The following is a 57192-nucleotide window of genomic DNA, read 5'->3' on the forward strand; positions in this document are numbered from 1 at the left end:
TTAGAACGCAAAAACAACTGCTTCAAAAAGCAGTTGTTTCTTGATTATTATTCTTCGTCTTCAACATCCTGATCATCGTCAGAATATTCATCGTCTTCTTCATTTAACTCAACTTCTTCGCCGAGATCATCTGGAGCTATTTCATTGATTTCAGCATCGTAGGCTTCAACCTCACTCTTTTCATCATCTGGATTGTCTTCATCGTATGAAAGAGCTGGATCCTCTTCATATGAGTCCTCATCTTCAGGATCATCATCGCTGTAATCAATTGCATCTTCGTCGCCGTCCATAAAGGCATTAACGCGTTTTTTCTTGCGTTTCTTAGGTTCGTCTTCCTCGTCCGTTTCTTCCAAAGCGATGATTTCTTCATCGACTTCGTCAATCGCATACCAAGAACGAAGACCCCATTTATTGTCACCAAGTGGAATGAAACTGCCATCTACATTCAGTTCTGTATAAAATAGAGGCAGCGCTTCTCGGATCTCGCTATTTGATTTTTCCAGATAATTTTGAATTTCATTGACAAGCTCATCGAAATACATTTCATGGTCACGCCCGCGCAATTCTAAGATGGCACGTGCTACCTCAATCATCGAAAGCTCACTTTTTTCTTGTCCTGCAAATACTTCTAATTCCAAAGTTATTCTCCTTAAGATTACACAGGCATTTAGCCAGGCATTTTTTCGCTACTTTCTATTGTACGATAAATTTGCCGTCTAGTCAAAAAAATTTCACCTAGACTATCCGACTTTTCAACTCCAGTCATTCTACCATAATCGTAACATCTATGGAGCAGCACCTTTCTGCAATTTTTAAACATTGACATATTATGCTCACATGTCTACGGCTAATCATGTGATATAATAGATAAAACTTTATGAAATAGAAAGAAGCTTATGCCTCTCCTCCAACGTACCATCAAACTAGCTCTTGCAACATGTCTTGCCGCGGCTCTAGCTGCTTTTTTAGGCCTAAGCAATGCTATATCAGCCGGTATCATTGCCATCCTCAGCGTTTCCGACACCCGCAGAAGCACTATCAAACTAGCCCGCAACCGCCTCTTGTCTACTATTTTAGCACTAGCCATCGGGAGCTTATCTTTCATCCTTCTAGGATTTAACCTTTGGAGCTTAGGGATTTATATCCTGCTCTACGTTCCCTTCGCTTATCTCTTTGGCTGGGAAATAGGCATCACCCCCAGCACAGTTTTAGTCACTCATCTGCTGCTGGCCCATTCTGTTTCTTGGTCTCTTTTGGCTAACGAAATGGCTGTCTTCCTCATCGGAACGGGATTCGCTCTCCTAGCTAATTTATATATGGCTTCAAACCAGCAAGATATTGATAACTATCATATTCAAGTTGAAGAGCAACTGAAGAAAATTCTACTGCGTTTTGAATATTTCTTAAAAGCTGGAGACGGTCGAAACGATGCAACTCTAATCAAGGAACTAGATACTATCCTTCAAGAAGCCTTACAACTGGTCTATCTGGACCACTCCAACCACCTCTTTCATCAAACCAACTACCATATTCATTATTTTGAAATGCGGCAGGCGCAAAATCGCATTCTAAAAGACATGGCAGGAAATATCAACAACTGTCAATTGGCAGCCAGTGAGAGCTTGATTTTAGCACGTCTTTTCTCCAAGACAGCCCAACAGCTCAGTCAAGAAAATCCTGCTCACGAACTAGTTGAAGAAATCGAAACCTTCTTGGCTGTCTTTCGTGAACGCCCACTTCCTAAGACTCGGCAAGAATTTGAAACCCGCGCTACACTTCTGCAACTTTTACGAGACTTGGAAACTTTTATTAAGATTAAAGTAGAATTTTATCAAAATTACCAAAAAGTACAGACAAATTAACTTTATGCTATGTCCGATAAATAATAAAAGGAGTTGAAAAATCTTCAACTCCTTTTTCTCATTCAGTAAAGGCATTAGCTCATTCTTTTAAGTGATAAGAATAACTTGCAACCACGACATCCTCATACCATTTCAAATAGTATTTTAATTTTAAACTCATCTGGTTATGCAAGACATTTTGCCATCTCTTTTTAGGTATGAACTGAGGTACTAGGACTGTCACTGTTCTTCCTTCTTTTTTGGCTCGCTTGGCTACCTTAATCACATACTGAACTGTCGGACTGATGATATTGCGATAGCTAGTCGTAACTGTCTCAAAACGAATATCAGGGAAGTAGTCAGCAAATTCCTCGGCGACTTCAGCATCTTTTTCAGCTGTCTCTGCTGTAGAAACATGCATTGCTACGACTTCATCTCCGATACTGCGCGCATAGCTCATCGCACCAACACTGACTCGGGTAACATTCCCGACCAGGACAATTACTGTATTACCAGTGTAGTTCTGGCGCTCAATGTGGTCATGCAATCTCAACTGTTTAGCGACTCTATTATAATGCTGCTTGATAGACAAAAACAGCCAAGTCAAGACGATGATAATAGGGAAGAAAGGCCAAATATCTTGGAGACGGAACAAGAGTAAGATAAGGACAATCCCGTAACAAATGATCGCACCAAGGATATTCGCAATCGAATGCTTCAAGAAAGTATTTCCATATTTTTTCTTCCAATGGACAACCATGCCGGTTTGGGAGAGAGCAAAGGGTACGAATACACCAATCGTGTACAGGGGAATCAAGCGTTCTGTATTTCCCTTAAAGATAAACAAAAGTGCAATAGCTCCAAAAGCCAGGGTGAAAATGCCATTAGAATAGCTCAGACGATCTCCTTTTTCCATGTACATATGTGGCATGTATTTATTCTTAGCCATATTGTAGGAAAGCATCGGAAAGGCTGAAAAGCCTGTATTGGCTGCCACTGCTAAGATTAAAGCAGTCGACAATTGGAAAACATAAAACAAGATACGACCAAAAGCAGAAGTTCCCAAAATCGCTTGCGCCATTTGAGCCAGAGTCGTTACACCTTTGACAGGCACGATGCCAATCCAATAATTCAAGAAGGTAATACCAGCAAACATGATTCCTAGGATTAAGGCCATAATCGATAGGGTGGCTGCGGCATTATGGGCTTTAGGCTTCTTGAAAAAGGGAACTGAATTGGAAATAGCTTCCACTCCTGTCAAGGAAGCAGAGCCGCTGGTGAAGGCACGAAGCAGCAAGATCAAACTGACTCCAGCAATCGGACTACCAATCCGCGCAGTTGCGTGATAGTCTAAATTTCCTGTCAGGATTTGCACAAAACCAAAACCAATCAACAATAAGGTGCTGACAATAAAAAGATAGACAGGAATCATCAAGGAAGTGGCCGATTCTTTTAATCCTCGGAGATTCATTAGCATCAACAAGAGAACTAAGAAAATGGAAATATGTAAATTGTAAGGGTGTAAGACGGGAATCGCAGAGGTAATTGCGTCCGCTCCAGAAGCGACCGAAACGGCTACTGTCAGCATGTAATCTACCAGTAAGCTTCCACCCGCAATCAAACCTGCCGTTGGAGATAGATTTTCTGTCGTCACCATATAAGCTCCTCCTCCTTGAGGATAAGCATGAATGACCTGACGATAGGAAATCGTTAAACTCGCTAATAGAATCAATACGACAATTCCTATGGGAAGCGACCACCAAATGGCACCAACAGAAACAGAAGTCAAGACTAAAACAACCTGCTCTGGTCCATAAGCAATCGAAGATAAAGCGTCACTGGAGAGCATGGCTAAAGCTTGCATCTTAGTCAATAAATGGCCATCTTCGCCCTCTTTTCCAGATTTTAATGGGCGTCCAATAAAAAAGCCTTTTAGCTTGGAAAACATAAGTTCCTCCTTTAAAAACATGAGCCATTCTACTCCTTTTCAGAAAACATGTCAATACTTTTCTGAAAATAAATTTCAATCTCCTACTTTTCATCCAATTATATATTTAAAGTTTTAAACTCAATCTTCTATAAAATTTTCCAGTTTTTCTGTAGACAACATGCTTGTTTATATAGGAGCATCAAAAAACGAGCTTTATGTAAAACTCGTCTTTGATATATAAATCTCTTAAATCCTAGTGATTGTTAGTAAAAGAGTTCAATCTCAGAATAAGTAAGATAGCAGTGCATCAGAACGAAGCCTCTATCTTCCGAATACACCAGTCAATCAGCTCTTCCAGTCGCTCAATTGCTTCGGTCATATGCAGGTAGCCCATGACTGCCTCAAAGCCGGTAGACATACGGTAGGTGACGATGTCCGTATTCTTAGCCTTGGTGTGGCTGTTGGCATTGCGGCCACGCTTGTAGATATCCTCTTCCTTCTCCGTCAGAATCCCTTCTTCCAGCATAAGAGAGATGAGATTGGCCTGAGCCTTGGCAGAGACGTACTTGGTCGCTTCCCTATGCAGCTGATTGGGCTTAGTCAGTCCTTGAAAAATCAGATGCCTCCGGATATACATGGAGTAGACAGCATCACCCTCAAAAGCGAGGGCAATGCCGTTAATCAGGTTGACATCAGTCACGTGTCCACCTCACTCCGTCCTTAGTATCCAAAAGCTTGATGCCCTGAGCGGCCAATTCATCCCGAATACGATCCGCAGTCGCAAAATCCCGATTAGCCCGCGCTGCTTGGCGTTCCTCAATCAAGCGCTCAATGTCCGCATCCAGGACTTCTTCTACAAAAACGATACCAAAAACTTCTAAGAGCTTGGCAAAGGCTGCCTTAACTTCATCGGTGTAATTACCAGAGTTGATCCACTTGGCTAGCTCGAAGACAACTGTGATACCGTTGGCCGCATTGAAATCTTCGTCCATAGCAGCGGTGAACTTGTCTAGAAAGGCTTGAAGCTGAGCAGAGTCAGCCTGACCAGTGAAAGGTTGCTCATAGGTATGTTTCAAATACTTGAGATTGGTCGCTGCATCGCGGACAGCTTTTTCCGTGAAATTAATCGGCTTACGATAATGCTGGGTAGCAAAGAAGAAACGCAGCACCTGACCATCAATGGTCTTGAGGGCATCATGAACGGTGATGAAATTGCCTAGAGACTTGGACATCTTAACATCGTCAATGTTGACAAAGCCATTATGCATCCAGTAGTTGGCAAAAGTCTGACCAGTCTTGGCCTCTGACTGGGCGATTTCATTGGTATGGTGAGGAAATTCTAAGTCTGCCCCGCCCCCGTGGATATCAATAATATCACCCAAAATCTCCGTTGACATGACCGAGCACTCGATGTGCCAGCCCGGACGACCTGCTCCCCAAGGACTGTCCCAGGAAATCTCACCCGGCTTAGCCGCCTTCCAGAGAGCAAAGTCTACTGGATTTTCCTTGCGGGCGGTCTCCTCATCTGTCCGACCAGAAGCACCCAACTCCAAGTCTGTCAAGGTTTTGTTGGCTAGTTTGGCATAATTGTGAGACTTTTCGACGCGGAAATAGACGTCCCCCTCTGACTCATAAGCGTAGCCCTTGTCAATCAAATCCTCCACAAAGCGGATGATGTCAGCCATAAACTCCACCACCCGCGGATGGCGGGTCGCAGGCTTGACACCCAAAGCCGTCACATCCTCACGAAAGGCAGCGATATACTTGTCAGCCACCTCTTGAGGCGTAATGCCTTCTTCCTTGGCCCGATTGATAATCTTATCATCTACATCTGTAAAATTGGAAATATAATTGACCTCAAATCCCCGATACTCAAAATAGCGACGAACTGTGTCAAAAGCTACTGTTGAGCGGGCATTGCCGACATGGATATAGTTATAAACCGTCGGACCGCAGACATACATGCGAACCTTGCCCTCTTCAATGGGCACAAATTCACGTAGGCTGCGGGTCATGGTGTCGTAAATTTTAATCATGCGGTCCACTCCCTTCTCTATTTCTGACTTTTTCGGCTGAAAACCAGCTCTGCAAAAGGGCCAAATTGTCTGAGGCTATCCAGTTGGTAAAAGCGCTGCCCTTCCTCTTGGGTAAAGAGGGGTACCCCCTTTCCTAGGATAAGGGGCGCTATCTGAATAATGAGGTGGTCGAAAAGATCCGCATCCAAGAGCGGTCCTACCAAGGAATTACCACCAATCACAAAGACATTTTTGCCTTTGTCAATCTGGTGAACAAAGTCCACCACATCCCCAGCTACTAGCTGGTAATTGCTGACAGGCAGGTGCCTATCATGCGTAAAGACATAATTTTCCGTAGCTTGATAAAAACTTTCTACATCTTGCAAATCTTGGATTTCCTCAAAGGTCCGCTTGCCCATGATGGTGATATCCATTTGCCTGTAAAAGTCATCATAGCCTGTATCCTCTACAGAACCAAGCTGATGCAGCCAGTCTATCCTATGCTGGCTGTCTGCCAAGTAGCCATCCATGGTGATACAGCCGTAAAAATATACTGCCATTCTTGTAGTTACCTTTCTAGTTCCTTTGCTATTGTCAAAGCGATAGTGAAAAAAGTCATGGCATCAGCTGTCCGCTCTTCATGGCGGGCATCCCAGGTTCGGTTATGATGATCCACATAGTCAGCTGTGTAGAAGAACTGATAGACCTTGGTCTTGCGAAATTGACTCCAAGCCATGATAGCTGAAGCTTCCATGTCCACCACTTGAGCTCCAGCGGCCAAGCGACGCTTGACCTTATCAGGTGTTTCTCGATAAAAGGCATCAGTCGTCCAAGACTTGGTGCGGATATGCTCAATATTGTGCTTGTCAAAGATGGCTTCTAGCTTAACTAATAGAGACTCGTCATAGGCAACTTCGTCACCCGGTGGGGCATAGTGATAGCTAGTTCCTTCATCTCGCAAAGCCTCAGCCGGCAAGATAATCTTATCCGCATCAATTGAGAGATCCAAAACGCCACAGGAACCTAGAATGATGAAATTCTTGAAGCCTCTGGCCGCCAACTCCTCCAGTTGGCCAATCACTGATGGAGCTCCAATAAGCGCAGTCATGACCGCAACTTGATTTCCATCATAATTATATACATACCAAGGGAATTGTCCGTTAAGATTTTTTAAATAGCCTCCTTGATAGACTTTTTCTGACTCAATCAAACGTTTCAGAATTTCCCCGTTAAAGGAAAGGATGATGGTTTCGCACACCTCACCCTTGTCATGGACTGGCTTTTCAGTTGGCTCAATGACTGCTGCTACATTTTCAAATTCCTCTAATAACATAGCTTCTCTTCCTTTAGGACTTCAGCAAAGCCATCCTCGTCTTTTTCTTTGACAGCAAAGTTTGGTCACATCTTTTCGGCTTCACTTATAGTGAGCCCATTGAGTTACAGTTTGCCAAATTACTCCTTGACAAGACCTCCTAAGATGTCTTGTTACTGTTCAAAATAAGTCTTTCTTAGAGCTCCGACGAATGGTGGCTGGCTTCGCGGGCATGCTCCAGCTTGTCCAGATAATATTCTCGCTGTTCTTCCACCTCGTGGATGGTTGGCTCATCTTTCTGACCATGAACACGCACAATCTTGGCAGGGATTCCAACTACGGTCACATCACTAGGTACATCGGCCACAACAACTGCTCCAGCTCCAACTTTGGCATTTTCACCAATTTCAACTGGGCCAATGACTTGAGCATGAGCAGAGACCAAGGCGCCCCGACGCACAGTCGGATGCCGTTTCCCTGTATCCTTACCAGTTCCGCCTAAGGTCACGCCATGATACAGAAGCGCACCCTTTTCCACGATGGCCGTTTCGCCGATAACCAATCCACCACCATGGTCAATGAAAACACCTGACTCAATCTGAGCACCTGGATGAATCTCAATCTGAGTCCAAAAGCGCCAAAATTGGCTGTGCATGCGTGCCAGTAGCTTAAAGCCTCTCTTCCAGAGGAAATGAGAAAGACGGTGGGCTGCCAAGGCCTTGACACCTGGATAAGTCAGAATGACCTCCAGCGAAGTACGAGCAGCTGGATCATTTTCTTTTACAATCTCAATGGCTTCTTTCCACCAGCCCATCTTCTTCTCCTTTCATTAGGTAAAATAAGGGAGCAGGCCCTACACAAAGAAATTTGTAAGGTAATCGAGCCTGATCACTCCCTTTTCATTATTCTTCCGATTTAGTTTTAGGGGCGTCTTCATGTTTCTTATGAAAATGCCCTTTTTCCTGATGTTTATCGTGGTCTCTCTTTGGCTTGTCAGGCTTAGGCGGACGTGGCAAGAGAGCTTTCATAGACGCATCTACGCGGCCTTTTTCGTCAATCTTAATGACCTTAACATCGACAAAATCACCAATTTGTACCAAGTCTTCGACATTGTTGGTTCGAGTCCAAGCCATTTCAGAGATGTGAACGAGGGCATCGGTCTTGTCAAAGAGGTTGACAAAGGCACCGAATTTCTCAATCCGAACAACCTTGGCATGGTAAACTTCGTCCACTTTTGCTTCACGGACCAAGCCAGCAATGATTTCCTTAGCACGATTAATCGCATCTTGGTCGCTAGAGTAGATGGATACATTTCCTTCTTCGTCAATGTCAATCTTAACACCAGTCTCAGCGATAATCTTGTCGATGGTTTCGCCACCTTTACCGATGACAATCTTGATTTTGTCCACATCGATCTTGATGGTATCGATTTTCGGAGCAGTTGGAGCTAATTCTGGACGTGGAGCCGGAATGGTCGCTTCAATCAAGTTCAGAATTTCAAAGCGGGCTTTCTTAGCCTGAGCCAGAGCTTCTGTCAGGATTTCTGCTGTAATTCCTTCAATCTTGATATCCATCTGCAGGGCTGTAATCCCTTCACGAGTACCAGCTACCTTAAAGTCCATATCACCAAAATGGTCTTCCAAACCTTGAATATCCGTCAGAACCGTGTAGTTGCTGCCATCTGAAATCAAGCCCATGGCAATTCCGGCAACTGGCGCCTTAATCGGCACACCACCAGCCATCAGAGCTAGAGTTCCCGCACAGATAGAAGCTTGTGAAGAAGAACCATTTGATTCCAAGACTTCTGCTACCAGACGGATAGCGTATGGGAATTCTTCTAAGCTAGGCAAAACTTGCTCCAAGGCACGCTCCCCAAGAGCACCGTGTCCGATTTCACGACGGCCAGGAGCCCCATAACGGCCTGTCTCACCGACAGAATATTGCGGGAAATTATAGTGGTGCATGAAGCGTTTCTTGTATTCCGGATCCAAGCCGTCCACAATCTGCGTTTCGCCCATTGGTGCCAAGGTCAGAACAGACAAGGCTTGGGTTTGCCCACGAGTAAAGAGACCAGAACCATGCACGCGCGGCAGGTAATCCACTTCCGCATCCAGCGGACGGATTTCATCAACCTTACGACCGTCAGGACGGACCTTATCTTCTGTAATCAAACGACGCACTTCTGCATGCTCCATTTGCTCCAAGATTTCGGCCACATCACGCATGATACGGTCGAATTCTTCGTGGTCTGCATATTTTTCTTCATAGACTGCTGTGACTTGGTCTTTGACAGCCTGAGTTGCTGCTTCACGCGCCAGCTTTTCTTCTACCTGAACAGCCTTTTGCAAGTCACTGTTGTAGGCCGCGACAATCTCTGCCTGCAGCACTTCATCAACATGCAGCAATTCTACTTCAGCCTTTTCCTTGCCGACCGCTGCGACAATTTCTTCTTGGAAGGCAATCAATTCCTTGACCGCTTCGTGCCCTTTGAGAAGAGCTTCCAGCATGATATCTTCAGACAGCTCCTTAGCTCCAGATTCTACCATGTTGATGGCATCTTTGGTGCCAGCCACTGTCAATTCCAAAAGCGAAACCTCTTTTTGTTCCTTGCTAGGGTTGATGATAAATTCACCATCCACATAGCCGACCTGAACTCCTGCGATCGGGCCATTAAAAGGAATTTCTGAGATAGAAAGAGCCAGAGAGCTACCGAACATCGCAGCCATTTGAGGCGAAGCATCTTCGTCATAAGAAAGAACGGTATTGATAACCTGAACTTCATTGCGGAAGCCTTCCGCAAACATAGGACGAATCGGACGGTCAATCAAGCGGGCAGTCAAAGTCGCATCTGTTGACGGACGGCCTTCGCGCTTGTTAAAGCCACCAGGATATTTCCCAGCCGCATACATTTTTTCCTCATAGTTGACCTGCAATGGGAAAAAGTCACCAGTAGCCATCTTTTTGGACATGGTTGCCGCAGTTAGAACGGTACTTTCTCCATATCGAACAACGGCGCTGCCATTTGCCTGCTTTGCAACCTGACCGGTTTCAACTACCAGCTCACGACCTGCAAAAACGGTTTTAAAAACTTGTTTTGTCATAAAGACTCCTTGCCGAGCACATGCTCAAATTTTTTCATACGCCTTGGCTACAAAGATCAAGATATGAAACCCTTAAGCAACTCATCGGACGTGTTCAGTTAGCACTTTCGCTTTAATATCATAGTCTTAGTAGCTTATTATATCCTCATCTTTGTATCAAGCACGTATAGACCCTATTTTACCACAATTTCAGCCAAAAGAAAAAGACTGGAAATGGCTTTTTTCTATAAAAGTAATAAAAATCTATTTTTCCTTTTTATAAGCAGACAGCTGAAATCATATTTCCCTAATTTTTTCCTATAATCACGGCATTCTAAAGGATTTTTTGCTATACTGAATATAGTTATTTAATCAAAAGGAGTAAACTATGGAACAAAAACATCGTTCTGAATTTCCAGAAAATGAGCTCTGGGATCTAACGGCCCTTTACCAAGACCAAGAGGACTTCCTGCGGGCCATCGAAAAGGCCAGAGAGGACATCCAGAAATTCGTCCGTGATTACCAAGGCAAGCTTAGCACTTTCGAAGATTTTGAGCGGGCATTTGCTGAGTTAGAGCAGATTTATATCCAAATCAGCCACATCGGTAACTACGGTTTTATGCCACAGACCACTGACTTTGGTAACGAGAGCTTTGCGCAGATTGCCCAAGCAGCCATGGAGTTTGAGACCGAGGCCAATGTCGCACTCAGCTTCTTTGACGACGCCCTAATCAGTGCAGATGAAGCTGTCTTAGAGAAACTAGGTAAAGAGCCCCATCTGACCTCAGCCATCCGCCAAGCTAAAATCAAAAAAGCCCACTATCTGGGAGCAGACGTCGAAAAAGCCTTGACCAATCTGGGCGAAGTCTTTTACAGTCCACAGGATATTTACACCAAGATGCGGGCTGGCGACTTTACCATGGCTGACTTTGAAGTAGACGGCAAAGTTTACAAAAATAGCTTTGTCACCTATGAGAATTTTTACCAAAACCATGAAAATGCAGAAATCCGCGAAAAAGCTTTCCGCTCTTTCTCTGAAGGTCTTCGTCAGCACCAAAACACTGCTGCAGCTGCCTATCTGGCTCAGGTCAAGTCTGAAAAATTACTAGCTGACATGAAGGGCTATGACTCTGTCTTTGACTACTTACTGGCTGAGCAAGAAGTTGATCGCTCTATGTTTGACCGGCAGATCGACTTGATTATGAGCGAATTTGCTCCAGTAGCTCAGAAATACCTCAAGCATGTAGCTAAGGTCAACGGACTTGAAAAAATAACCTTTGCCGACTGGAAGCTGGACTTGGACAGCGAGCTCAATCCCGAAGTCAGCATTGACGATGCCTACGACCTCGTCATGAAATCAGTCGAGCCTCTAGGACAAGAATATTGCCAAGAAATCGCCCGCTATAAAGAAGAACGCTGGGTCGACTTTGCGGCCAATGCTGGAAAGGATTCTGGAGGCTATGCTGCTGATCCTTATCGGGTTCACCCTTATGTCCTCATGAGCTGGACTGGTCGCATGAGCGATGTCTATACTCTAATTCACGAGATCGGTCACTCTGGTCAGTTCATCTTCTCCGACAATCACCAAAGCTATTTCAACGCCCACATGTCCACCTACTATGTGGAAGCACCGTCTACCTTTAATGAGCTCCTGCTCAGTGATTATCTGGAGCGCCAGTTTGATAACCCACGCCAGAAACGCTTTGCCCTGGCTCACCGTCTGACGGATACTTACTTCCACAACTTCATTACCCACTTGCTGGAAGCTGCCTTCCAACGCAAGGTCTATACTTTGATCGAAGAAGGCGGAACCTTCGGTGCAAGCAAACTCAACGCTATCATGAAAGAAGTCTTGAAAGAATTCTGGGGCGATGCCGTTGAGATTGATGACGATGCTGCCCTGACTTGGATGCGTCAAGCCCACTACTACATGGGGCTGTACAGCTACACTTACTCCGCAGGCTTGGTCATTTCTACCGCCGGCTACCTACACCTAAAAAATGATGAGAATGGTGCCCGTGACTGGCTTGAACTGCTCAAGTCTGGCGGCAGCAAGACTCCGCTTGAGTCAGCTATGATTATTGGAGCAGATATTTCGACAGACAAACCCCTTCGTGACACGATTCAGTTCTTGTCCGACACAGTTGATCAGATTATTGCTTACAGTGAGGAGTTGGGGGAGTAAACTTTGTAGTTATTCTAATAGCAACAATATTCAATTCATCATTCCCATTTTCAAATTTAGTCCTTATCTTTCGTTCCATACAAACGGAACCTGGGATACCTGTCACTACACAGCTTTTACCTTTGGCTACGATATTTTTATTAGTAGCATGTTAGTACCGATATAGCACATTACCTGCTAGTGTTACATCAGTCTACTGACCTCTGAATACTCTGGATCAAATGTCCGAGTCTAGACCTCTAAGGAGACTTTATCATGAAAAAAATCTTTCGTTTGCTCACCCTTACCTTTGTTCTGCTCCTTGTAGGTTGTAGCAGCAATCACGCGGAAACAGATAATAGCTCTAGTTATTCCTCATCCTCTTCTAAAATAAGTAGTTCCTCAACATCCAAGGAAAAAGAAAAGAAAGAGAAGGAACGCAAAGAAAAAGAGTTACAAGAAGCACAGAAACAAAAGCAGGAGGAGGAGAAAAAAGCACGCGAGGAACAAGCGCGTAAGGAAGCCGAAGCTAAGCAAATTGCTGAAGCTGCTGATCAAGCTGTCCAACAACTCGAAAACAATCCAGTTCAAGAAAATATTTCTTCAGCACAAGCTGCTGTCGAACGCGTTGCAGATCCAAATACAAAATCTAGCTTGACTGATCGCATTGGCCAAGTCCAAAACGCAATTAACCAACGGGCTGAAGAAGCACGCCTTGCAGAGGAAGCACGTCAAGAAGCCGAGAGACAAGCAGCAGAACAGCAACAAACAAGAACCGTTTATGTCGCTCGATACGGAAAAGCAGATGTCTATTGGTATAGCATGGAGAATATGCCATCCAATACACGTTTTGATCGAGTCGTAGCCATGACTGAGGCAGATGCTATTGCTTCAGGAAAACGGCATACAAGCAAGGAATAAAAAACAGACTGAGACAAAAATGTCTCAGTCTGTTTTTACATAATTCAATAAATCTGTCCCTAAAATGACATTTGAAGCTAAATTTTTAAAAAAGTTTAAAGAAATATAGATAAACCAAAATATAGATTGTAAAACAGACGCTAAATATAAGCCACCTTATCCAGAACTGTGACTTGCTATAATATTTAGCACGTAGGAGGCCAATAAAGAACCAGATAAGCCCCCAAAAAAACATTCCCAACAGTTGAGGAGCATAATATGAAATCAAAACCAAGCAAAAAAGGACAAAGCTTAATACAGCCATGATGCTTTTTTCCGTTATTTGCGACCTAGGAATCATCCAGCCCACAAAGAAACAGAAAATCGGCACCGCAATAAACGGAGTAAAAACCATCAAAATAAAGCCGAACTGCGATAATGACTCAAGCATAAACAGCGCCCTTTCTATACCTTGTAGAATATCGTTAATTTACCTTCTTCCTATTATAACCTAAAAACTATATTTTCCAACAAAAAAACTGAAAGATAGACCATTTACTCTATTTTTCCTGTAATAAACAAAGGATATTCCAGCCAAAATATATGTTCAGAGCACTTTTCTTGAATCCACCTGTTTGTTTTGATAGACTAATACATAGATTTTTTAAAAAGGAGATAGAAAATGAAAAAATTTGTCGCTGAATTAATCGGTACTTTCATGCTTGTGTTCATCGGAACAGGAGCTGTTGTTTTTGGAAATGGTGTTAAAGGTCTTGGACACCTTGGAATTGCTTTGGCATTTGGTTTGGCAATCGTGGTAGCAGCTTTCTCAATCGGAACTGTTTCAGGTGCTCACTTGAACCCAGCTGTTTCAATCGCTATGTTTGTAAACAAACGCTTGTCATCGAAAGACCTTGTCAACTACATCCTTGGACAAGTGGTTGGAGCTTTCCTTGCATCAGGTGCAGTCTTCTTCCTCTTGGCAAACTCAGGCATGTCAACTGCTAGTCTTGGTGAAAATGCCTTGGCAAGTGGTGTAACTGTCTTTGGTGGTTTCCTGTTTGAAGTCATCGCAACTTTCTTGTTTGTTTTGGTGATCATGACCGTGACTTCAGAAAGCAAGGGAAATGGTGCGATTGCTGGTTTGGTGATTGGTTTGTCCTTGACAGCTATGATCCTTGTGGGATTGAACATCACTGGACTTTCAGTGAATCCAGCTCGTAGCTTAGCGCCTGCTGTATTGGTAGGTGGCGCGGCCCTTCAACAAGTTTGGATTTTCATCCTTGCTCCAATCGTTGGTGGTGTTCTTGCAGCTCTTGTTGCTAAAAACTGCCTTGGCACAGAAGAATAAGAAACGAAAAAGAGTCCTGTCCTCAATTTGAGGAACAGGGCTTTTTCTATGCAAAAACACTCCCCGTTTCGAATGGGAGTGCTTTACTTTTAGCTCAATTCAGCAACGATGGCCTTGATTTGTTCTGCTGTGTGAACACCAGCGACTTGCTTGACCACTTGACCGTCTTTTTTGAAGAGAAGGGTTGGGATAGACATGATTCCAAAGGCACGAGCTGTGTTTGGATTTTCATCAACATCCATTTTGACGATTTTCAAGACATCTTCTGAAAGCTCTTCAGACAATTTATCCAAGATTGGACCTTGCATACGACATGGGCCACACCAAGTTGCCCAGAAATCTACCAAGACCAAACCGTCTTTTGTTTCCTGTTCAAATGTTGCATCTGTAATTGCTTTTGCCATTGTAGTTCTCCTTTTTACTTATATTGGCTCAAATCCTGTTTCATCAGGAAAAAGTAAACATCTCCATAAGTCCCATGGTAGTCCAAATCATGACCATTATAAACTAACTTTTTAACTGGATGATAATCCGCCACCCCGATCAGGCAGGCTTGCTGTGATAGTTCAAACTCCTCATAAGACTCGAAAGTTATCTTCCGTTCTGACTTAGCTGCATCTAGATAGGTAATTTCAATCATATGCTCTCCTTTTTGATTCCATTCGTAATTTATGATTCAATTGTAACCAAATTTGTTACATTTGTCAAATCAAACGCATCCGCTACTGCTAGATCGTAAAAGGATGCCTTTGAATCCTGATTGATCAATCTTCTCCTTTTGTTTAACTTGATTCTAGAACAATGTAAAGAAGAAATCTTTGACAAAACAAGCACAAAGGCTACGTTTGTTTTTATTTTTATGTTAAAATAAAAGGTATGGACAAAATTATTAAAACTATCTCAGAAAATGGTTCTTTCCGTGCTTATGTGCTGGATAGCACAGAGACGGTTCGGACCGCTCAAGAAAAACATCAAACTCAAGCAAGCTCTACCGTTGCACTTGGTCGCACACTGATTGCCAGCCAGATTTTGGCGGCTAATGAAAAGGGCCAGACCAAGATCACCGTCAAGGTTCTCGGGACCAGCTCGCTAGGCGCCATCATCACCGTGGCAGATACCGAGGGCAATGTCAAGGGCTATGTGCAAAATCCCGGTGTCGATATTAAAAAGACAGCTACTGGCGAAGTTCTGGTTGGTCCCTTTGTCGGCTCTGGTCAATTTTTGGTTATCACGGACTACGGTACTGGCAATCCCTACAATTCTATGACACCACTCATTTCTGGTGAAATCGGCGAAGACCTGGCCTTCTATCTGACTGAAAGCCAGCAGACTCCTTCTGCCGTTGGCCTCAATGTTCTCTTGGATGAGCATGATAAAGTTAAGGTTGCTGGTGGTTTCTTGGTACAAGTTCTGCCTGGTGCCAAAGAAGCTGATATTACTCGCTTCGAGAAGCGGATCCAAGAAATGCCTGCTATCTCTAAGCTGTTAGAATCCGATGATCACATTGAAGCTCTGCTGGCTGCCATCTATGGAGATGAGCCCTACAAACGCCTGTCTGAAGAAGAAATTCGCTTCCAGTGCGACTGCAGCAAAGAGCGCTTCATGAATGCCTTGGCTACCCTGCCAAAGGCTGACTTAGAAGAGATGCGTGACCAAGACCACGGGGCTGAAATCATCTGTCAATTCTGCCAGACAGCCTACCACTTTGACCAAAATGACTTGGAGGAACTGATTCGTGACAAATCTTAATACCCCTTTTATGATTGGAAATGTCGAAATTCCCAACCGTACGGTTCTGGCGCCTATGGCTGGCGTAACCAACTCTGCTTTCCGAACCATTGCCAAAGAGCTAGGAGCAGGCCTGGTCGTGATGGAAATGGTCTCTGACAAGGGCATCCAGTACAACAACGAAAAAACCCTTCACATGCTTCACATCGATGAAGGCGAAAATCCCGTTTCTATCCAGCTTTTCGGTAGTGACGAGGACAGTTTGGCGCGCGCAGCAGAATTTATCCAAGAAAATACCAAGACGGATATCGTCGATATCAACATGGGCTGCCCTGTTAACAAAATCGTCAAAAACGAAGCTGGCGCTATGTGGCTCAAGGATCCTGAGAAAATCTATAAAATTATCAACAAGGTTCAGTCCGTTTTGGATATCCCTCTGACAGTCAAGATGCGGACAGGTTGGTCTGATCCATCCTTAGCCGTGGAGAATGCCTTAGCTGCTGAGGCTGCAGGAGTCTCTGCCCTTGCCATGCATGGCCGTACCCGTGAACAAATGTACACAGGTCACGCAGACCTTGAGACCTTGCACGACGTAGCCCAAGCCTTGACCAAGATTCCTTTCATCGCCAACGGTGATATCCGCAGCGTGCAAGAAGCCAAACAACGTATCGAAGAAGTCGGTGCTGATGCTGTCATGATTGGCCGTGCAGCTATGGGAAATCCCTACCTCTTCAATCAAATCAACCACTACTTTGAAACAGGAGAAATCCTCCCTGATTTGACTTTTGAGGACAAGATGAAAATCGCCTACGAACATTTGAAACGCTTGATTAACCTCAAAGGAGAAAACGTAGCCGTTCGTGAATTCCGCGGACTCGCTCCTCACTACCTTCGTGGGACATCTGGTGCAGCTAAACTTCGCGGTGCCATTTCACAGGCCAGCACATTGGCAGAGATCGAGGAACTCTTGCAACTCCAACATTAAAGAAATAAGAAAGGAAGCATCTACAAAGGTGCCTCCTTTTTTTGCAAATTTCTTTTTTCTTATTTGATCAATTGAACACTAGCTACTTTACCGTCAGCGCCAGTGGTGATTTGGATGCCCAATTTAGGAGCAGACGGTTCAGCAGAACCCAGCTGAGCTGTATAGCGACCATCATCCAAAGTATAAGCATATGAAGCAACATGGTAAGTATTGACAGTTCCATTCGCTGACTTGACACTAAACTGTCCGCCTGCTGAAACAGTCACTGTACTACCTCCTGCATCTGTCCAACTGCCAGCAGCTGCAGAGAAATCTCCATCGACCATATTCAAAACGCCTTTATAACGAGCATTTGTTTCTGCCTGCTTGTTTTGAAGCTGACGATCAGTAGCTGGATTTTGAGCTGGTTGACTCGGTTGGGCTGGCTGAGTTGCTTGATTTGGTTTAGTTGGTTGAGTCGGCGTATTTTGTTGACTAGGAGCTTGTTGAGATTGGCTTGGTTGAGCCTGTGTATTTTGTTGACTTTGAACTTGCTGATCCACTCCTTGTTGTGTTTGGTTTTGTGAAGGTTGAACGGATTCCACAGCTTTCTGTACTTGTTCTGCTTGCCCTACTGTTTTATTTGAAGAAGCATTGCTGCTGGCTTTTGGAGCGCTGCTAGCTTTGCTAGATGAAGTAACTTTAGAGCTGGAAGAAGTTTGTACTGTCTTATTAGCACTTGTGCTAGTCTTGGTTTCTTCTTTGTGACCACAAGCCCCTAAAAGTAAGCTAGAAGCTAGAACAGTAGCAGCCATCAATTTTGTATAAGTCTTAGTTTTCATTTTTTCTTCTCCTTTGTAATATTCAGAAATCTTTTTGTAATATTATTGTAACACTTGCAATAAAACATGTCAACTAGATAAATGGAATTTTTCAAAAAATTTTGAAGCAAATAGCATCTAGAACTTAGGTCTCCTCTCTTCCTCAGCAGATATGTCGCTACTTTTATATTCGTAATAAAAATAAAAAAAGCAGAACATTTTTGTCCTGCAAGTAAACTATATCATCAATTTCCTTTTAATCCGATTTTTCTGTCTTCAGTTTATAAACTTTTCTTGGTTTCTTCTTAGGCACGCGCTTAACGCCAGCCTCCTCCAAGTATTCTCCAAATTTAACTAGAAAATTATTGCTGACGATGGGGCGTCTAGGCGTGATGAGATTGACCAACTCGGTTCCTTCATAGACGGTAAAGGGCGATTCCAGCAAATGGAGAAAAGTTGGATTCCAGTCCAGTCGCCCCTGAATGCGCTTGATAGACTCCAGCAGGATTTGGTAGTGGTCAAAGGCAAAGTCCTCTGCTGTCAGGACCCGCTCACCGTCTCTAAAACTCCTTGTCTTAAAGTCTACATCAAGAAAGGTGACTTCCTTGGCATCATCTCCAGCTTGTACTTGATCTACTGCTATGGCCGGCAGATAGACCAGATGGGCAATAGTGATGACCCAACCTCGCGGATCACGCCCAGGAGTAGATACCGTCATCAGCTGCTCCACCTTTTCCAGCGGTATCTCCAGCCCCACCTCTTCCTTGACTTCCCGAATGCAGGCCTGATAGGCATCCTCATGCTTGTCTACAAAACCTCCTACCAAAGCATATTTATTTTGATAAGGGTGAGCCTTACGCTTGATGACCAAGAGTTTTATCTGACCTTCTACGAAGCAGTAGGCCACCATATCTGCTGTTACGCTGGGCGTCTCGTACTTTGGCAAATCCTGTGTCTTGTACCATGCCAAAAAGGCGGACTCATCCGCCATGGTTTCGTAGTACTCTTTTTCCGACATTCCCGCTGGGATATCCTGTTTGGTCATGAGTTTCTTCCTTTCCTAAGCTATTTTTTCTATCAAAAAATCTCAAATCTTAGTCTAAGCTTTCTTCACCGCCTTGGTCCACTGATACCATCCGACGATACTATTGAGAGTATAGACCCAGTACATAGCCTGTATGTGAAGGTTGCTACCCCACCAGAGATAGATACTGAAGAGATTGGTCGCAATCCAGAAGATCCACTGCTCGCGGTAGAGACCAGTCATGAGAAGCTGACCGATACCATTGGTCGCATCTGTCACGCTATCACGGAAAGGCCGGTGACTGTGAATACTCTTATAGGCAAAGCCCATACCAATCCAAATCAGAGCAGTCAAGGCCAAATATTTAAGCCAACCACGCCAGTCTAACTTCTTAGCTTCAAAATGAGAGGGTTCTTCCTTATCTTGTTCATTGACTCGGTTGGACAACCAAGTGTAAAGACCGATCGGCTGCATAATAAAGAAGTAAACCGTAGTCAGCACTTCTCCATAAAAGCTAGCCTGAAAGGACAAGATGAGGTAAATCGCCGAATTAACAGCTCCAAAGAGGTAATTGCTAGCCCGCCCCTCAGCTACTAAGATGACGCAGACGATGCCCGTCCAAGAAGCAAAGAGTCCCAACCAATCATGTTGCTTCTGCCCACTGGTAAACTCCAGAATGAAGGGCAGACTGGAAAGAGCAATTAAGTAGAGCCATTGAGACAAGCTACGCCCGCCAAATAAATCCTGCCAGAGCAATTTGGCAATACCGCTAAAGCCCTGTTCTTTTGCTGCTGCACAGACATTCTGGAAATTCCGAGCAAAGGTTTGGGATTTTTGTTTTAGTCCTGCGGAGAGAGCTGCAGGAGAGAGTTTTTGATTTTTTACTACCATTCTATTTTACCACTTTCTTTTTTAATCTGCTTGATAAATCTTGTTAATCGCTTCTTTGGCCGCCTGATAATTGTCCAAATAACTGCCAGCCAGATAGACCGTCGGAATATGAGCCAAAGACTGCTCTCTCAGCTTTTTCAGATAGCTTGAAAAATCACTGCGGATAGCCTCGTCTGCCATACTCATATCGCGAAAGCCATCGTTGACATAGGCTCCGATCGGCTCAGCAAAGAGAATCAAATCCCATTTTTCCTTAGACAAAATGCTAGCAAAGAGATTGTCAAAGGTCTCTGTCTCCTCGTTTCGAACGGGACTTTCTTTCAGATAATAATCATAGTAAGCCTTGGTTACCAACGAATTTGTATCAGCCACGACCAGACCACGGTTGGCGCTGCTGTCAATTAAGCGGGAAGTCTGAGCATATTGTCCCAGGAGCAAATAATAGTAGTCCTTAGGTGTCAGCTCATCGTCTCGCACGTTATTTTGAATCTGGTATTCTCGAGCATATTCCAGACTAACCGGAGCATCATAAAAGCGAGCCAAATCCTTGGCCAAGGTTGTTTTACCATTGCTGGCGCTACCCATAATCAGCACTTTCTTGGTAAAGTGACGGCGGAAAGGTTGGGCGATATATTTCCAATAAAGGCTAGGATTTTCCCGAATCATCGTAGCTGAAATCCCAAACTGCCGCTCCTCAAAAGAAGTTTTGAAGCCACGCTTTTCTAACTCTTCTTGATAGTCTGCCTCACCAACAAAGAAAATCAGTTCCTCGCCTTCTGCATCATAGTCCACCAAGTCCAATAAAGCGGGCAACCACTGATCCCAACCCAGAGGATAGCGAGGGAAAGAAGTTTCGTCTAGTTTATAAACCTGAGTCAGTTCATCATCTGCGAAAGTCTCCCGCGTATAGCGGAAGCGCTTCTGCAGAGACAGACCTACTTCCTCTCCACGGTCTCCCTGATAACCAGAAACCACCACGCGCACCTTGTCGTAAGAACGCTTCGCCTTCTGAATCAAATCGATATGCCCCTGATGCAAGGGAGCAAAGGTTCCAAAGACGATTGCAATTTGTTTTTTCATAATTTCACCTTTTTATTGTTTTTTATAATTTATTCTTTCTATGATTTTATTATAAACTATATTTTTCTTTTGTCAATAGTTTTTTATAAAAATTTATAAAAATATTTTTCAGACACTTTAAAACTGCATTAAGCGCAAAAAAAGAACCTAATGTCTTAAGCATCAGATTCTTTTTCTACAAGATTTATTGCTGATAGACTTCTTGGTAGAATTCTAGCTTGTCACCATCCTTGACAGTGATTTGATTGGCTGCCTTAGGAGCCATTTCTCCGTTGACCTTGAACATCCAGTAGAGACCTTTCGCTTCATCCTGAGCATGACCGTCAATTGAAGTGATAAAACCATCTTTTTCTTCGACCTTATAGGCCTTCTTCAATGCGTCCATAGCTGTTTTTCCTTCTGCAACAGCCACAGTTTTCTCGCTCTTCTCCTGACCTTCTGGTGCAATACTGATACTGATTTCCAGTTCCTTTTTGACGGAAGAAGCAGCCGAACTAGAGCTGGTATCGTTTTTTGTTTGATTATTGCTACAGCCCACTAAAAAGAGAGCAAAGGTAAGCGTAAATAAACTAAAGATTTTTTTCATGATAAAGTCTCCTTAAAATAAAATACAAAATAGGATAGAAGAGCATCGTGGACCAGGCGTGGGCTAGATTGAAGCCTGCTCCCGCTGCCACATAAGTCCACCAAGGCATTTGATAAAGCAAGGCTGTGATACCATCAATCACAAGACCATAGCTAAAGGCTAAAAGCAAGGCCAACATACTCTGGCCAATCAAGCCTAGTCGCCGATACAGCAGATACCATAGACAAATGACCACCGCAAAGGATAAGATCTGGAAAAGAACCCATGGTCCCATTCCAAAGAGAAATGAAGATACAAAGATACTGATAGACATGACTAGAAGAGAGCCCTTCAAGTCCTCAAAATCCACCAAGAGAAAATACAGCGCTGTAATCGGCTTGATATTGGGCAGACCAGCAAAAGCATAGCGAAGCACGACGCAGACAGCCGCCAGAAGAGCTATTCGAGCAAGATAACGAAGAGACACAGTTTCTGCCTTTCTAAACGATATTCTTCAGTAGGATAACACGGTTCTGATTAGCCTAGCAAGAATGCTAAGTAAATCAGCTTTTTATGTATCCTGTCGAATCATCTCCGTTAGTCCTTGATCTCGGTAAAGCAGATCATTTCTAACTGAAAATCCCAGCTCCTGCCAAAAATGGTTGCCCAGTTCATTTCTTTCAAAAACGACCAGCGATACTTTATGGATACCAAGTCTTTTCACTGCTGACAAGGCCTGTTCGACCAGAGCTCTGCCTACTCCTTTTCTACGAAAATATGGATGGACAGCTGTATGATAAATGTACGCTCTACGTCCATCTGTGCCAACTAGAATAGCACCTATAAAGCTCTCCCCTTCCAAGGCAACCAGACAGGTCTCAGGATTGCGCTTCAAAAAACGGGCAATCCCTTCTTCAGAGTCATCTAAGTTATTGAGCCCCATACCAGCGCAAGAGAGCCACAGCTGGTAAACAGAGGCATAATCCTTTTCTGTCATCACACGAATTTCCATTGCACACATCCTCCCTAAGTCATTTCAAATTTGAGTTGACCGTTTTTGACGCCAACTTTAAGCGTTTGACCAGCTGCTAAATCTCCCGTCAGGAGCAACTCAGACAGCTTGTCCTCCACCTGCGTCTGCAGGGTACGGCGCAGCGGCCGCGCTCCCATTTCTGGATCGTAACCTTCCTGAGCCAGCAATTTCAGGGCACTAGCTTGGAATTTAAGCACGATGCCTTGCTCTGCCAGACTCTTAATCAACGGTTGCACCATAATCTTGACCACTTCCTGCATATCCTCAGCAGACAGACTGTGGAAGACCACCTTTTCGTCAATCCGGTTGATAAATTCAGGCCTGTAGGTCTTTTTCAACTCTTCCAGAATGCGTTTTTCCATATTGGTCTGATCAAAGCGGATATCACGCGCCCCAAAACCAACCGTCTTATCATCCCGCAGGGCTGTTGCCCCCAGATTGCTGGTCATGATAATGATGGTATTGGAGAAGTCCACCTTGCGGCCCTTGCTATCGGTCAACTGGCCGTCATCCAAGACCTGCAAGAGGACATTGAAAATATCTGGATGAGCCTTTTCTACCTCGTCAAAGAGAAGAACTGAATATGGACGGTTGCGAACCTTTTCCGTCAATTCGCCGCCTTCCTCGTAGCCTACATAGCCCGGAGGCGCCCCGTTGAGACGACTCGCTGCGAATTTCTCCATATATTCACTCATGTCGAAGCGAATCAGGGCTGATTCATCATCAAAGAGAACTTCTGCCAAGGTCTTAGCCAACTCTGTCTTCCCGACACCCGTTGGCCCTAGGAACATAAAGGAACCAATTGGGCGTTTACCAGTGCGAATGCCCGATTGATTGCGACGAATAGCTCGGCTGACAGCCGAAACTGCTGCATCCTGTCCGATAACCCGCTTGTGTAGTTCTTTTTCCAAGTTGAGATATTTTTTGGCATCTGTCTGAGTTAATTTCTGCACAGGAATACCTGACAAGCGACTGAGAGTCTCTAAGATATCCCCTGCTTCCACCTTCAGCTTGTAAACAGTTGACTCCTGCTCTTTTGCCAGTAGCTGGCCGACTTTTTTAAATTTTCCAGCCATCAAAGCCTGATCCACAGGCGTCAAATCCGACTGTTTATAATTCTGCGGTCCTTTATTCTGCACAGTTGCACTGGCTTCATCCAAAAGGTCAATGGCAGAGTCTGGCAAATGCTTGCTGGTCAGGTAGCGATGAGCATACTTGACCGCTGTTTCAATGGCCTGATCACTAATCTGCACCTTGTGGTGATCCTCATAGCTCTTTCTCAAACCCTGCAAAATAGCAATGCTATCGGCCACAGTAGGCTCTTCAATAGTGACCTTGGCAAAACGCCGAGACAGAGCAGCATCTTTTTCGATATGTTTCTGATACTCTTCCTGCGTCGTAGCACCAACTGTTCGCAAGGTTCCCCGAGCCAGAGCCGGTTTCAGGATATTGGCCGCATCCAAGGTCGAATCAATCCCGCTGCCAGAGCCCATGATGGTATGCAGCTCATCGATAAAGAGGATGACATGGCCGTCTTCTTCGATATCATTGATGATATTGTTCATCCGCTCTTCAAAGTCTCCGCGGAAACGAGTCCCAGCGACAACATTCATCAAATCTAATTCCAAGACGCGCATCTTGGCAAGTTCTGCTGGAACCTGACCAGCTGCCACGCGTTGAGCCAAGCCCAGTGCCAAAGCAGTTTTACCAACCCCCGCATCACCAACTAGTACTGGATTATTCTTTGTCTTGCGGCTGAGGATCTGAATCATCCGAGAAATTTCCTCATCCCGCCCGATAACTGGTTCCAGACGACCAGTCCGAGCCAGTTCTGTCAAATCCCAAGTATAGTCTTCCAGGCCACCGCTAGTTGAAGGAGGCATGCCCATCATATTCGCCATGGTTTGTTTAGCAGAGGCCGTATTTTTATTTAGCGAGCGAATCGATTTGATTTCCTCTCTGCCCCAGCCAGCACGCTGCTCTAAAACCTTTCGCAAATCACTGAATCGAGGGGCTGAACTCTTATCATCATAGCCGAAACCTGCAGCTTCTAACACACGAGCTGCCAAGGTCCCACGGTCAAATAGCATGGCTAGGAGCAGGTGCTCTGTTCCTAGGCTTTTAGCGTGGACGGCTTCCGCAATCTGCCCTGCTTGAGTAAAGAGCTCCTCCAAACGGTGAGAGAAAGGCAATAAGTCAAAACCGCCCTTTTTTTGGTACTCTTTTCCAGTAATGTCAAAGGCCGCTTCTTCCAGTTTATCCACTTCAATAGGGAATTCATTTAGAGCCGATCCTGCCACGCTGTAGGGATTATTAGCCAGAGCCATCAGCACCTGCCACGATTCTAAATAATCGGTAGCAAAATGACCGGCTAAAAGTTGAGCCGCTTCCAAGCTTTCTACTAAAGCTTTTGAATAATTCATATTCTTAATTTCCTTTTCTATCTAGTTGCTGCAAAATTTTCCGTAACATTCTGGCTCGAATCCTCGGAGCCTCTGTCCCTAAGACAGCATCGCTGGCACTCGCTAGGAGGAGTTTCCCCTCACGCTGGCTGATAATTTTTTCATCAAAGAGCAGCTGCAAGATATCTGAAAAAACTGGCTGGCTGAGCGACTCACCGACATTGGCCAACAAATCAGACAGCATCTGGTGCCGATCGGAAAATTCAATCTTACCAATCCTGATATAGCCACCGCCACCGCGCTTGCTTTCGACGATATAGCCCCGACTCTCCGTAAAGCGTGTCTTAATCACATAATTGATCTGACTCGGAACCACCTGAAAAACATCGGCTAACTCACTGCGCTTCAGCTCGACCATGCCCGCCTGCGCCAAAATTCTTTTGATATATTCTTCTATACTATCCGAGGTATTTTTGATGCCCATGATATACCTTTCTATCTGTTATATCTAAAAATAAGCATTCAAGTCTTCTCTAACATTGACTATCTTTGACTATTATACCGAAAAAATCTATTTTTTGAAAGAAAAAGAAGTACCAGAAAGCTTGAAAATATCTGATAATTCAGAGTAATGAAAAAGATTGCTGGACTGGATAAAAAAAGAGTGTAAACGCTTGCTTTTTACTTTTAAAGACTTATAATAAAGGTGTGAAAGTGTGGTGTTTACACCATCAACCGTATCCAAATAATCATCAAAAGGAGGTTTTCCAATGAAAATAAATTGGCTCAACTATACCCATCATGTACTTAGCTGCCTGTTTATCACTCTGAGTATCTTGACTATTTTTTCCGCCGAGTATGTCGTTTTCCCAACGAGCCTTCTTCTAGGCTGTCTCCTCATTCCTCTACTCTTTGAACAGCACTTATTCAGTCGCCGAATGACTTGGATCCTCAGCGTTTTCTTTGCCATTCTTGCCTTTGCCCTTCTCTTTATCATCAAAACCAATCATATCTCCCTTAGCTATCCAGCAACAACCCTTCTTCTTTTTGTACTAGCAAGCCTGAGTTTTTCAAACTCCTTTATCCTTCACAAAAATAAAGAACAAAAGGCCGCTAGATAAAACAGCACAATAAAAAGTGTGGAAGCAACATGAGCTCAGAAGAGCCATGAATTCCACACTTTTCTTATTTTATAAGGAGCTGGATGGTCGCCAAAAATTCTTAAATGGTTCATCCACGCTGCCAGCCTAAACTAGACTTTCAGAAAATTTTCTCCTCTTTATTTTCCTACTTTCATTTTCTTTTTAATTATATTATAATAGTTGGCAAACACATTTTCTAGTCTAATTATTTTAAAAAATGATAGTATTCTACGAAGGAGGGCGACATGATGGATTTGGGTCAATTGCACAAAACTACTGAATATAAGAATCAAGGGACCCCCTATTCTCTGACGCGGACCATTACGGAAAACGGCCAGCCTGACATCCTCTTCCACTGGCACACCGATGTTGAAATCATTTACGTCCACGAAGGAAGTGCCCAATTTCATATCGACGATCATTATTTTAACAGCCACAAAGGCGATATTGTCCTGATTCGTCCCAATGCCCTCCACTCCATTCATCCGATTGAGCAGCAGCGCCACTACATGGATGCCATTAACTTTCACTTGGACTTGATGGGCTATTCGGCCATGGATCATGCTAGTATCCACTACTTACAGCCTCTCTATAATGGTCAATTGGACTTTGTCCACGTCATCAAGCCGACTGATCAAGCCTATGAGGAAATTCGTCAATGCCTGCTGGCTACTATGGAAACCGGTTATTGCCAAAAGAAATACTATGAATTTCAGCTCAAGGCCCAGCTCAATCAGCTCTTCTACTTGCTCTTTGAAAACGGCTATATCGTCTCCAAGGAGCTATCTGCCGAGGGCTACCGCAAGGAAGAGAAAATTCGGTCTATCATCGACTATATCAATGAGCATTATCAGGAAGAACTCTCTATTGATCAGCTGTCTGGTATTTGCGGCTACAGTCCTACGCACTTCATGAATTTCTTCAAAAAACATCTGGGCGTTTCTTGCATCGAATATCTGATTCAATTTCGCCTGCGCAAGGCTGCCGAGCTCCTCCAGCACTCCACTCTGTCAGTTCTGGAAATCTCAAGCCAGTCTGGTTTTAATAACCTTTCTAATTTCAACCGACAATTTAAGAAATACTATCAAATGACACCCAGTCAATATCGAAGGAAATAGGGAAATCTCCAGTCAACTGATTGGAGGTTTTTTTATCTGAACATGATTAATAAAAAAAACGAACAGACTAAATATCTGTTCGTTTTACGGGATTTTGAAAGTTATAGGTAGTTATTCTGCTGATTTTTCACGGATCACCAAGGTTCCATCTTCCATATCTGCAGTCAAGTGCTTAGCATCTAGATTATCCAAGTGGAAGTCAGTCACCTTGTCACGAATTTGTTGCTCGATAACGCGGCGAAGCGGACGAACACCCATGACTTGGTCATAACCAGCATCGCGCAGGAATTCCTTAGCCGCATCAGATACTGCCAGATCAATTTCCTTCTTGCTCAAGGTTTGATTTACTTCAACCAGCATGAGATTCACAATTTCCATCAAATCTTCTTTCTTGAGATGAGAGAACTCGATAACCGCATTGAAACGATTGAGGAACTCTGGACGGAAATAATGTTTGAGTCGCTCCATCAGATCCGGCTTTTCTGCATCCTCTTCCAAGCCTGCTTCGTAGCCAAAGCCAGCATTGGAAGTCGCAATGATAACCGTGTTTTTGAAGTTAACAGTATTCCCTTGACCATCCGTCAAGCGACCGTCATCCAGAACTTGAAGAAGAAGGGTAATCACTTGTGGATCCGCCTTTTCAATCTCATCCAAGAGAATGATAGAGTAAGGATTGCGGCGCACGCGCTCGGTCAGGGTGTTGTTGTTGTCATCATAGCCGACATAACCAGCAGTCGTACCAATCAGCTTGGAAACCGCTGTGCGGTCACTGTATTCAGACATATCCAGACGGATGATAGCATCCTTGGTACCGAACATATCCAAAGCCAGTTGCTTAGCAAGCTCAGTCTTACCAACACCAGTTGGACCAACAAAGAGGAAGCTTCCGATTGGACGGTTGCCTTCATCAAAGCCTGCACGATTACGGCGGATGGCACGAGCCACAGCTTCTACAGCCTTGTCTTGGCCAATCACCTTGGCTTTAAGACGATCATTCATGCCCTTAAGGCGCTCAATATCGCTAGCGCCCATTTGAGATACCGGCACACCAGTCATTCGTTCAACAGACTCTGCCACATCATTGACTGTCGCCGTCACCTTCATATCCTCAGTGTGATTTTGGATCTTCTTTTCCAGCTCTTCAATGCGGGTCTTAGCATTCAAAGCTGCTTCATAGTCTTCTTTTTCAACAGCTACTTCCTGTTTGTCTTTCTGTTCAGCAATCTCATTTTCAACTGCATGAACATCAGTCACTGGATGCTGGGCTGCCAAGTGGGCAGCAGTCACGTCGACTAGGTCAATCGCCTTGTCTGGCAGGCTTCGTTGTGGAATATACTGAACAGAGTAATCCACAGCCGCTTTCAGCACTTCATCCGGCAGGATGACATTGTGGTGCTTTTCGTACAAGTCCCGAATGCCTCGAAGGATCTGATAGGTATCTTCGGCAGATGGTGCATTGACCTTAACTTCATTGAAACGACGAGCCAGAGCTGCATTTTTGAGAATGGTATTGCGGTACTCGTCTTGAGTAGTAGCCCCGATAACGGTCAACTCACCGCGAGAAAGCGCTGGTTTGAGAATATCTGCCAAGCCCTTAGAGCCACTATCTCCGCCAGTAGAGCCAGCCCCCAGAATTTGATGGATTTCGTCAAAGAAGAGGATGATGTTGCCGGCTTCCTTGACTTCATTGACCAAGTTTTGGATATTTTCTTCAAAGCTACCACGATATTGAGTACCAGCTTCCAGACCGGAAATATCGACAGAAATAATTTCTTTATTCTTGATGGCCGCTGGCACATCACCATTGACAATAGCCTGAGCCAATCCTTCTACGACAGCTGTCTTACCAACTCCGGCATCACCGACCAGAACTGGATTATTCTTAGTCCGGCGAGAAAGAATTTCAGCTGTTTCTTGGATTTCCTTATTGCGTCCAATGACTGGATCTAACTTACCATCACGCGCTTCTTGAGTCAAATTGCGACCTAGCTTAGCCAGAATGCCATCTTGCTTAGGCCCATGCGCTCCAGCTTGCACATCCTGTTCGCCAACTACTTGACCAGGGAGCTTGCCAGTAGCTCGGTACTGAGCAAACTCTTCCGGTGTGACCTCTCTACCATTGATCAAGTAGCGCCGGTGTTCGCTGTTGTAGCCGCCCATGCGCCCCATGAGTTGGTTGAAAAGGTCGTCCATACTGTTAAAATTGTTGTAATTGTTGTTCATCATTTTTCCTCACTTTTTATACGTTTTTATATCATTTTTTTCATTTACTAAAGTTTCAGATAAGAAATCTCTTTCTTACCTACTGTACATTTATGTTCATATCGGAGATCTTCTCCTATCTATTATTTTACATAACTTATTCTATTTCCAAAAATTAAGACTCCTTCAGTCTCTTACTTTATGGATGAGTTGGATCTATTTCAGAAGAATATAATGTTACATAATTTTTAATCCTCCCAAAAATAATCGCCTACTGGCTACATCCTCATCTTCTGAATAAATTCTGTGTAAACTTTTTGTTTACAGTTGTAATTATACATCCTTTTTACTCCCTTGTCAATAGGTTTTAACAAAAAAATTACATAATTTTTTAAAAGTCAAAAAACTTCCCCCACATAGAAATGTGAAGAAAGCTTCTCTATTTTGATACAAGTTAAATCATATACTCTACACTATAACTGGCATCCGACAGAATGCGGGACAGAAACTGTTTGGTCCGCTCCTCCTTGGGACTGGTGAAGAATTCCTGTGGAGGATTTTCTTCGATGATGTGACCTCCGTCCATAAAGATGACATGGTTGGCCACATCACGGGCAAAGCTCATCTCGTGGGTCACAACGACCATGGTCACTCCCTCCTGAGCCAGCTGCTTCATGACACTGAGCACTTCACCGACCAGTTCCGGATCTAGAGCCGAAGTTGGCTCATCCAGCAGGATGACATCTGGCTTGACAGCAATGGCGCGGGCAATCCCAATCCGCTGCTGCTGGCCGCCTGATAGTTGAGAAGGATAGTAGTCCTTGTAGGCTAAAAGGCCCACGCGCTTCAAGGCATCTTCCGCAATCTCAAGCGCTTCTTCTCTCGGTATCTTACGAGCGATCACTAAGCCCTCTAAGATATTTTCAAGGGCTGTTTTATTGGCAAAGAGATTATAATGTTGGAAGACAAAGGCCGTCTTTCTGCGTATTTCCAAAATCTCCTTTTTGCTAAGTTTGGCCAAATCATAGTCCTTACCAGCCAAAGTCAGCTGGCCGCCATCCGCCTTTTCTAAGTGATTCAGACAGCGCAGAAATGTTGTTTTCCCAGAGCCTGAGGGACCAAGAATTACCACAACGTCGCCTTGATTGACCCTGAGACTGACATCTGCCAGCACCTGGTGCTCTCCAAATCGTTTGGAGATATGTTTTACTTCTAACATAATCTTTCCTTCCTAAGCAAGAGCGTAGCGCTTTTCCAAGCTTCTAAACATCCACTGAATCAAGCCGCAGATAATGAGATAAATAACAAAAATCACTAAGTAAGACTCTGAATACTGGTAAGAATGAGAGGCTTCGACCTTAGCCAAAGCTGTAATATCCTTGACCGTCATGACAAATACCAGTGAGGTCCCCTTAACCAAATTGATAACCAGATTGGCGAGATTGGGCAGGGCAGAACGCAGAGCCTGAGGAAAAACAATTCTCCGATAAGCTTGAAAATTCGTTAAACCAATCGCTTGAGCCGCCTCCAACTGCCCTTTATCCACTGTCAAAATAGCAGAGCGCAAGATTTCCGATAAACTCCCTGTTGTCATCAAGCTATAGATGATGAAAGCATAGTAAAGCGGATTGAACTTAAAGACGTCTACCTGACTGCCTAGACTTTTGAAAAATTGATTCAGCAAGCTAGGAAATAGACTGTAGAAAAAGAGGATAAGTAAAATGGGCGGCGTCGCCCGAATGAAGGCCAGATAAACCACCGAAAAGGTTCGCACACCTCGAACTTTATAAATCTGACCTAGAGCTAAGAGAAGGGCTGGAATAAAGCTGAGCAGAATAGCCACTATCATGATAATCAGTGTGACCGGTATGCCCTTCAAAGTAACCAGAAAGGTATTTACAATATAATTCAAATCCATGCTTTACCTCTCCTTGACTGTCAGACTTTTTTCCAGAAGCTGGGAAGCCAGCGAGACCACTAGGGCAATCCCCCAGTAAATCAAGGCCACCGCTGTATAGGTTTCGAGGGAATAATTGCCCAGATTCCGGCTGATGAGATTTTGCCCCGCTCCCATAACATCCACTGCCCCAATCGTATAGGCCAGCGCAGCATCCCGCATGAGATTAAGAAAGGCGGTAGTCAAATTGGGCAGGGCAATACGAAAAGCTTGTGGCAGAATGATCCGCAGAAAAGTCTGCACTGGTGTCAAGCCAATACTGAGACCTGCCTCGGTCTGTCCCTTGGGAACAGCAAGATAAGCTGCCTTGAAGACTTCTGCAATCATGGCCGCAAAGAGCAGAATCATGGTAATGATGACAAATACGGTCCGTGACCAATTGTTGATATCCAGTCCCAACCACCATTTTAAAAACTCTGGAATGCCATAGAAGACCAAGAAGAGCAAGACAATAGGCGGTGTACACCGAAGGATAAATATATATCCTCTAGCCAGACCAGCAAAAGTCGGCTCCTCCACAACCTGAGCCCAGGCCAACAGACCACCTAGCAAGGAGCCAATTAAAACCGTCACGAACATAATCCATAAAGTAGTCGGCAAGGCCTGTAACAAACCAGGCAGCAGGCCAAAAACACGGGACAAATCATAAGCGACCATACGGTCTCCTTTCTCCAGCTTTTAGTCTTTATCTACATAAGAAAAGACATCTTCACCAAAGTATTTTTCCGATAATTTAGAGAGTGTCCCATCTTTTTCTAGCTCTTTAATAGCCTTTTCATAGGCTTTGGCAAACTCTTCATTCTTTTTATCTTTATGAATGAGTGGATAGGTAGGGATACCCTTATAAGGGAACCAGCTCAACTGGTCCGCATACTGATGATAGGAACCTACCTTGTCTGTGACAGCTTTTTCAAAGGACAATTTGATATCAAAGAAGGCATCATAGCGACCTTCCAAGACCCAAGCATAGGCATCCGATATCTGAAAAGACTCTGCTGCGGTCAACTCAATTGGACTAGCATTGTGCTTTTTGTTGTACTCTTCAATCACTGTCCATTGAGCATTCTGTGGTGAAATCGGCACCAATTTCCCTTTTTCTTTGGCAAAATCATCAATATTTTTAAATTTATTTGCGTCTGCTTTTCGAATGGTGAAGCCGATGATACTAGCTCCGATAGGACTTTCTGGAATGATGAACTTCTTAGCCCGCTCTTCCGTGTACCAAGCTCCCTTGGTTCCGATATCATATTTCCCAGATTCCAAACCAATCAAAAGATCTTCGTCACTGGTGCCAGTATATTCGAACTGATAATCTGGCAATTTTTCATCAATGGCCTTGAGTACAGCCACTTCATAGCCATCTGACTTGCCTTTTTCGTCCAAAAAGTCGTAAGGAACGTAGTTTTGCGTATGAGCTACTTTTAAAGTCGTGACCTTGTCACTGCCTGATGTCGAACTACTCGCCTTGCTGGATGAAGCCCCCGTCAAGGTCCGTCCCAAATAAGTTGCGGCAACAATAGCAATCACAGCTACTCCACCGATAATCCATTTTTTCTTACTCATTCTTTCGTCTCCTTCTTATGCTAAACTTGCTGCTTGGCGAACCCACTCAATCCGCTCTGGATCAATATCGCTTGGGATGGTGCAGTCAGCCCCGATAATCAAAGCATCCTTACCAGCCTCTGCTATCAAGCGCTTAGTCTCATTTTGAATAGCTTCTTGGCTACCTGTGTAGAGCAAACCAGTCTTGCCATTTTCAAAACCACCGAGAACGGTCCGACCGCCGAATAATTTGCGACCTTCTGCCAAACTGATGCCTTCTGGCCCCACTGCCCAGTTAATAACTTGAGCTGGATAATCTGTGAAAAGATGAACGTCATTTCGCGCACCTTCGTAGCCACAAATATGCAGAATATTTACTCCGCCAGCTGCATTGGCTGCTTCCAGCACCGCTAATTCACTGGGAGCGATGAATGCCTTGTAGTCTTCGGCCGACACTCTCGCATCCTGAATGCTCTGAACGCTGAGGTAAATTCCATCTGCACCAGCTTCCTTGATAATGCGTTCTGTCAGAGCCGCAATATCTTGAGCAATCACATCCAGCACCCGCTTTGTCACTTCCGCATCTTCTGCTAGAAAATCTGCAATGATGTCATCTCCTCCAGCAACCTTGCCAACCAACCATTTAAAGTAGGTTACTGGCGCAAAAATATTGTAAATAGCAACCAAATCCTCTGTGAAGCCAGCCCTAATCTTTTGAACCAGCTCCACCTGCTCACTGATCCAAGGATGGTCAGCGCCTAGCGGCTCGATATCTTCCAACTCCTTGATAGATTGGACTTTTTTCAAGCGCTCATTCGGATAGGCAAAATAACCATCGCTCATCAGTTTGACAAAGTCTGGCTTGACTTCTGATAGAAATGCTTGATGGCCTGCCAGATTTTTCTCAATAATAGTCTGATTGCCAAAACCAGCCAGCCACTCATCCTCGCTGGTAAAATGATGCCAGAAACCAACTGGCACTCGGTCAACTTTTTCCCCCTTAAAGGCTTTTAAAACCAACTCTCTTTTAGACATATCTTGCTCCTTTTCAATTTGATTGCTATTATCATATCACTGAAAAGTGAGCTTTCCAAATATATATTTCCTATCAGCCCGATTAAAAATATTTATAAGAGTAAATTAAAAAAGCTAGCTCAAGCTAGCTTTACCAAGGTTTTTCAGCTTTCTATGAAAAACCTGTTTTTCTTACTATTTTTAGAAAGGCAAGATATATATTTTCTATAGACGAGATAAGTAATTTTTATCAAAAAACTGCTACTCCAATCTTACTTACTCTTAGCTGCAAAATACTCCCGCACGAGCGGTGCAACCTTGGTGCCAAAGAGTTCGATAGACTGGAGAACCCGCTCATGCGGAAGCGATCCCAACGGCAGATGTAGCATGAAGCGGTCCAAACCCAGCTCCTCTATCATCTTGATCAATTTCTGAGCGACCTTTTCAGGACTGCCGACAAACATGGCCCCCTCTGGTCCTACCTGATCTAGGTATTGCTCATAGGTCATCTCCCGCCAGTGAGGGCGGTCCTTGGATATAGCGTCCACTACCTGCTTGGTCGGATGGAAGTAAGTCCGGACCGCCTCCTCATTGTTCTCCATGACCCAGCCCCAAGAGTGGGCAGCGATCTTCAACTTTTCATCTGAGTGCCCACTTTCCTGCCCAATCCGGCGATACACATCCAGCAGGGGCTTGAAGCGCTTAGGCTGTCCACCGATAATGGCATACGCAATCGGTAGGGCTTTCTGGGCGACCTTAATGGTGGACTCGACATTGCCCCCTGTCGCTACCCAAACTGGCAATGTTTCTTGCACCGCCCGTGGGTAGACTTCCCGATTATCAATAGCTTGCGTCAGCTTGCCCTTCCAATTCAACCGCGTCTCGGCACTGGCATAGAGGAGCAGGTCCAGCTTTTCATCAAAAAGCTCTTCATAATCCTTCAAGTCATAGCCAAAGAGCGTAAAGGACTCGATAAAAGAGCCACGGCCAGCCATGACCTCTGCTCTGCCATTTGACAATGCATCAATCGTCGCATACTGCTGGTAGACTCGAATAGGATCCAAGCTCGACAGGACACTGACAGCACTGGTCAGGCAAATCTTCTCTGTCTTGACCGCACCAGCCGCCAGCACAATCTCCGGCGCAGAGACCGCAAAGTCCTCTCGGTGATGCTCTCCAATGCTCTCCAATGCCATACACGTCCAGTCCCACCTTGTCTGCCAGCTCAATCTCTGCTACCAGTTGCCGAATCCGTTCGTCATGAGTATAGGTCTGTCCTGTACCCTCCAGTGGCGTTGTCTCTCCAAAAGTAGAAATACCTAATTCCACCATGTTTTTGTCCTCCTGATATTTAAGATAAAAATACTTTATCACTAATTAGTGATATATGCAAAAATGATGCTCAACCTATTGTCCATCTGCATAGAATAACATGGTTTTATCATGATAGAAAGAGACTTCCAAAGAGCACCATCACCAAATACCATACCAAAAGCCCCAGAAAAATCTGAGGCTTGGTATTCTTATCGAGATTCATTAAGACGGTTATTCTACCGTTACAGATTTAGCGAGATTGCGTGGTTTATCCACATCCAATCCGCGATGCAAGGTCGCAAAATAAGCAATCAATTGAGTTGGCACCACCATAGAGATTGGTGACAGGTAAGGGTGAACTTGGCTCAGGACAATATCGTCTCCATCCTTAGCCACATTTTCCTCCGCAATGGTCAAAACTTTGGCTCCACGCGCCACAACTTCAGAAACATTTCCGCGAGTATGGCTCGCCAAGACTTCGTCTGAAAGCAGAGCTAGCACAGGTGTTCCCTCTTCAATCAGAGAAATAGTACCATGCTTGAGCTCTCCTGCCGCAAAGCCTTCACACTGAATGTAGGAAATTTCCTTAAGCTTAAGACTAGCTTCCATCGCCACATAATAATCCTGACCACGGCCGATATAAAAGGCGCTACGAGTTTCCGCCAACAAGTCACGAACCTTGCTTTCGATCAATTCTTTCTCAGAAAGGGTAGACTCGATAGACTGGGCTACGATAGACAGCTCATGAACCAAATCAAACTTCTTGGCTTTTTCATTGCCATTGGCATCACCAACCGCCTTGGCCAAGAAAGCTAGGGCAGCGATTTGTGCAGTGTAGGCTTTGGTTGAAGCCACAGCAATTTCTGGTCCAGCATGGAGAAGCAGGGTATGCTTGGCTTCACGAGACAAGGTTGAGCCTGGCACATTGGTCACTGTCAGGCTAGGAATGCCCAGTTCATTAGCCTTGACCAAGACTTGGCGGCTATCAGCTGTCTCACCAGATTGGCTAATAAAGATAAAAAGTGGTTTCTTGCTCAGAAGCGGCATAGCATAGCCCCATTCAGAAGAAATTCCCAGTTCAACTGGCGTATCTGTCAGCTCTTCCAGCATTCGTTTAGAAGCGTAACCCGCATGATAAGAAGTTCCAGCAGCAATGATATAAATGCGATCCGCTTCTTGGACTGTCTTGATGATAGCTGGATCAATCAGCATTTTATTATTTTCATCCGCATAAGTGCTGATCAGCTTACGCATCACGGTCGGCTGCTCGTCAATTTCCTTCAGCATGTAGTATGGATAAGTACCTTTGCCGATATCAGACAAGTCCAGTTCAGCAGTATAACTACCACGTTCAAGAACATTTCCTTCGTAGTCTTGCACTTCTACGCTATTAGCCGTCACGATAACCAGCTCTTTATCATGGATTTCCATGTATTCGCTGGTCTCACGAATCATAGCCATGGCATCGGAGCAGACCATGTTGTAGCCGTCACCCAAGCCAATCAAAAGCGGAGATTTGTTTTTGGCAACGTAGATCGTAGAAGGATCCTGAGCGTCTACCAAAGCAAAAGCGTAAGAACCTTCGATAATGTGAAGAGCCTTGCGGAAAGCTTCAAGAACAGAGAGTCCGTCTTCTTCCGCGAATTTCCCAATCAAATGAACTGTAATTTCTGTATCTGTCTGGCCTTTAAAATCATGACCAGCAAGATAGTTATTTTTGATATCCAGGTAATTTTCAATCACACCGTTGTGAACCAAAACAAAACGGCCTGTCTGAGAAGTGTGAGGATGGGCGTTATTCTCACTTGGTTTTCCGTGGGTTGCCCAGCGCGTATGTCCAATACCTGTTGAACCTGCCACATCCATGCCAATCTTAGCACGAAGATCTGCAATCCGACCAACAGACTTGACCAGACTGGATTTTTCTCCTGTTGTCACAAAAATTCCAGCCGAATCATAGCCTCGGTATTCTAACTTTTCAAGTCCTTGCATCAAAATATCTGTTGCATTGCGGTTTCCCACAACTCCGACGATTCCACACATAGATTTATTTCTAGCCTTTTACTGGCAAAAAGCTAGTTCCTCCTTTATTGAAAATTGGTATAGTCTTATTTATCTTTTTATCGAGAGACAAAGACATTATACACACCGATTTGACATTTGTCAACATAAAATTGGTATAGTTTCGAGGCAGGGAAATTTGTTTAAGAAACAAAAAAAGCCTCCCGACAGAAGACTTTTCATAGCAATCAGAAAAACCAGGCTCAATGCCCCTTGTGCTTTTCCAATCTTTTTTGCTGTTTGAGTTCGAATTTCCTTTGCTTAGCTAGTTCTTTTTATTGCTTGCGCTTGATGCGAGCGATTTGTTTTTGCTCTTCAAATTGCAGCTTCAGCGCTTCCTGAGACTTTGAAGACCGTGAAGCAAGCTGCTCTTTTTTAGCCTGTCTCTGCAGGCGTTTGGGATTGATGGACTTAATCTTTTCCTTCACCCTGATGCTGGGACTAAACTGCAACCGATGATAATAACGGTTTAGAAAATCCAACAATTCCTGCGTACTAGGCTCTGCACCAAAGGTGACTCGGCAAACTCTATAAGATTGAGCATGTTCCTGCTCGAAAAGACCGTGCCAAAATCCCTCTTCAAAATAAACTGTCAGCGTCATTGAAATCGTATCCATGACAGCACCTCCTTAAAAAAATCCCTAAGAATGGACAACCAAGGAGGAAGGTTACTGACAAAAAATGGATTTTTTGCGTCTGGACTACCAACCAGAACTGTGTTTTTATCTTAGTAGCTACAGTCTAGCAAGATTTTCTTAAAAATTCAAGAAGAGCTAAAATTTGTACTGATCGAAGACAAAGTAAGGATAACGAAAAACCTATAAAGTCAGAGAGCTAACTTGAGCTCAGACTAAAATTCTAGTGAAAATAAAAAAGCCCTCTGAGATCAGAGAGCTTTATTCTTGCTAGATAAAACGTTCATAGACTAGGCGACGAGACGAAGTCAACGAAGTATAGAAACGTTTTAAACGCAAGATTAGCGACGAAGTCCAAGAGAGTTGATCAACTCACGGTAACGGTTAACATCGTTTTTACGCAAGTATGCAAGCAAGTTACGACGGCGACCGATTTTCTTCATCAAACCACGGTAAGTAGCGTGGTCTTTTTTGTGTTGTTTGATGTGTTCGTTAAGGTGGTTGATTTCCCAAGTAAGGACAGCAACTTGAACCTCTACTGAACCTGTATCACCTTCGTGACGTGCATATTGTGCAATGATTTCATTTTTTTTCTCTTTTGAGATTGCCATGATAAGCTCCTTTTCTTTACGCTTCATCCGAGTGACAGGCTTGGCAATTCCTGCAACCAAGAAGAAGTTATTTGTCTTTAAGACATTCTTATTCTATCAGGAAGCCAAGTTTTTGTCAAATCTTCTACTTTTTCCGACAAAGTCAGCCAAATTTCATTAGCCAAAACGAGAATTTTCTACACATTTTCTCCAAAGTTCGATCTAGCCAGTCATTTTTGACTTTGGAGCGGGTTTAGCTTATACTGGGATTAAGATGACACGAGGAGAAGAGTTTATGAAATATCTTGAGTTTGGAGAAAGTAAACGAGAAATTTCCCAGATTATCATAGGGCTGATGCGAATTGCCCAAATGACACCCAAAGAGGTGGAAGAACTGGTCGAAACAGCCTTGTCAGTCGGAATTAATGCTTTTGACTTAGCCGATATCTACGGTGGAGGCAAGTGCGAAGAAATTCTGGGACAAGTGCTCAAAAATCGACCTGACCTACGGGATAAAATGTGGATCCAGTCCAAAGTGGGAATCCGCGTAGAAGAATTTACCTACTTTGACTTTTCCAAAGACTATATCCTAGAGGCAACAAACGGTATTTTACAGCGCTTAGGCGTGGACCATCTGGACTCTCTGCTCTTGCATCGACCAGATGCCCTGATGGAGCCCAGTGAAATCGCTGAAGCTTTCGATCTGCTCAAATCTCAAGGAAAAGTTCTTGATTTTGGAGTGTCCAACCAGAATCCTATGATAATGGAGCTACTCAAAAAAGAGGTCAAGCAGCCCTTGGTGGCAAATCAGCTCCAATTGAGCGCAGCTTTTTCACCTGCTTTTGAGTCCAGCTTCCACGTCAACATGGAGGGAACAGCCGCAAATATGCGTGACGGTAGTATTTTCGAATACTGCCGCCTCAACGATGTCGTGATTCAGGCTTGGTCTGTCCTCCAGCATGGCTATTTCGAAGGCGTTTTTGTCGGTTCGGATAAATACTCCAAGCTCAATGCCGTCTTAAACCGACTGGCCGATAAATACCAAATATCACCATCGGCAGTGGCTATTGCTTGGGTGCTACGCTATCCAGCCCACATGCAGGCGGTCATCGGCACGACCAAGGCTAGCCGCATCATCGAATCATCCAAGGCGACAGATATTGAACTGACTAGAAAAGAATGGTACGAAATCTATTGTGCCTCTGGAAAAGATCTTCCTTAAAAAATGAGCCTAAAATCCGATTAATTTTCTACCAAGATGCTAGCTGAAGAACTGTTTAAAAATCTGACCAAGGCATGTCCACTGTATAGCTTAAAGGGCAAATCACCTTGCGCAAGATTAACTAGCATATAAAATTCCTATTTTACGAAAGGAAAAAACAAATGAACCATTTCGACACAATCATCATCGGCGGAGGACCGGCCGGCATGATGGCTGCCATTTCCAGTTCTTTCTACGGACAGAAGACCCTGCTCCTTGAGAAAAATAAACGATTGGGCAAGAAACTAGCCGGAACGGGTGGTGGCCGCTGCAATGTGACCAATAACGGAAACCTAGATGACCTCATGGCCGGTATTCCGGGCAACGGACGCTTTCTTTACAGCGTTTTTTCCCAGTTTGATAATCATGATATCATCAACTTCTTTACAGAGAATGGTGTCAAACTCAAGGTTGAAGACCACGGACGTGTTTTCCCTGCGACAGACAAGTCCCGCACCATTATCGAAGCTTTGGAAAAGAAAATTGCAGAGCTGGGTGGCACTATCATCACCAATACTGAAATCGTCTCCGTCAAAAAAACTGAAGATCTTTTCACTATCAGAGCCAGCGACCAGACTTGGACCTGCCAGAAGTTGATTGTGACGACTGGCGGCAAGTCCTACCCTTCAACTGGCTCGACTGGTTTTGGCCATGATATTGCCCGACACTTTAAGCATACTGTGACCGAACTTGAGGCCGCTGAAAGTCCGCTTCTGACTGACTTTCCTCACAAAGCGCTTCAGGGGATTTCGCTGGACGATGTAACCCTCAGCTATGGCAAGCATATCATCACCCACGACCTGCTCTTTACCCACTTTGGCCTATCCGGTCCGGCAGCTCTGCGCTTGTCTAGCTTTGTCAAGGGCGGCGAGACCATCTATCTAGATGTCTTGCCTCAGATGAGTCAGCAGGATTTAGCGGACTTTTTAGAAGAAAACCGGGAAAAATCCTTGAAAAATGCTTTAAAAACCTTGCTTCCAGAACGCTTGGCAGAATTTTTTGTTCAAGGATATCCTGAAAAAGTCAAACAACTGACTGAAAAGGAACGGGAACAACTTCTACAGTCTATCAAAGCACTCGAAATCCCTGTGACTGGCAAAATGTCTCTTGCCAAGTCCTTTGTTACCAAAGGAGGCGTCAGCCTCAAGGAAATCAATCCTAAAACTTTGGAAAGTAAACTGGTTCCCGGCCTCCACTTTGCTGGAGAGGTCCTAGACATCAATGCCCACACGGGGGGCTTTAACATCACTTCTGCCCTCTGTACCGGCTGGGTGGCAGGCTCAAATCCAATAAATACCAAGTAAGAAAGGAAGTCCTTTGGAACATATTATTTTACTAAGAGGCGTTACTCCTAATGGAAAAAATGCTATCCCGAAAATGTCTTATTTGGTAGATATTTTGACAGAAGCTGGTTTTCAACACGTTCGAACCTATATTCAAAGTGGGAATATCATCCTTGAAAGCGACTTAGATCTAGAAGAAATACGAAAACGCGTTCATATTCTGATAAAGGAAAAAATTGGAGCCGACTTAAAAATAGTTATCAAGAATAAGAATGATTTTGAAAAGATTGTTCATGAGAATCCATTTAAAGAAGGCTATCTTCACGATCGTGTACATGTGATTCTTTATCAGGGATTTATCCAAAGTCTACCATTAGAAAAATTGAAAGCTGACTACGGTGAGGAAGAAATCTGTATAGGCGATCACTGTCTCTACCTCTATCTTCCTAGAACTGCAAAAAGAAAAAAGCTCAATACCAACTATCTTGAAAAATTGTTTGGCGTGGATCTGACCATGAGAAAGTTAAACGTAGTAGAAAAATTACTAACAAAATAGGAGAACAAGATGAACAGACGCGAAACAGTCGAATTCGTCAACATGTGTATGATTTATGACGGAGAAAAAGTTCTTGTCCAAGACCGAGTGAAGTCTGACTGGCCTGGCATCACTTTTCCTGGCGGGCATGTAGAGCGCGGAGAATCTTTCACCGAGGCCGTTATCAGAGAAGTCAAAGAAGAAACTGGACTGACCATATCCAAACCCCAACTTTGTGGCATAAAGGATTGGTATGATGATAAGGATTTTCGCTATGTCGTTCTGCTCTACAAGACAAAGCACTATTCTGGTGTGCTGCAAGCCTCAGATGAAGGAAAGGTTTGGTGGGAAGATTTGCAAAATCTGTCTCATCTGAAACTTGCAACTGAGGATATGTCTGATATGCTGCGTGTTTTTTTAGAAGACGATTTAAGTGAATTCTTTTACTATAAAGACGGCGACGACTGGCTTTATGATTTGAAGTAAAAAATGAGGCTGGGACAAAAGTCCTAGCCTCTCAATTGTCTTTGGATTGTCGAGCAGGACGCAGTGGTTGAGTGGGCTCTACTACGCTGATTTCATCAGCTTTTACAGCCCTACTCAACTGTGCGGAGGTGGGACGACGAAATCGAATTCTAACGAATTACCGATTTCTGTCCCACTCTCATTTATTCTGCATTTGTCCGAACGTAAGCTGCAATCACATCTGATGTGTACTGGGCTGTGCCTGGACCAAATTTGTCAATATTTTCCTTAAACTCTGGGTTATAGACATAGCCTTTACCGATATGGCCGAATACTTCAATAGAGCAGTCAAAACCATAAGTACGGATGGCTTGCAAGAGTTGAGCTGCCTGTTCTTGATTTTCTGCTGCCTCAACTGGCAAGCCTTGCTGCATATTCTCCGCCAGACTTTGAAAAACTTGATTGAAGGCTGCGGCAGATTCTTCTTCCCGTCCATTTTGACGAGTCAGTGCTTCTGACATGACTTCTTGACCATATTCTTCTACAGCCTTTTGGTAGTATTTTTGATTGTCTTCGTAGGCAAAACCTGCGAATTTTTCTTTCATTGTCATCTTTCTTTCTCCTTTTTCTTCTTGGATAGTTTTTCGCAAGGTAGAAATCAAGGTATCCAAGCGGTCTCTTTCCTGCTGCAAATACTCTAACTGCCTCACCAGATGCGGCAATAAGGCCTGATCGTCCTGACTCAGCAGCTCTGCTATTTTCTCCAAAGAAAAGCCCAGATACTTATAGTAAAGGATGACCTGTAGCCGCTCTAGATCAGCTTGACTATACGTTCGGTAGCCATTTTCTGATTTTTGAGGAACCAAAAGCCCGATTTTGTCGTAGTGGTGCAGGGTTTTGACAGAGACACCCGAAAGCTGCGCAGCTTCTTTGATATGATACATAAAAAAACCTCCTTGCCCTTATAGTATAAGCCCTGACCTTAGGGCAGAGTCAAGCTTTTTATGAAATTTTTTAAATCACTTTAAATTTTCCAAAGTAGCTAGTATTTATTTGTGAGAAACCATGGCAATAAAGCCCAGTTTTTCTTGATTCTTTTGGAACATCTTAAACATCTTCATAAATTGACTGTAGTTTTCTTTTTTAAGGGCATTGAAGCAAATTTTCAGAGTGCCACCCAGCCCTTCGTCATATATCATCCCTCGAAGGCTCATCAAGGTCATTTCACCGACAAAGGTGTCCACACGGTCAAAAGCATGAGAACGTGCCAGCTGAATCCAAGATCCCTCGGTTAGAGGCCCCACATTGACATTAATCGCACGAGATAGCTCTTCTCGGACATTCTCATCTTTTTGCTTGAGCATGACGTCGTGGGTGAGGAGCACTCCACCTGGCTTCAGCACCCGGTAGTACTCATCCATACATTTGGCCTTCCCCTTATCCGTCTGCATGGTCAGCATGGCTTCATTGATAACAATATCAAAAGAATTGTCATCATAAGGCAGCTTCATGGCATTAGCCTGCTCAAATGTGACGAGTTCACCAACACCAGCCTTGTCTCCATTAAGCTTAGCCTGAGCCAGCGCAGCCTTATCCAAATCAACTGCAGTAATCTGGCAGCCATATCTTTTAGCTAGCTCGATTGTTGTGGTCCCCATATTGCAAGCGACTTCTAGAACTTTCTTATCGCTGGAAAACTGCCCCTGCTCAATCAGCCAGTCGGTTGCCAGCTTACCACCGGGACGAAGGCGTTTCTTTCCTAATTTTGCTAAAAATTTATGACCTGCTTCTGCCATTTCCGAACCTCCATGATTTTGATTGCTTCCATTATAGCACAAAATATTATATTTTCAGATAATTCTTAGAATTCAGCAAAAAAACAGACCGAATCGACCGATTCAATCTGTCCTGTATCTTCTTTAAAGTCCAAGAGATCCGGCCAAATAGCGTAGCAAGGCCACCAAGACTACACCAAATACAACAGTTGCAATTAAGTTCTTATACTTAAAAGCTACATAGCTAGTCGGAAAAACGACCATTAAATCCAGCCATTTAAAACTCGGCAGCTGACCTGTTTTAGCATTGGTGACACTGGACAGGATAAGGGCAAAGATAATGGAAACTGGCAGATATTTGAGAAAACGCTCTACCATGGGCGGAAGCCCCTTGTACTTGACTAGGATAAAGGGCAAAACCCGCGGAATCCACGTGACCAGGGCTGACAAAAGAATGGCCAATAAAATATACTTACTTATCATCCAAAATCACCCCCACTGTACAGCCTAGCAAGGTTGCAAAAAGCACCGCCAGCGAATTTTGAAGCAGCATGGTCAGGATCAAGTAGGCAAGGCCCACCACACCTAAGACCAAAAATAGCTTCTTTATATTGACCCGTCGCAGCATGATTGTAAATTGAGAAGAGAAAATGCCAATAAACATAGCTACTAGGGCAAAGTCCAGGCCAAAGCTCTCAGGATTGGGCAGAAGGGCACCAAGAGCAGTTCCTAAAACAGTACCTAAAATCCAAGAAGCATAACTCATGAAATTGTTACCCATCATCCAGCTAGCAGCAATCTCTTCTGTATACACCTGCTCTCCCATCAAGACCCCATAAGATTCATCTGTCAAAAAAGAGCCAATGACAATATTCTGAGCCAAGCTAGACTTACGAAAAAGGGTTGAGGCATGCAGACAGAGCAAAAGATGCCGAATATTTATCAGAAAAACAGTCAGTGCGATGGCCAAAACCGGCGCCTGCTGGGCAAATAAGCCAATCATGGCAAACTGGGCACTGCCCGCATAAACCAAAATACTCATCAGCCCCATCTCCAAGGGATTCATATAAGGCGCCGCCATGATGCCGCAGGCTAGGCCAATCCCAATATAGCCCAGAGCCGTTGGTACTGCCGCTTGTGCTCCTTGTTTAAATGTCTGTCCGCGCATTCTTCTCCTTTACTCCATCGTTTCAAAAGCCAGGCTCGGCTTAGCATTCAGATCCAAACTGGCAAAATTTTCCTTATTCCACTCACTGATGCTGGCATAGGCAATCATACCAGCATTGTCACCGCAGAGGCGCAGTGGTGGAATAATCACCTTGACATCCTGAATCTCAGCTGCCAAGCGTTCTCTCAGGCCTTGATTGGCTGCAACACCTCCCGCCACGACCAGAGTTTTGACTGGATATTTTTCCAGCGCTTTTTTAGTCTTGGCCATGAGAATATCCATGACCGCTGCCTGAAAGCTAGCCGACAGGTCTTGATTAGACAAGACTTCTCGCTTTTGCTGGGCATTGTGGTGCAGGTTGATAAAGGCCGACTTGAGACCGGAAAAAGAAAATTCCAGATTGTCTTCCTTGATCATGGCCCGCGGAAAATCATAAATATCCTGTCCCTCATGAGCCAGCTGATCAATCTCCCTACCTGCTGGATAGGTCAGGCCCATGACTCGACCGACTTTGTCATAGGCTTCACCGACCGCATCATCGCGAGTTTCCCCCACAATCTTATAATCACCAGCTTGACTGACATAGACCAGCTCAGTATGACCGCCGCTGACCAAGAGAGCCAGCAAGGGAAACTCCAAGGGTTCCACGCTCTGGGCTGCCATCAGGTGCCCGGCCATATGATTGACCGGAATCAAGGGAATCCCATGAGCCCAAGCAAAGGACTTGGCCGCTGCCAAGCCGACCAGAAGCGCCCCAACCAGACCAGGACCGTAGGTAACGGCCACCGCTGTAACTTGCTCCTCGCTAATCCCTGCTTCTGCCAAGGCCTCCTCAATGCAAACCGTAATGACCTCCACATGGTGGCGGCTAGCCACTTCTGGTACCACTCCGCCAAAACGCTTGTGACTCTCAATCTGGCTGGCAATGACATTGCTCAAAAGCTCAGTCTCATTCTTCAGAACCGCCACACTGGTCTCGTCACAAGACGTCTCAAAAGCTAAAATATATCTATCTTTCATGGATCTCTCTTTTCATGACAATCGCATCTTCCACCGGTGCATGGTAGTAGGCTTTCCGCCGCGCGATTTCTTCAAATTTTTCTTTTTTGTAAAATAGCAGAGCTGGCTTGTTGGACTCCCTCACTTCGAGGAAAGTTTCTTTGTCAGCTGGCAAAAAGTCAAACAAGGCTGTCGCGATTTTCTGTCCCTGATAGCTAGGCAATACAGCAATCTGCAGGACTTCTGCTTCAAAGTCTGTCTCCTGCCAGACTAAAAAGCCGACAAGCTGACTTTCATCTTCTGCTAGCGCACAACTATTCACATCCGAGCACAGAACCTCTTCCAATTGACCCACAGTCCAAGGGCTGACCTCATAGACAGCAAATAAGAGCTGTTCCAGCTCTTTTGCGAGAGTTGCCGAGTCCACATCTGAGCTATCGCTCCATTTTCTCATCTCAATCATAGGCGCTGAATGTAAGAATCGCTGGATTCTTGGTGGTTCTTGAGCCAGTTTTCCTCAGCTTCTACCCGCTTGAGATAGTTAGGGACAAAGTCATGAATGGACTGGGCTGGCAGGTCTAAACCAATACGACCAACAGCTGCTGCGTCTGGCAAAGTTGGCTGAATGGCAGCCTGAGGAAGAGCCGCTTCAATCTGCTCCGTAAAAGCTGTCGTTTCTCCGACAAAGGTGACTGATTGGTTAGCAGCGCCAGCCATTTCCAACACCTCTGCCAAAGGCAGATGAGCTTCTGGCCGTACAGCCTGACCAGACTGGTAAAAGCCAGCATAGACATTATTGCGGCGGGCATCCATGATGGGAATGACCAAGCCTTCCACCTGCTCTGGGACTAAAGCCAGCAGACTAGACACACCGACCAGCTCAATCTTGAGGGTATGAGCCAGAGTCTTAGCTGTCGCCACCGCAATTCTCAGGCCTGTGTAGCTGCCTGGCCCCTGCGCCACCACGATCCGATCCAAATCGGCCGGCTTCAAATCCAGACTATTCATCAGAAAATCGATAGCCGGCATAAGGGTAATACTATGATTTTTCTTAATATTGAGCGTCACTTGCCCCAAGGTCTCCTTATTCTCTAAAATTGCTAGAGAAAGAGCCTTATTTGACGTATCCATCGCTAAAATGTTCATCATTTTCTTCCTTACTCGAGTGTTTGTTTTTTATTATACTACAAAAGCAGCGACAAGGGTAGAGAGAGGCAGTCATTTGGTTACCCAGATTGTCCTTAAAAGCTTTTCTGAAAATCTCCACAAGATTTTCTCGGCTATGTCTTTTACTAAAAGCTGGTTTTATGATATAATTGGTTAGAATTATATCGAATCAAGGTCAATCTACTACTCATAAAACTGAATAAAAGAAAACAGCTGATTAGCTGTCGTTTTCTGTAGCTTGATCGTGAAAAATGGAAGGAAATAAAATGATTTACAAAGTTTTTTATCAAGAAACAAAAGAACGCAGCCCACGCCGTGAACAAACACGTGCCCTCTATTTAGATATAGAAGCAACCGATGAATTAGAAGGCCGCATCAAAGCCCGCAAATTGGTCGAAGAAAAGACTCCTTACAATATTGAATTTATCGAACTCTTGTCTGACAAACACTTGGAATACGAAAAAGAGTCAGGCGCCTTCGAATTGACGGAGTTGTAAGCTATGGCATATAACTTAAAGAAAGAAGAAGTTGGTGTTTTCGCCATAGGCGGTCTGGGCGAAATCGGTAAAAACACCTACGGAATTGAGTATCAAGATGAGATTATCATTGTCGATGCTGGGATTAAATTCCCAGAAGACGACCTCTTAGGTATCGACTATGTTATCCCCGACTACTCTTATATCGTGGAAAATATTGACCGCGTAAAAGCTGTCCTCATCACCCACGGGCACGAGGACCATATCGGCGGCATTCCTTTCCTGCTCAAGCAAGCCAATGTTCCCATCTATGCCGGCCCTTTGGCCCTGGCCCTCATTCGGGGCAAGCTAGAGGAGCATGGACTTTTACGGGATGCCAAGCTCTATGAAATCAATCAAAATACAGAGTTGACCTTTAAAAATCTGAAGGCGACTTTCTTCCGCACAACCCACTCTATTCCAGAACCTTTGGGGATTGTCATTCATACGCCACAAGGTAAGATTGTCTGTACCGGTGACTTCAAGTTTGACTTTACACCAGTCGGTGAGCCAGCAGACTTGCACCGCATGGCCGCTCTGGGCGAAGAAGGCGTACTCTGCCTCCTGTCTGACTCGACCAATGCTGAAGTTCCGACCTTTACTAATTCCGAAAAAGTGGTTGGACAGTCTATCATGAAGATTATCGAAGGCATTCATGGACGGATTATTTTTGCCTCTTTTGCTTCAAACATCTTCCGACTCCAGCAGGCAGCAGAAGCTGCTGTCAAGACAGGGCGTAAAATTGCAGTCTTTGGCCGCTCTATGGAAAAGGCCATTGTCAACGGGATTGAGCTAGGCTACATCAAGGTTCCCAAAGATACCTTCATCGAACCAAATGAACTCAAGGACTATCCAGCTGGTGAAGTGCTGATTATGTGTACCGGAAGTCAGGGTGAGCCGATGGCAGCCCTGTCTCGGATTGCTAATGGTACCCACCGCCAAGTTCAGTTGCAGCCTGGAGATACCGTCATCTTCTCATCCAGCCCAATCCCTGGAAACACCACTAGCGTCAACAAGCTGATCAACATCATTTCCGAGGCTGGTGTAGACGTTATTCACGGTAAGATTAACAACATCCACACCTCTGGACACGGTGGTCAGCAAGAGCAGAAACTCATGCTTCGCTTGATCAAGCCTAAATATTTCATGCCAGTCCATGGTGAATACCGCATGCAGAAAGTCCATGCAGGTCTAGCCGTTGATACTGGAGTACCAAAAGACAATATCTTCATCATGAGCAATGGTGATGTGCTGGCTCTGACAGCTGACTCAGCTCGTATTGCCGGCAGCTTCAACGCTCAGGATATTTATGTTGATGGGAACCGCATTGGTGAAATCGGAGCAGCAGTCCTGCGCGACCGTAAAGACCTGTCAGAGGACGGTGTGGTTCTGGCTGTCGCGACGGTTGACTTTGAGTCCAAGATGATCTTAGCCGGTCCAGATATTCTCAGCCGCGGCTTTATCTACATGCGCGAATCAGGAGACCTCATTCGCCAAAGCCAGCGCATCCTCTTCAATGCCATTCGCATTGCCCTTAAGAATAAAGATGCCAGCGTCCAATCTGTTAGCGGCGCTATCGTCAACGCCTTGCGCCCTTTCCTCTACGAAAGCACCGAGCGCGAACCGATTATCATTCCGATGGTGCTTACACCAGACGAAGACAACTAAAAAAATAAGCTTTGCTAGACTAGCAAAGCTTATTTTTTTGTAAACTTTAATGGTGATTGCCAATTGACTTCCATCTATTGAGAATGGCTCAGCTCAGTCGCTTGATGAAATGATATTTGGTCACACCTTTTTGTGGAACATCTTCCAGACTAGCATAGATTTCATAGCCTTGCTTGATGTAAAAATCCTTGGCTTGATAAGATTTGGTGGACAAGGTGATGCTGCTGACTCCCGCTTTCTCAGCCTTTTCTTCTAATTCTGCCAGAAGACTGGCTCCCAAACCTTTTTTCTGATGTTCTTTATCCACTACCAAAGCCTTGATATGGATGTTTTCCAACACCTGCTGAGCATGGAGCAAGGCGATTAAGTTTCCTTCCTCTTCCCGTGTCAGATAATAATCCTTGGGCTCAAGTTCTTCAAGCCTAGCTAACCCAAAAGAAGCCTCATATTGTTCCTTAAAAACTTGCTCGATAAAGTCTTGAAATTCTGTCATTTCTTGCTCCTAACGAAAAAGCAGAATAATAACTCTGCTTTTTCCTTCTTTATTCCCCTTCAAAGACATCTTTCATCTTATCAAAGAAGCCTTTCTTCTTAGGGCTCACTGTGATGTCTCCAGCCGCCGCAAAATCCTTAAGAGCCGCCTTTTGACGGTCATTGAGGCCTGTCGGCGTTACGACATTGACAGTGACATATTGGTCACCGACACTTCCATCGCGTAGATTTGGTGCTCCCTTGCCACGCAGACGGAAACGTTTGCCAGTCTGGGTTCCCTCTGGAATTGTCAATTCAACATTTCCATGCACAGTTGGGATTTCCACACTGTCGCCCAGAGCTGCTTGCACAAAGTTGAGGTTGAGCTTGTAGTAAATGGTAGAACCGTCACGTTCAAATTTATCGCTTGGCTCAACGTTCACCACTACATACAAGTCACCGTAAGGACCACCATTAAAACCTGCCTCACCTTGACCCGCCAAGCGAACTCGTTGACCTGTTTCCACACCAGCTGGAATTTTTACATGAACGCTATGCGCTTGCTTTTCATGTCCCGTTCCATGGCAGGTTTCGCATGGACTTTTGATTTCTTGTCCGCGACCGTGACAGACATCACAGGTTACTTGTCGACGCATCATACCTAGTGGTGTCTGAGTATCGACGTTAATAACACCAGAGCCGTGACAGCGGCCACAAGTTACTGGGCTAGTTCCTGGCTTAGCACCTGAACCATGACAAGTCCGACAGCTAGCCTCACGATTGTATTTCACTTCTTTTTCTGTACCGAAAATAGCCTCTTCAAAGCGGAGATTTACCCGATACTGGAGATCGTCTCCTTGACGCGGAGCGTTTGGATTACGAGTCGCACCACCGCCAAAGAAGCTAGAAAAGATATCTTCGAAGCCGCCAAAACCAGAGCCATCAAAGCCACCAAAACCGCCTGCACCGCCGCCAAAGCCACCATTGGCTCCCGCCGCGCCGTATTGGTCATAGGCAGCCCGCTTTTGCTCATCGCTCAGCGTTTCATAAGCCTCCTGGACTTCCTTATATTTATCTTCCGCCCCAGGCTCCTTATTGATATCTGGGTGATATTTTTTAGATAATTTCCGATAGGCTCTCTTAATCTCATCCTGAGAAGCATTCTTAGAGACACCTAAACGATCATAAAATTCTGTATTGTTCATATAAGATACCAAGAGCGAACAGAAAGCGACTGAAATTTAGGAAACCTCTTAAGAAATCCTGATTTCTTAAGAGGTTTATCTAATTTCCAAGCTTTCCGCTCGAGTTCAATTACGAACACCCTTGTTCCTTTCTGTTAATATTGCGGAACGAAACCTCGATTTAGGTCGGGTTCAGTTCCCTTCTAACTTAGTTTAAAGAAAAACCAAAAATTTACGTTCCAACTCTTTTCTTACCGAAAAACAGAGGCTGGGTTGCAACCTCTGGATTTCTTCCTATCATTACGACGTTCAAGTTTTAAAAATCAAACTAGTAATGCTGAATTGAGCACGCCCTAACCTCTTGGTGAAAAAGATAAATCTTTCTAGAAACTAAAGTTTCTGCGTCAGATTTCCTATTTTCACTGTGAGGTTTTAACGGGCTTTGCATCTTATTTTTCAGTAAACTCTCCGTCTACGACGTCATCGCCTGCGTTTCCTGTTGCTTGTGTGCCTTCTGCTCCTGCTTGAGCTTGTTGAGCTGCTGCGGCTTGTTCGTAGAGTTTCACTGCCAAAGCTTGAGCTTTTTCGTTCAACGCTTCGAGTTTTACTTTCATGTCGTCCAGGTTGTTGTCTTCTTGGGCTTTCTTAAGGTCATCAAGGGCAGCTTGGGCAGCATCGCGTTCTGCATCAAAGCCTTTGCCTTCAGTTTCTTTGATAGTCTTTTCAGTCGCAAAGATAGCTTGGTCTACTTCGTTACGAAGATCTACTTCTTCCTTACGTTTCTTATCTGCTTCAGCATTAGCTTCTGCATCTTTCATCATACGGTCGATTTCTTCATCAGTCAAACCTGAGTTAGATTGGATGACAATTGTTTGTTCTTTTTGAGTTCCAAGGTCTTTGGCCTTAACAGATACGATACCGTTCTTGTCAATGTCAAATGTTACTTCGATTTGAGGAATTCCACGAGGTGCAGCTGGAATATCAGTCAATTGGAAACGTCCAAGAGTCTTGTTATCTGCTGCCATTGGGCGTTCACCTTGAAGAACGTGGATATCAACGGCTGGTTGGTTGTCTGCCGCAGTTGAGAAGACTTGTGATTTAGATGTTGGAATAGTAGTGTTGCGATCAATAAGTTTTGTGAAGACTCCACCCATTGTTTCGATACCAAGTGACAATGGTGTTACGTCAAGAAGGACAACGTCTTTAACATCACCAGTGATGACACCACCTTGGATAGCAGCACCCATAGCCACTACTTCATCAGGGTTAACTGATTTGTTTGGTTCTTTACCAGTTTCAGCCTTAACAGCTTCTACAACGGCTGGGATACGAGTTGAACCACCAACAAGGATCACTTCGTCGATTTCTGACAAGCTCAAACCTGCATCTGAAAGGGCTTGACGAACTGGAACTTTTGTACGTTCTACAAGGTCGCGAGTCAAATCATCGAATTTCGCACGAGTCAAGGTCATTTCCAAGTGAAGAGGTCCAGCTTCACCAGCAGTGATAAATGGCAAGCTGATTTGAGTTGAAGTCACACCAGAAAGGTCTTTCTTAGCTTTTTCAGTTGCGTCTTTCAAACGTTGAAGAGCCATCTTGTCAGCTGACAAGTCGATGCCGTTTTCTTTCTTGAATTCTGCTACCAAGTGGTCGATAATTTTTTGGTCAAAGTCGTCACCACCGAGTTTGTTATCCCCTGCAGTTGCTAATACATCAAAGACACCATCACCGAGTTCAAGGATAGATACGTCGAATGTACCACCACCAAGGTCGAATACCAAGATTTTTTCTTCTTTGTCAGTCTTGTCCAAACCGTAAGCAAGGGCTGCTGCAGTTGGTTCGTTAACGATACGTTCTACTTCAAGACCAGCGATTTTACCAGCGTCTTTAGTTGCTTGACGTTGAGCATCGTTGAAGTAAGCTGGAACTGTGATAACCGCTTTGGTTACTTTTTCACCAAGGTATTCTTCAGCGTAACCTTTCAAGTATTGAAGAATCATAGCTGAGATTTCTTGTGGAGTATATTCTTTTCCATTAGCAGAAACTTTTTCAGAAGTACCCATTTTGGATTTGATAGAGATAACTGTATCTGGGTTTGTCACTGCTTGGCGTTTTGCAGCATCACCAACGATGATTTCACCATTTTTGAATGACACTACAGACGGAGTTGTGCGGTTTCCTTCTGGATTTGCGATGATTTTACTTTCAGTTCCTTCAAGAACTGCAACTGCTGAGTTTGTTGTACCTAAGTCAATACCGATAATTTTAGACATGTGTTTTTCTCCTTAAATTTTATTTTCTATTTTTCTTTTTAATACTCTTCTTAAGTGGCGACGCCATCAGAGCTTGACTCCGTCAATCTCTTTGACTAAACTTTGAGCCTAAGGTCTCAAAGTTTGCGTAAATAGCGCCACGGCGAAGAGTATCGCCTTTGGTTCGCTTCGCTCACTATTGGTAAAGCTGAACCATTGTTTATCATTCTTTCATAGTTTATTGTCGTTTCGGACAAGAGAAACTACCCTTTTTCTGCTTTAGCAATCCCACTTGTCCTAATGTAAGCCTTATGCCCACAGTGAGGACAAGACAGCCATTCATCATCTCTATTAGGATAATCGTCCATATACACAGAGACATTCACACTGCCACCGCATTCATCACAGGTATTCTCTCCTTGATAATAACGTTGTGCAGTCTTACGATATTCTTCATTCTGCTTCTTATTTTTTTCAAAAATATCTAACATATCTTACCTCCTAGTTATAAACCACTACCATTGCTGGTCTTAGGATGCGATCATGGAGTTTGTAGCCTTTTTGGAAGACTTGGGCAATAGTATCTGCTGGATGTTCGTCATCTGCTGGAAGAGTTTGGATGGCCATATGGTAATTATGGTCAAATGCTCCGTCCGCTGCGATTTCTTCGATGCCTTCTTCTTTAAGGGCATGAATCAAGCTTTCTTGCACCATTTCCAAGCCTTTTTTGACGTCGTCTGTCAATCCTTCAACGGCAAGCGCACGCTCAAGGTTATCCAAAGAAGGGAGAATCGCTTTTGCCAAATCTTGGCTTCGATAGCGTTGCAAGAGTTGGCGCTCTTCATTGGCACGACGTTGGATATTTTGCATTTCTGCATGAGCGCGAAGGTATTTATTTTCAAAGTCTTCTGCACGCTCATTTGCTAGTTCTAGTTCTGATTTTTCAGGAGTGGTTTCATCAGCTTCTTCAGCGGTTTCTACCTTTTCTTCAGTAGCTTCTACCACTTCCTCTTCTTTTACTTTTTCGTTTTTTATTTCCTCAGACATTTTTCGCCTCCTTTTTAGGAATTTATGTAATTTCATGTTCAACTCACCTCATAATGATTGCTACTCAGATATCGGTAGAAATCTGTGAGTTTCATCGTCAAGACTCGATTGACAACATTGAGCTGACTGACCACTTTTTGGTAATCCAGATTGACTGGACCGACCACCGCCAGCATACCAAATCCTCGATAGGGAATTAAAAACTTGCTGGAAATCAAGGTTAGATTGGCCAGACAGTCCTCTTGACTAGCTGCGACTCGGACATTTTGCATCTGATCCTCAGCCAGACTGTCACGGATTTCAAAAGCCACCTTCTGACGATCATCAAAGAACTGATAGGCCTCAAGATCCGCAAAACGTAGCAACTGAACCTTACCAGCGACAGCTACTTTTTCCGAAAACATCTGAGCAAAAATATGCTCAAAGAGATCGAGAACATTGTCCGTCGTCGTAAAGTAACGCTGGATAATCTGCGGAATCTCCGTCCGAATCTTGTAGTGAATATCTAAGACCGTCTGTCCTAAAAGGCGCTCCTGAATCATATCCCTCAAGCGCAGTAGGTCATCCTGGAGAAAATTCCTAGGAATCATGAACTGACTGGTCAGGGTATTGGACTCATCCAGAGTAAAGACAGCTAAGGCTGCGTGCTGGCTAATAACAACGATATCAAAAGCCGTCAGCCGTTGCCGACTAGGCTCGACGTCAAGAGCTACAACAGTGCAAGCACTCAACTCTGCCAAGACGTCCGCTGCCCGCTGCAGGATATCCTCCAGCTTGAAAAACTCTTGGTCGAAAGCTTTGACGACCTCGTATAGCTCATTTTCCGCTAGCTGATCAAAGGTCAAGGAATGACGGACAAAATACTGGAAGCCTGCTACACTGGGCTTGCGACCACTTGATGTATGGGCCTTTTCCAGCAATCCTTCCTTTTCCAAGGCTGCCATATCATTTCGAATAGTGGCACTCGAGGACTGGATAGACTCTTGCAAGGCTTTAGAACCGACAGGCTCATGCGTCTTGGTAAAGATATCAATAATTAGATTTAAAATCTCATTTTGGCGTTCTGTTACCAAGGACCTCACCTCTCTTTAGAAAATTTCCAGCCACTGGCGAGATTTTATTTTTTATATTTAGCACTCTAATACATCGAGTGCTAAGTTATGATTCTATTATACACTCTTAAAAATGAATGTCAAGACAAAAAACCAAAAAATTAGCACTCTTTTTGCAAGAGTGCTAAAAATCAGTCTCAAGTCCTAGAAAACTTTATTGGACAGGATTCCTTTTACAATTCTTTTGATGAGCTTTAAGCTTTTTCATAGCCCAATCATAGTGGCTGGATGTAGAGCTGACAAAATAAGAACCCAAGGTCGTTCCGCCCGTCCATTTATAAACTCCCTTGGAAAACAATTCTTCATTGGTTAAGGTTGCGGCTAGGTCCAGGACAGCTCTATGCGAACTAGCCAGCAAAGAACTTGCCTCCTCAAGAGAGGTCTGCTGGTGCTTTTCCCAAAATGCGGCATTCATCTCACCATACGTTCTCCAATTGTAGGGAGCTGGCAGAAAAGTCTTCTCTTCTCCCCTTTGATTGGCCTGCACCCAGTTAAGTAGCAGTTGGTGCCATTCATAAAGATGGATTAAGACATCCCTCAGGTTCCGGTCGCGCTTCCAGTGAGCTTCTTTCTTTTTCTCATCCTTTGAAAAATCAAAGGGCCTCGCCAACTCTTCTGCTGTCATGTTCGAAATGAGCAGATTGAGTTTTTCAAAATTTTCTGTAGCAACAGCCAGTAAATCGTTTTTTGTTGTAGGTCTTGGCATGACAAATTCCTCCTATCTGACGGAATACCTTAAGATGGTTTTCAACTTTTCTTCTGGTGTCCTATTTTTGTTGCTCAAGTAAATCTCTCTGTGAACTTGGTCGCATCTTTCGAGTCCCAAGCTGATTGCTAGCTCGTCCATTTTCTCAAAAGAGGCCGGCTCACTGTCATAACTTCCTACGTGTAAAACCTGAATGGCCCGCTCCTCTGGCAATCTCTGCAAACAAATGTCTTCATAGAGAGGATGAGGCTTTTTCTTGCGGACATTCTCAAGGGCTGCCGCAAATATATCCTGATCGATGACATTAGGCTGCTGAATCATGAGCTGATAGCGAAGCTGACTTTTATCGAAGCCTTCCACAGCAGCTTTTTCCCATATCCCCTCCAAAGGATAAACTGTGAAATCCTTCACCTTGTCCTCCGCCTCATCTTTCATCATGGATTTAAAGAGCATTTTTATGGGATAGGCCAGTGAATAAAGGGCAGATACCCGCTCGGAGAAATCCGCTTCATTGGGATCGCCCGCTCCTTCGATCACAATGAACTGTTGACTTGGCACCTCTACCAGCTCTGGCTTTTGCTTGGCTCCATAAAAGCATTTCTCACTCTTTCTCCATTCATATTTCATCTTGCTGCCTCCTTTTCTCTTCTTATCTATTAGTATACAAGAAGATACCTGACACCCTATGTCAAGTTTTATATTTTTCTACCAGCCTAGAAAGCATTTCATTCATTTTCAATCGGATTTCGGGCGGATCTAAGACCTCCACAGCGTCTCCAAAGGACAGGATATAACTGTACAAACGGTGATCGTTGGGAATTTCGATTTCTGTATATAAATTTCCTTCGGCATCTGTCCGAATGTCTCCGCTTAGTTCATCATAAACCCTGAAGGCCACTTTGCGATCA

General features: G+C 44.3%; 58 protein-coding genes and 2 pseudogenes (1 of these 60 only partly in view). 14 read left to right on the forward strand and 46 right to left on the reverse strand.

Features of this window, described 5'->3' with window-relative positions:
- Window positions 1–47: 47 nt before the first annotated feature.
- The gene (gene rpoE / locus O3651_RS05265; protein ID WP_015604416.1) at window positions 48–638 is read right to left on the reverse strand and encodes a DNA-directed RNA polymerase subunit delta; all 591 of its coding nucleotides are present in this window, start codon (window positions 636–638) and stop codon (window positions 48–50) included.
- A 258-nt stretch (window positions 639–896) separates the two neighbouring features.
- On the opposite strand from rpoE, the gene O3651_RS05270 reads away from it, so the two are divergent.
- The gene (locus tag O3651_RS05270) at window positions 897–1862 is read left to right on the forward strand and encodes an aromatic acid exporter family protein (RefSeq protein ID WP_371609791.1); all 966 of its coding nucleotides are present in this window, start codon (window positions 897–899) and stop codon (window positions 1860–1862) included.
- A gap of 79 nt (window positions 1863–1941) precedes the next feature.
- Here O3651_RS05270 and O3651_RS05275 read toward each other — a convergent pair whose 3' ends face one another.
- The 7 genes from O3651_RS05275 to pnp all read right to left on the reverse strand — a co-directional run bounded on the left by O3651_RS05275 (window position 1942) and on the right by pnp (window position 10199).
- Entirely contained in the window at window positions 1942–3789 is a 1848-nt protein-coding gene (locus O3651_RS05275) for an APC family permease (RefSeq protein WP_371609792.1), read from the reverse strand.
- A 289-nt stretch (window positions 3790–4078) separates the two neighbouring features.
- Entirely contained in the window at window positions 4079–4471 is a 393-nt protein-coding gene (locus tag O3651_RS05280; protein ID WP_002908701.1) for a Mini-ribonuclease 3, read from the reverse strand.
- Window positions 4464–5807: a cysteine--tRNA ligase gene (gene cysS / locus O3651_RS05285; protein WP_371609793.1), complete on the reverse strand. Its 1344-nt coding sequence runs from the start codon at window positions 5805–5807 to the stop codon at window positions 4464–4466. Before cysS ends, O3651_RS05280 begins: the two co-directional genes overlap by 8 nt.
- Before the next feature lie 17 nt (window positions 5808–5824).
- Window positions 5825–6346: a dihydrofolate reductase family protein gene (locus O3651_RS05290; RefSeq protein ID WP_371609794.1), complete on the reverse strand. Its 522-nt coding sequence runs from the start codon at window positions 6344–6346 to the stop codon at window positions 5825–5827.
- 8 nt (window positions 6347–6354) lie between these two features.
- Window positions 6355–7119 carry a nucleoside phosphorylase gene (locus tag O3651_RS05295; RefSeq protein ID WP_371609795.1) on the reverse strand — a complete coding sequence of 255 codons (765 nt, stop codon included), beginning with the start codon at window positions 7117–7119 and terminating at the stop codon, window positions 6355–6357.
- Between the two features lie 175 nt (window positions 7120–7294).
- Window positions 7295–7912 (reverse strand): serine O-acetyltransferase, encoded by a 618-nt coding sequence (gene cysE / locus O3651_RS05300; RefSeq protein WP_005591130.1) that lies wholly within the window; start codon window positions 7910–7912, stop codon window positions 7295–7297.
- 88 nt (window positions 7913–8000) lie between these two features.
- Window positions 8001–10199, reverse strand: coding sequence for a polyribonucleotide nucleotidyltransferase (pnp, locus tag O3651_RS05305; RefSeq protein WP_371609796.1), 2199 nt, complete (start codon window positions 10197–10199; stop codon window positions 8001–8003).
- A gap of 367 nt (window positions 10200–10566) precedes the next feature.
- Between pnp and pepF the strand changes: the two genes are divergently transcribed.
- Window positions 10567–12363 carry an oligoendopeptidase F gene (pepF, locus tag O3651_RS05310; RefSeq protein WP_371609797.1) on the forward strand — a complete coding sequence of 599 codons (1797 nt, stop codon included), beginning with the start codon at window positions 10567–10569 and terminating at the stop codon, window positions 12361–12363.
- A gap of 255 nt (window positions 12364–12618) precedes the next feature.
- On the forward strand, window positions 12619–13263 hold the full coding sequence (locus O3651_RS05315; protein WP_371609798.1) for a hypothetical protein: 645 nt from the start codon (window positions 12619–12621) through the stop codon (window positions 13261–13263).
- An 85-nt stretch (window positions 13264–13348) separates the two neighbouring features.
- On the opposite strand, the gene O3651_RS05320 is transcribed toward O3651_RS05315, so the two are convergent.
- Entirely contained in the window at window positions 13349–13693 is a 345-nt protein-coding gene (locus tag O3651_RS05320) for a hypothetical protein (protein WP_371609799.1), read from the reverse strand.
- Between the two features lie 231 nt (window positions 13694–13924).
- On the opposite strand from O3651_RS05320, the gene O3651_RS05325 reads away from it, so the two are divergent.
- Window positions 13925–14593, forward strand: a complete 669-nt coding sequence (locus O3651_RS05325; RefSeq protein ID WP_285875477.1) for an MIP/aquaporin family protein — start codon at window positions 13925–13927, stop codon at window positions 14591–14593.
- 89 nt (window positions 14594–14682) lie between these two features.
- On the opposite strand, the gene trxA is transcribed toward O3651_RS05325, so the two are convergent.
- A complete protein-coding gene (gene trxA, locus O3651_RS05330) occupies window positions 14683–14997 on the reverse strand; it encodes a thioredoxin (protein ID WP_001029581.1) in 315 nt (104 codons plus the stop codon).
- Window positions 14998–15011: 14 nt separating this feature from the next.
- Window positions 15012–15233, reverse strand: a complete 222-nt coding sequence (locus O3651_RS05335) for a DUF4649 family protein (protein ID WP_045497807.1) — start codon at window positions 15231–15233, stop codon at window positions 15012–15014.
- Between the two features lie 236 nt (window positions 15234–15469).
- Here O3651_RS05335 and hslO point away from each other — a divergent pair, with 236 nt between their 5' ends.
- Both hslO and dusB read left to right on the forward strand, forming a co-directional pair.
- Entirely contained in the window at window positions 15470–16342 is an 873-nt protein-coding gene (gene hslO, locus O3651_RS05340; RefSeq protein ID WP_285875476.1) for an Hsp33 family molecular chaperone HslO, read from the forward strand.
- Window positions 16329–17306, forward strand: coding sequence for a tRNA dihydrouridine synthase DusB (gene dusB / locus O3651_RS05345; protein ID WP_005591140.1), 978 nt, complete (start codon window positions 16329–16331; stop codon window positions 17304–17306). The genes hslO and dusB overlap by 14 nt, the downstream gene beginning before the upstream one ends.
- A gap of 59 nt (window positions 17307–17365) precedes the next feature.
- Here the strand turns inward: dusB and O3651_RS05350 are convergent, their stop codons facing one another.
- The 9 genes from O3651_RS05350 to O3651_RS05390 form a co-directional block, all read right to left on the reverse strand.
- On the reverse strand, window positions 17366–18127 hold the full coding sequence (locus tag O3651_RS05350; RefSeq protein WP_371609800.1) for a hypothetical protein: 762 nt from the start codon (window positions 18125–18127) through the stop codon (window positions 17366–17368).
- A 235-nt stretch (window positions 18128–18362) separates the two neighbouring features.
- A complete protein-coding gene (locus tag O3651_RS05355) occupies window positions 18363–19151 on the reverse strand; it encodes an NUDIX domain-containing protein (RefSeq protein ID WP_371609801.1) in 789 nt (262 codons plus the stop codon).
- Window positions 19152–19205: 54 nt separating this feature from the next.
- On the reverse strand, window positions 19206–20021 hold the full coding sequence (pnuC, locus tag O3651_RS05360) for a nicotinamide riboside transporter PnuC (protein WP_371609802.1): 816 nt from the start codon (window positions 20019–20021) through the stop codon (window positions 19206–19208).
- Window positions 20022–20042: 21 nt separating this feature from the next.
- On the reverse strand, window positions 20043–21101 hold the full coding sequence (locus tag O3651_RS05365) for an AAA family ATPase (protein ID WP_371609803.1): 1059 nt from the start codon (window positions 21099–21101) through the stop codon (window positions 20043–20045).
- 184 nt (window positions 21102–21285) lie between these two features.
- Window positions 21286–21687 (reverse strand): DUF4430 domain-containing protein, encoded by a 402-nt coding sequence (locus tag O3651_RS05370; protein ID WP_371609804.1) that lies wholly within the window; start codon window positions 21685–21687, stop codon window positions 21286–21288.
- Complete coding sequence (locus O3651_RS05375) at window positions 21671–22153, reverse strand: ECF transporter S component (protein ID WP_371609805.1); 483 nt, start codon at window positions 22151–22153, stop codon at window positions 21671–21673. The genes O3651_RS05370 and O3651_RS05375 overlap by 17 nt, the downstream gene beginning before the upstream one ends.
- Before the next feature lie 84 nt (window positions 22154–22237).
- The gene (locus O3651_RS05380) at window positions 22238–22678 is read right to left on the reverse strand and encodes a GNAT family N-acetyltransferase (RefSeq protein WP_045497838.1); all 441 of its coding nucleotides are present in this window, start codon (window positions 22676–22678) and stop codon (window positions 22238–22240) included.
- Between the two features lie 14 nt (window positions 22679–22692).
- Window positions 22693–25122, reverse strand: coding sequence for an ATP-dependent Clp protease ATP-binding subunit (locus O3651_RS05385; protein WP_371609806.1), 2430 nt, complete (start codon window positions 25120–25122; stop codon window positions 22693–22695).
- Window positions 25123–25126: 4 nt separating this feature from the next.
- Window positions 25127–25585 (reverse strand): CtsR family transcriptional regulator, encoded by a 459-nt coding sequence (locus O3651_RS05390; RefSeq protein WP_371609807.1) that lies wholly within the window; start codon window positions 25583–25585, stop codon window positions 25127–25129.
- Between the two features lie 286 nt (window positions 25586–25871).
- Here O3651_RS05390 and O3651_RS05395 point away from each other — a divergent pair, with 286 nt between their 5' ends.
- Window positions 25872–26222 carry a hypothetical protein gene (locus tag O3651_RS05395; protein ID WP_371609808.1) on the forward strand — a complete coding sequence of 117 codons (351 nt, stop codon included), beginning with the start codon at window positions 25872–25874 and terminating at the stop codon, window positions 26220–26222.
- A 266-nt stretch (window positions 26223–26488) separates the two neighbouring features.
- Window positions 26489–27361 carry an AraC family transcriptional regulator gene (locus O3651_RS05400; RefSeq protein ID WP_111705339.1) on the forward strand — a complete coding sequence of 291 codons (873 nt, stop codon included), beginning with the start codon at window positions 26489–26491 and terminating at the stop codon, window positions 27359–27361.
- Window positions 27362–27472: 111 nt separating this feature from the next.
- On the opposite strand, the gene O3651_RS05405 is transcribed toward O3651_RS05400, so the two are convergent.
- From O3651_RS05405 to rpsO, 10 genes and pseudogenes are all read right to left on the reverse strand, one after another.
- Window positions 27473–29584, reverse strand: coding sequence for an ATP-dependent Clp protease ATP-binding subunit (locus O3651_RS05405; RefSeq protein WP_371609885.1), 2112 nt, complete (start codon window positions 29582–29584; stop codon window positions 27473–27475).
- A 433-nt stretch (window positions 29585–30017) separates the two neighbouring features.
- The gene (locus tag O3651_RS05410; protein WP_005591154.1) at window positions 30018–30782 is read right to left on the reverse strand and encodes an amino acid ABC transporter ATP-binding protein; all 765 of its coding nucleotides are present in this window, start codon (window positions 30780–30782) and stop codon (window positions 30018–30020) included.
- Between the two features lie 12 nt (window positions 30783–30794).
- Window positions 30795–31481 (reverse strand): amino acid ABC transporter permease, encoded by a 687-nt coding sequence (locus O3651_RS05415; RefSeq protein ID WP_005591155.1) that lies wholly within the window; start codon window positions 31479–31481, stop codon window positions 30795–30797.
- 3 nt (window positions 31482–31484) lie between these two features.
- Window positions 31485–32177: an amino acid ABC transporter permease gene (locus O3651_RS05420; protein WP_005591156.1), complete on the reverse strand. Its 693-nt coding sequence runs from the start codon at window positions 32175–32177 to the stop codon at window positions 31485–31487.
- Between the two features lie 21 nt (window positions 32178–32198).
- Window positions 32199–33083, reverse strand: a complete 885-nt coding sequence (locus tag O3651_RS05425; RefSeq protein ID WP_005591157.1) for a transporter substrate-binding domain-containing protein — start codon at window positions 33081–33083, stop codon at window positions 32199–32201.
- 15 nt (window positions 33084–33098) lie between these two features.
- Entirely contained in the window at window positions 33099–34097 is a 999-nt protein-coding gene (locus O3651_RS05430) for a uroporphyrinogen decarboxylase family protein (RefSeq protein WP_005591158.1), read from the reverse strand.
- A 251-nt stretch (window positions 34098–34348) separates the two neighbouring features.
- A pseudogene (locus O3651_RS05435) lies at window positions 34349–35408 on the reverse strand (LLM class flavin-dependent oxidoreductase).
- A 213-nt stretch (window positions 35409–35621) separates the two neighbouring features.
- Window positions 35622–37433, reverse strand: a complete 1812-nt coding sequence (gene glmS, locus O3651_RS05440) for a glutamine--fructose-6-phosphate transaminase (isomerizing) (RefSeq protein ID WP_371609809.1) — start codon at window positions 37431–37433, stop codon at window positions 35622–35624.
- A gap of 221 nt (window positions 37434–37654) precedes the next feature.
- A pseudogene (locus O3651_RS05445) lies at window positions 37655–38068 on the reverse strand (YjdF family protein).
- A gap of 359 nt (window positions 38069–38427) precedes the next feature.
- Window positions 38428–38697 (reverse strand): 30S ribosomal protein S15, encoded by a 270-nt coding sequence (gene rpsO, locus O3651_RS05450; RefSeq protein ID WP_001018251.1) that lies wholly within the window; start codon window positions 38695–38697, stop codon window positions 38428–38430.
- 274 nt (window positions 38698–38971) lie between these two features.
- Between rpsO and O3651_RS05455 the strand changes: the two genes are divergently transcribed.
- From O3651_RS05455 to O3651_RS05470, 4 genes are all read left to right on the forward strand, one after another.
- Window positions 38972–39898: an aldo/keto reductase family oxidoreductase gene (locus O3651_RS05455; protein ID WP_371609810.1), complete on the forward strand. Its 927-nt coding sequence runs from the start codon at window positions 38972–38974 to the stop codon at window positions 39896–39898.
- A gap of 161 nt (window positions 39899–40059) precedes the next feature.
- Entirely contained in the window at window positions 40060–41241 is a 1182-nt protein-coding gene (locus O3651_RS05460; protein ID WP_371609811.1) for an NAD(P)/FAD-dependent oxidoreductase, read from the forward strand.
- 13 nt (window positions 41242–41254) lie between these two features.
- A complete protein-coding gene (locus O3651_RS05465; RefSeq protein ID WP_371609812.1) occupies window positions 41255–41776 on the forward strand; it encodes a DUF1697 domain-containing protein in 522 nt (173 codons plus the stop codon).
- A 9-nt stretch (window positions 41777–41785) separates the two neighbouring features.
- Window positions 41786–42241, forward strand: coding sequence for an 8-oxo-dGTP diphosphatase (locus O3651_RS05470; protein ID WP_371609813.1), 456 nt, complete (start codon window positions 41786–41788; stop codon window positions 42239–42241).
- Between the two features lie 182 nt (window positions 42242–42423).
- On the opposite strand, the gene O3651_RS05475 is transcribed toward O3651_RS05470, so the two are convergent.
- The 7 genes from O3651_RS05475 to tsaB form a co-directional block, all read right to left on the reverse strand.
- On the reverse strand, window positions 42424–43164 hold the full coding sequence (locus O3651_RS05475; RefSeq protein ID WP_371609814.1) for a MerR family transcriptional regulator: 741 nt from the start codon (window positions 43162–43164) through the stop codon (window positions 42424–42426).
- 105 nt (window positions 43165–43269) lie between these two features.
- Window positions 43270–44016, reverse strand: coding sequence for a class I SAM-dependent methyltransferase (locus tag O3651_RS05480; protein ID WP_371609815.1), 747 nt, complete (start codon window positions 44014–44016; stop codon window positions 43270–43272).
- Window positions 44017–44139: 123 nt separating this feature from the next.
- Complete coding sequence (locus O3651_RS05485) at window positions 44140–44478, reverse strand: AzlD domain-containing protein (RefSeq protein ID WP_371609816.1); 339 nt, start codon at window positions 44476–44478, stop codon at window positions 44140–44142.
- On the reverse strand, window positions 44468–45163 hold the full coding sequence (locus O3651_RS05490) for an AzlC family ABC transporter permease (RefSeq protein ID WP_371609817.1): 696 nt from the start codon (window positions 45161–45163) through the stop codon (window positions 44468–44470). The genes O3651_RS05485 and O3651_RS05490 overlap by 11 nt, the downstream gene beginning before the upstream one ends.
- A 9-nt stretch (window positions 45164–45172) precedes the next feature.
- A complete protein-coding gene (gene tsaD / locus O3651_RS05495; protein WP_371609818.1) occupies window positions 45173–46183 on the reverse strand; it encodes a tRNA (adenosine(37)-N6)-threonylcarbamoyltransferase complex transferase subunit TsaD in 1011 nt (336 codons plus the stop codon).
- On the reverse strand, window positions 46173–46625 hold the full coding sequence (rimI, locus tag O3651_RS05500) for a ribosomal protein S18-alanine N-acetyltransferase (RefSeq protein WP_371609819.1): 453 nt from the start codon (window positions 46623–46625) through the stop codon (window positions 46173–46175). The genes tsaD and rimI overlap by 11 nt, the downstream gene beginning before the upstream one ends.
- Window positions 46622–47308, reverse strand: coding sequence for a tRNA (adenosine(37)-N6)-threonylcarbamoyltransferase complex dimerization subunit type 1 TsaB (gene tsaB / locus O3651_RS05505; RefSeq protein WP_371609886.1), 687 nt, complete (start codon window positions 47306–47308; stop codon window positions 46622–46624). The genes rimI and tsaB overlap by 4 nt, the downstream gene beginning before the upstream one ends.
- Window positions 47309–47595: 287 nt before the next feature.
- Between tsaB and O3651_RS05510 the strand changes: the two genes are divergently transcribed.
- Together O3651_RS05510 and rnjA are read left to right on the forward strand one after the other, a co-directional pair.
- On the forward strand, window positions 47596–47826 hold the full coding sequence (locus tag O3651_RS05510) for a DNA-dependent RNA polymerase subunit epsilon (RefSeq protein ID WP_045497905.1): 231 nt from the start codon (window positions 47596–47598) through the stop codon (window positions 47824–47826).
- 3 nt (window positions 47827–47829) lie between these two features.
- Complete coding sequence (gene rnjA / locus O3651_RS05515; protein ID WP_371609820.1) at window positions 47830–49512, forward strand: ribonuclease J1; 1683 nt, start codon at window positions 47830–47832, stop codon at window positions 49510–49512.
- Window positions 49513–49600: 88 nt separating this feature from the next.
- Here the strand turns inward: rnjA and O3651_RS05520 are convergent, their stop codons facing one another.
- The 9 genes from O3651_RS05520 to O3651_RS05560 all read right to left on the reverse strand — a co-directional run.
- Window positions 49601–50005 (reverse strand): GNAT family N-acetyltransferase, encoded by a 405-nt coding sequence (locus O3651_RS05520; RefSeq protein WP_371609821.1) that lies wholly within the window; start codon window positions 50003–50005, stop codon window positions 49601–49603.
- 49 nt (window positions 50006–50054) lie between these two features.
- A complete protein-coding gene (dnaJ, locus tag O3651_RS05525) occupies window positions 50055–51188 on the reverse strand; it encodes a molecular chaperone DnaJ (RefSeq protein WP_045497925.1) in 1134 nt (377 codons plus the stop codon).
- A gap of 428 nt (window positions 51189–51616) precedes the next feature.
- A complete protein-coding gene (gene dnaK, locus O3651_RS05530) occupies window positions 51617–53440 on the reverse strand; it encodes a molecular chaperone DnaK (RefSeq protein WP_371609822.1) in 1824 nt (607 codons plus the stop codon).
- A gap of 242 nt (window positions 53441–53682) precedes the next feature.
- Window positions 53683–53910: a hypothetical protein gene (locus O3651_RS05535; RefSeq protein WP_019788051.1), complete on the reverse strand. Its 228-nt coding sequence runs from the start codon at window positions 53908–53910 to the stop codon at window positions 53683–53685.
- Between the two features lie 10 nt (window positions 53911–53920).
- Window positions 53921–54466: a nucleotide exchange factor GrpE gene (gene grpE, locus O3651_RS05540; RefSeq protein ID WP_371609823.1), complete on the reverse strand. Its 546-nt coding sequence runs from the start codon at window positions 54464–54466 to the stop codon at window positions 53921–53923.
- A gap of 38 nt (window positions 54467–54504) precedes the next feature.
- Window positions 54505–55539 (reverse strand): heat-inducible transcriptional repressor HrcA, encoded by a 1035-nt coding sequence (gene hrcA / locus O3651_RS05545; RefSeq protein ID WP_371609824.1) that lies wholly within the window; start codon window positions 55537–55539, stop codon window positions 54505–54507.
- 193 nt (window positions 55540–55732) lie between these two features.
- Window positions 55733–56284 (reverse strand): ClbS/DfsB family four-helix bundle protein, encoded by a 552-nt coding sequence (locus tag O3651_RS05550; RefSeq protein WP_371609825.1) that lies wholly within the window; start codon window positions 56282–56284, stop codon window positions 55733–55735.
- 12 nt (window positions 56285–56296) lie between these two features.
- Entirely contained in the window at window positions 56297–56911 is a 615-nt protein-coding gene (locus O3651_RS05555; protein WP_371609826.1) for a GyrI-like domain-containing protein, read from the reverse strand.
- 61 nt (window positions 56912–56972) lie between these two features.
- Window positions 56973–57192: the 3' end of a helix-turn-helix transcriptional regulator gene (locus O3651_RS05560; protein ID WP_371609827.1), read on the reverse strand. 680 nt of this gene lie beyond the right edge of the window; only the last 220 of its 900 coding nucleotides appear in the window; its start codon lies off the right edge, out of view; the stop codon is at window positions 56973–56975.

This window comes from Streptococcus sp. 27098_8_73 (assembly GCF_041432495.1).
GTDB lineage: Bacteria > Bacillota > Bacilli > Lactobacillales > Streptococcaceae > Streptococcus.

Excerpts from the sequence above, each read along its gene's own strand:
- cysS (WP_371609793.1), bottom strand. The coding sequence starts at position 5,807 with ATGATTAAAATTTACGACACCATGACCCGCAGCCTACGTGAATTTGTG.
- O3651_RS05510 (WP_045497905.1), top strand. The coding sequence starts at position 47,596 with ATGATTTACAAAGTTTTTTATCAAGAAACAAAAGAACGCAGCCCACGC.
- pnp (WP_371609796.1), bottom strand. The coding sequence starts at position 10,199 with ATGACAAAACAAGTTTTTAAAACCGTTTTTGCAGGTCGTGAGCTGGTA.
- O3651_RS05350 (WP_371609800.1), bottom strand. The coding sequence starts at position 18,127 with ATGAAAACTAAGACTTATACAAAATTGATGGCTGCTACTGTTCTAGCT.
- grpE (WP_371609823.1), bottom strand. The coding sequence starts at position 54,466 with ATGTCTGAGGAAATAAAAAACGAAAAAGTAAAAGAAGAGGAAGTGGTA.
- O3651_RS05535 (WP_019788051.1), bottom strand. The coding sequence starts at position 53,910 with ATGTTAGATATTTTTGAAAAAAATAAGAAGCAGAATGAAGAATATCGT.
- O3651_RS05295 (WP_371609795.1), bottom strand. The coding sequence starts at position 7,119 with ATGTTATTAGAGGAATTTGAAAATGTAGCAGCAGTCATTGAGCCAACT.
- O3651_RS05455 (WP_371609810.1), top strand. The coding sequence starts at position 38,972 with ATGAAATATCTTGAGTTTGGAGAAAGTAAACGAGAAATTTCCCAGATT.
- O3651_RS05390 (WP_371609807.1), bottom strand. The coding sequence starts at position 25,585 with ATGGGCATCAAAAATACCTCGGATAGTATAGAAGAATATATCAAAAGA.
- dnaJ (WP_045497925.1), bottom strand. The coding sequence starts at position 51,188 with ATGAACAATACAGAATTTTATGATCGTTTAGGTGTCTCTAAGAATGCT.
- O3651_RS05470 (WP_371609813.1), top strand. The coding sequence starts at position 41,786 with ATGAACAGACGCGAAACAGTCGAATTCGTCAACATGTGTATGATTTAT.
- glmS (WP_371609809.1), bottom strand. The coding sequence starts at position 37,433 with ATGTGTGGAATCGTCGGAGTTGTGGGAAACCGCAATGCAACAGATATT.
- pepF (WP_371609797.1), top strand. The coding sequence starts at position 10,567 with ATGGAACAAAAACATCGTTCTGAATTTCCAGAAAATGAGCTCTGGGAT.
- O3651_RS05270 (WP_371609791.1), top strand. The coding sequence starts at position 897 with ATGCCTCTCCTCCAACGTACCATCAAACTAGCTCTTGCAACATGTCTT.
- cysE (WP_005591130.1), bottom strand. The coding sequence starts at position 7,912 with ATGGGCTGGTGGAAAGAAGCCATTGAGATTGTAAAAGAAAATGATCCA.
- tsaB (WP_371609886.1), bottom strand. The coding sequence starts at position 47,308 with ATGAACATTTTAGCGATGGATACGTCAAATAAGGCTCTTTCTCTAGCA.
- O3651_RS05460 (WP_371609811.1), top strand. The coding sequence starts at position 40,060 with ATGAACCATTTCGACACAATCATCATCGGCGGAGGACCGGCCGGCATG.
- tsaD (WP_371609818.1), bottom strand. The coding sequence starts at position 46,183 with ATGAAAGATAGATATATTTTAGCTTTTGAGACGTCTTGTGACGAGACC.
- O3651_RS05395 (WP_371609808.1), top strand. The coding sequence starts at position 25,872 with ATGAAAATAAATTGGCTCAACTATACCCATCATGTACTTAGCTGCCTG.
- O3651_RS05315 (WP_371609798.1), top strand. The coding sequence starts at position 12,619 with ATGAAAAAAATCTTTCGTTTGCTCACCCTTACCTTTGTTCTGCTCCTT.
- O3651_RS05430 (WP_005591158.1), bottom strand. The coding sequence starts at position 34,097 with ATGTCTAAAAGAGAGTTGGTTTTAAAAGCCTTTAAGGGGGAAAAAGTT.
- rimI (WP_371609819.1), bottom strand. The coding sequence starts at position 46,625 with ATGATTGAGATGAGAAAATGGAGCGATAGCTCAGATGTGGACTCGGCA.
- pnuC (WP_371609802.1), bottom strand. The coding sequence starts at position 20,021 with ATGGTAGTAAAAAATCAAAAACTCTCTCCTGCAGCTCTCTCCGCAGGA.
- O3651_RS05290 (WP_371609794.1), bottom strand. The coding sequence starts at position 6,346 with ATGGCAGTATATTTTTACGGCTGTATCACCATGGATGGCTACTTGGCA.
- hslO (WP_285875476.1), top strand. The coding sequence starts at position 15,470 with ATGGACAAAATTATTAAAACTATCTCAGAAAATGGTTCTTTCCGTGCT.
- O3651_RS05420 (WP_005591156.1), bottom strand. The coding sequence starts at position 32,177 with ATGGTCGCTTATGATTTGTCCCGTGTTTTTGGCCTGCTGCCTGGTTTG.
- O3651_RS05410 (WP_005591154.1), bottom strand. The coding sequence starts at position 30,782 with ATGTTAGAAGTAAAACATATCTCCAAACGATTTGGAGAGCACCAGGTG.
- O3651_RS05415 (WP_005591155.1), bottom strand. The coding sequence starts at position 31,481 with ATGGATTTGAATTATATTGTAAATACCTTTCTGGTTACTTTGAAGGGC.
- O3651_RS05275 (WP_371609792.1), bottom strand. The coding sequence starts at position 3,789 with ATGTTTTCCAAGCTAAAAGGCTTTTTTATTGGACGCCCATTAAAATCT.
- O3651_RS05485 (WP_371609816.1), bottom strand. The coding sequence starts at position 44,478 with ATGATAAGTAAGTATATTTTATTGGCCATTCTTTTGTCAGCCCTGGTC.
- trxA (WP_001029581.1), bottom strand. The coding sequence starts at position 14,997 with ATGGCAAAAGCAATTACAGATGCAACATTTGAACAGGAAACAAAAGAC.
- O3651_RS05320 (WP_371609799.1), bottom strand. The coding sequence starts at position 13,693 with ATGCTTGAGTCATTATCGCAGTTCGGCTTTATTTTGATGGTTTTTACT.
- rnjA (WP_371609820.1), top strand. The coding sequence starts at position 47,830 with ATGGCATATAACTTAAAGAAAGAAGAAGTTGGTGTTTTCGCCATAGGC.
- O3651_RS05400 (WP_111705339.1), top strand. The coding sequence starts at position 26,489 with ATGATGGATTTGGGTCAATTGCACAAAACTACTGAATATAAGAATCAA.
- O3651_RS05325 (WP_285875477.1), top strand. The coding sequence starts at position 13,925 with ATGAAAAAATTTGTCGCTGAATTAATCGGTACTTTCATGCTTGTGTTC.
- O3651_RS05425 (WP_005591157.1), bottom strand. The coding sequence starts at position 33,083 with ATGAGTAAGAAAAAATGGATTATCGGTGGAGTAGCTGTGATTGCTATT.
- O3651_RS05365 (WP_371609803.1), bottom strand. The coding sequence starts at position 21,101 with ATGAAAAAACAAATTGCAATCGTCTTTGGAACCTTTGCTCCCTTGCAT.
- rpsO (WP_001018251.1), bottom strand. The coding sequence starts at position 38,697 with ATGGCAATCTCAAAAGAGAAAAAAAATGAAATCATTGCACAATATGCA.
- O3651_RS05555 (WP_371609826.1), bottom strand. The coding sequence starts at position 56,911 with ATGAAATATGAATGGAGAAAGAGTGAGAAATGCTTTTATGGAGCCAAG.
- dnaK (WP_371609822.1), bottom strand. The coding sequence starts at position 53,440 with ATGTCTAAAATTATCGGTATTGACTTAGGTACAACAAACTCAGCAGTT.
- O3651_RS05380 (WP_045497838.1), bottom strand. The coding sequence starts at position 22,678 with ATGGAAATTCGTGTGATGACAGAAAAGGATTATGCCTCTGTTTACCAG.
- O3651_RS05490 (WP_371609817.1), bottom strand. The coding sequence starts at position 45,163 with ATGCGCGGACAGACATTTAAACAAGGAGCACAAGCGGCAGTACCAACG.
- O3651_RS05550 (WP_371609825.1), bottom strand. The coding sequence starts at position 56,284 with ATGCCAAGACCTACAACAAAAAACGATTTACTGGCTGTTGCTACAGAA.
- O3651_RS05355 (WP_371609801.1), bottom strand. The coding sequence starts at position 19,151 with ATGACCAAACAGGATATCCCAGCGGGAATGTCGGAAAAAGAGTACTAC.
- O3651_RS05475 (WP_371609814.1), bottom strand. The coding sequence starts at position 43,164 with ATGTATCATATCAAAGAAGCTGCGCAGCTTTCGGGTGTCTCTGTCAAA.
- O3651_RS05335 (WP_045497807.1), bottom strand. The coding sequence starts at position 15,233 with ATGATTGAAATTACCTATCTAGATGCAGCTAAGTCAGAACGGAAGATA.
- O3651_RS05385 (WP_371609806.1), bottom strand. The coding sequence starts at position 25,122 with ATGAATTATTCAAAAGCTTTAGTAGAAAGCTTGGAAGCGGCTCAACTT.
- O3651_RS05405 (WP_371609885.1), bottom strand. The coding sequence starts at position 29,584 with ATGAACAACAATTACAACAATTTTAACAGTATGGACGACCTTTTCAAC.
- O3651_RS05370 (WP_371609804.1), bottom strand. The coding sequence starts at position 21,687 with ATGAAAAAAATCTTTAGTTTATTTACGCTTACCTTTGCTCTCTTTTTA.
- O3651_RS05520 (WP_371609821.1), bottom strand. The coding sequence starts at position 50,005 with ATGACAGAATTTCAAGACTTTATCGAGCAAGTTTTTAAGGAACAATAT.
- O3651_RS05480 (WP_371609815.1), bottom strand. The coding sequence starts at position 44,016 with ATGGCAGAAGCAGGTCATAAATTTTTAGCAAAATTAGGAAAGAAACGC.